The following is a 55,485-nucleotide window of genomic DNA, read 5'->3' as shown; positions in this document are numbered from 1 at the left end:
AACAGACTGGATGAAGTGGCATGTTCGGCAAACGCGGCAATGAAGGTTTCGGCAAGGGCGGCACGGCGGGCCAGGCGTTCCAGGCCACGCCGGCTCCCGTCACGACCGTGACGGCGGAGCGCCCGGTCGTGGCCGCGCCGCCGCCGCCCGCCCTCGAACCGGCCCCCGCCCCGGTGCCTGCGCCGGCTGCCGCCGTGCGCCGCCGTGCGCCGCGCACCGAAGACTATTACGACACGAAGAGCCAGGTCTTCTCCGCGCTCATCGACACGATCGACCTGTCGCAGCTCGCCAAGCTCGATACCGAGAGCGCGCGCGAGGAAATCCGCGACATCGTCAACGACATCATCACGATCAAGAATTTCGCGATGTCGATCTCCGAGCAGGAGGAACTGCTCGACGACATCTGCAACGACGTTCTCGGCTACGGCCCGCTGGAGCCGCTGCTGGCACGCGACGACATCGCCGACATCATGGTGAACGGCGCGGGCAAGACCTATATCGAAGTGGGCGGCAAGGTGCAGGAATCGGAGATCCGCTTCCGCGACAATGCCCAGCTCCTGTCGATCTGCCAGCGCATCGTCAGCCAGGTCGGCCGCCGCGTCGACGAATCGAGCCCGATCTGCGACGCCCGCCTGCCGGACGGCTCGCGCGTCAACGTCATCGCCCCGCCGCTCGCCATCGACGGCACGGCGCTCACCATCCGCAAGTTCAAGAAGGACAAGCTGACGCTCGACCAGCTCGTCCGCTTCGGCTCGATCACGCCGGAGGGCGCGACGCTGCTCCAGATCATCGGCCGCGTGCGCTGCAACCTCGTCATCTCGGGCGGCACCGGCTCGGGCAAGACGACGCTGCTCAACTGCCTGACGAACTATATCGACCGCGACGAGCGCGTCATCACCTGCGAGGATTCGGCCGAACTCCAGCTCCAGCAGCCCCATGTGGTGCGCCTCGAAACCCGCCCGCCGAACATCGAGGGCGAGGGCGAGATCACCATGCGCGACCTCATCAAGAACTGCCTGCGCATGCGGCCCGAACGCATCATCGTCGGCGAAGTGCGCGGACCGGAGGTGTTCGACCTCCTCCAGGCGATGAACACCGGCCACGACGGCTCGATGGGCACGATCCACGCCAACACGCCGCGCGAATGCCTTTCCCGCATGGAATCGATGATCGCCATGGGCGGCTACACGCTGCCGGCCAAGACGGTGCGCGAGATCATCGCCGGCTCCATCGACATCATCATCCAGGCCTCGCGCCTGCGCGACGGTTCGCGCCGCATCACCCACATCACCGAGGTGGTCGGCATGGAAGGCGACGTCATCGTCACGCAGGACCTGATGCGCTTCGACATCCAGGGCGAGGACGCCAACGGGCGCCTCATCGGCAAGCACACGGGCACCGGCATCGGCAAGCCGCATTTCTGGGAGCGCGCCCGCTATTTCAACGAGGACAAGCGCCTGGCGGCAACGCTCGACGCGATGGAAAAGCCGTAAGGGGCCGGGATGTTCGGACTGGATATCACCATCGTCGCGATCTTCGCTTTGGCGGCCTTTTCCACCGCGGGCCTTGCCTATGGCCTGCTCTTCTCGCGCATCGAGGCGGCGAAGAAGACGGAAAGCCGCATGCGCCGCGTCCAGGCCGCCGAGACCGACCAGGGCAAGGCCAAGGCGGCGCGCGACCGCATGCAGGAACTGTCCAAGCGCCGCAAGTCCGTGCAGGATTCGCTGAAGGACTTGGAAAAGAAGCAGCAGGAACAGACCAAGCGCGTCGCCACCACGCTCAAGGCGAAGCTGGTCCAGGCCGGGCTTTCGATCAGCATCACGCAGTTCTACCTTCTCAGCGCCGCCGCCGGCATCTTCGTCTTCCTGCTGGCCCTTCTTGCCGGCTCCGGTCTTCTCGTCAGCGTCGGTGCCGCCTTCATCGCCGGCGTAGGCCTGCCGCGCTGGGTCGTCGGTTATCTCGTCAAGCGGCGGCTGAACAAGTTCCTCGAAGAGTTCCCCAACTCGCTCGACGTGATGACGCGCTCGATCAAGTCCGGCCTGCCGCTGACCGACGCGCTGCGCCTGATCGCCGCCGAAGGCCAGGAGCCGGTGCGCACCGAATTCCGCCGCCTGGTCGAGGCGCAGCAGGTCGGCCTCAGCGTGCCGGAAGCCTGCGCGCGCATGTTCACCAATATTCCCCTGCAGGAAGTCAACTTCTTCGCCATCGTCATCGCGATCCAGAGCCAGGCCGGCGGCAACCTGTCCGAAGCGCTCGGCAATCTCTCCCGCGTGCTGCGCGAACGGCGCAAGATGAGGGCCAAGGTGAATGCGCTGTCGATGGAGGCAAAGGCCTCGGCCGCCATCATCGGCGCCCTGCCGTTCATCGTCGCCTTCCTCGTCTACCTGACCTCGCCCAATTACATCATGATCCTGTTCCAGGATCCGCGCGGTCATCTCATTCTCGGCATTTCCGCCGTCTGGATGACCATCGGCATCGTCGTGATGCGCAACATGATCAACTTCGACATCTGAGGGGCAGGGCATGTCGGGACTCGTCACCACCCTTACCGATCCGGCGGTGTTGCTGCCGGCCTTCGTGATGATCGCGGTGCTCGCGACGGTCTACACGCTTGCCATTCCCTATCTCGACCGCGGCGACCTCGACAAGCGCATGAAGTCCGTGGCGCTGGAGCGCGAGCAGATGCGGGCACGCGAACGCGCCCGCATGAGCGCCGAGGCCTCCCAGAGCAAGGCCTCGCTGCGCGCCCAGCACAATACGTCCGTGCGCCAGGTCGTCGAACGGCTCAACCTGCGCGAGGCGCTGGTCGACGCCAACACGATGAACCGCCTGCGCCAGGCCGGCTACCGTTCGCAGAACGCGCTCAACATCTTCCTCTTCGCGCGCTTCGTCCTGCCCTTCGTCGTCGCCGCCGCCGCCGCCTTCTACATCTTCTTCCTCGGCTTCCTCGGCGACAAGCCGCTGCCGATGCGCGTCCTGGCGACGGTCGTCGCCGCCTATATCGGCTTCTACCTGCCGAACCTCTACATCTCCAACCGGGTGTCGAAGCGCCAGCTTTCGATCAAGCGCGCCTGGCCGGATGCGCTCGACCTCATGCTGATCTGCGTCGAATCCGGTATTTCCATCGAGGTCGCCTTCAAGCGCGTGGCCGACGAGATCGCCATGGCCTCGCCGGAACTGGCCGAGGAGCTGGTGCTGACCAATGCGGAGCTCTCCTTCCTGCAGGAGCGCCGTGCGGCCTATGAAAACCTCGGCACGCGCGTCGGCCTCGATACGGTGAAATCCGTGACGCAGGCCCTCATCCAGGCCGAGCGCTACGGCACGCCGCTCGCCCAGGCGCTGCGCGTGCTCGCCCAGGAATGCCGCGACCAGCGCATGAACGAGGCGGAGAAGAAGGCCGCCGCCCTGCCGCCGAAGCTGACCGTGCCGATGATCCTGTTCTTCCTGCCCGTGCTCGTCGCCGTCATCCTCGGCCCCGCCGGCATCCAGGTCGCCGACCGTTTCTGAAGAGACCCGCAGACCGATCAAAAAGCGCCCCGGTCGAGATATCGGCCGGGGCGAGGTCGTGCTTGGGAGCCAAGTGTCGATAGTTTCAGCAAAACTGTGCGGCGGTTTTGCGTCCGCGCGCATCAGGCAGAAAAGATCAGTTGGTGTTGCCGCTATCGTCCGCGGCGAGCTTCTTCCAGGCGTTCTGCTGGGTCAGCATCGAGCGCAGATAGGCGACGTTCGCTTCGGCCTGCTCGGAGGTCAGCTCGCGGCGGGCGATGGTCTCTGCCTCCTGGAAGCGGCCCTGGAGGCCGACGGCGAGCGCCAGGTTCTGCCGTACGCCGCTGTCGGCGCCGGGCTGCGCGGCGGCGGAGCGCAGGTAGGTCTCGGCGGTCTTCAGGTCCTTCGCCAGGAGATAGGACATGCCGAGATTGGACAGGACCGAAGGCTCGTTCGGATTGATGTCGAGCGCCTCGCGGTAGCGCCCGCGCGCCTCGCCGGCGCGGCCGAGCTGGTCGAGGATGGCGCCTTCGGCCGATTTCAGCCGCCAGTCCGGCCGGTCCGGCGTCTGCGCGCGCAGGATCGTGCTCAGCGCCTGTTCGAGCTGGCCGGCAGCGGCCTGCGCCTTGCCATAGGCGGCGAGCACCTCGCGGTCGCTCGGATTGCTGATGGCGACCTGCTGCATGACGGCAAGCGCCTGATCGTTGCGTCCGGTCATGCGCAGCACATTGGCATAGTTCATGCCGATGGTGCGGTCCTTCGGGTTCTTCTCGTAGGCCCGGCCGATCGTTTCGGCGGCCCCCCGCAGTTCCGTCGCATTCATCTCGGACACCGGCTTGGTCATTTTCGGAATGGAGCCGGTCGTGATGTTGCTCTTGCCCGCACAGCCCGCCACCGCCACCGCGATGGCAAGACATGCTGCGCCTTTCAAAAACCCAGCGCGAAGTGACGTACGCGTGACGGAAGCGGCCATGATCTGTCCCCGAAGCGATTCCCGCATGTCGCGGCGGTCAAGGAATCACGCCGCAATCTCCGCTCCAGCAATAATCTGTTAACCCTAACAGAGTGTTAATCGCCTGATTCTCAAGCCCTGCCCAAAGGTTCCGCAATGGCCCCCTTCCAGTTCATCGACCGGCCCTCTCCCTTCAACACGAAGAACGGCAAGACGCTGCCGATCTTCGCGATCACGCCGGCCCATATCGAGACCGGCACGATCGACCCGATCGCGCTCGACTGGGCGAGGAAGGCTGGCTTCAAGGCGGAATCCGGGGCGCTGCTGATGGTGCCGACGGCGGACGGCCATCTGGGCGGCGCGCTCTTCGGCCTCGGCAGGAACCCGTCCGATGCGCCCTTCCTGACGGGCAAGCTCGCCCGCACGCTGCCGGCCGGCGACTGGCATATCGAGACCGCCCCGCTGACGGCCAACCGCCTGGCGCTCGGCTACGGCCTCGGTAGCTACCGCTTCGAGCGCTACAAGGCCTCCGCCTCGGAAGCCCCGACCCTGCTCATCCCTGGTGATGCCGACGCGACAGACATCAAGCGCCAGCTTGCCGGCGTCTTCCTCGCCCGCGACCTCATCAACACGCCGACCAACGACATGGGCCCCGAAGCGCTGGAGGACGTTTTCCGCGCGCTCGGCGAACACTACAAGGCGAAGGTCTCCGTCATCACCGGCGATGATCTGCTGAAGGAGAACTTCCCGCTCATCCACACGGTCGGCCGCGCCGCCGCGCAGGCGCCGCGCCTGCTCGAACTCACCTGGGGCAAGAAGGGCCACAAGCGCGTGACGCTCGTCGGCAAGGGCGTGTGCTTCGATACCGGCGGCCTCGACATCAAGCCGGCCTCGTCCATGCTTTTGATGAAGAAGGACATGGGCGGCGCGGCGAACGTCATGGGCCTCGCGCTGATGATCATGGACGCCAAGCTGAAGGTGGAGCTGCGCGTGCTCCTGCCGGTCGTCGAAAACGCGATCTCGGCGAACGCCTTCCGCCCCGGCGATATCTACAGGAGCCGCAAGGGCCTCACCGTCCAGATCGACAACACCGACGCCGAGGGTCGCCTGATCCTTGCCGATGCGCTCGCCTATGCGGACGAGGACGAGGCCGACCTCATCATCGACATGGCGACGCTGACGGGCGCCGCCCGCGTTGCGCTCGGCCCGGACCTGCCGCCCTTCTTCACCGACGACGAAGACCTCGCGCACGACCTTGCCGAGGCAAGCCTGACGGTGGACGACCCGATGTGGCGCATGCCGCTCTACATGGGCTACGACAAGGACGTTTCCGCCCGTATCGCCGACCTCACCAACGCCCCCTCGGGCGGCATGGCCGGCTCGATCACCGCGGCGCTGTTCCTCAAGCGCTTCGTCACCCGCAACAAGCGCTGGGCGCATTTCGACATCTACGGCTGGGCGCAGGCCGAGCGGCCGCATTCGCCCGTCGGCGGCGAGGCGCAGGCCATCCGCGCGCTCTACCATCACCTGCGCAAGGCGACGGCCTGAGCGGCGGCTTTTCTTCCGGGAAACGATACGGTATCGTAACGAAAATGCCGTCCTGCCCGGAGACGCCGTGCCGCTAGATCTGACCCCATCGCAGGCGCTCGGCCTCTGGCACGCGGTGACGCTGCAGCAGGTCCACGAGGATGGGCGCGACCTGACCTTGCGCCAACTGGCGATCCTGCTGGAGATCTACCTCGTGCCCCCGCCGCATACGGTGCGGGGGCTGGCGGCCAAGCTGGGCGTGACCAAGCCGGTGATCACCCGGGCGCTCGACACGATGGGCGAGCAGGGCCTCGTCACCCGCATGCGCGACGACCGCGATCGCCGCAACGTCATCATCAAGCGCACCGTGGACGGCGCGCTCTATCTCGAACGTCTCGGCGATCTCATCATCGCCCGGGGCCGCGCGCAAAACCCCTGAACCGGCCCCCCTGAACCGGCCCCGTGAGACCAGATCCATGAACGCCCTTCCCGACCGCCGCCTCAACGCCTTCCGACCGGACCTCGCCGAGGAGGCCCTGCGCGGCACCGTTGCGGCCGCGCACTATGTCACGGGCACGCCGGCCGTCGTGGCGCCGCCCGTCGCCGCGCTGCGCCCTCGGCCGGATGCCGCCGCCGGCATCGATACCGAGCTCCTGTTCGGCGAGGGCGTGCGCGTGCTCGACCGGGCGGAGGGCTGGGCCTGGGTGAAATCCGATTTCGACGGGTATGTTGGCTACCTGCCGGAGGCGGCGCTCGATGCGGACGGCCCTGCGGCGACCCCTGCAGCGACCCATGTCGTCGCCGTGCCGCGCACCTTCGCCTATTCCGGCCCGGACCTGCGCACGCCCGCCGCCTTCGCCCTGTCGATCGGTAGCCGGGTAACGGTTGTCGGCGAGAGCGAGACGCGCGGCACCCGCTACCTGACGCTCGCCGGCGGCCAGTCGGTCGTTGCCGGTCATTGCCTTGCGATCGGGGAGCGGGCAGGGGACGACTATGTCGCCATCGCCGCCCGGTTCCTGGAGACGCCCTATCTGTGGGGCGGCCGCTCGGGCTTCGGCCTCGACTGCTCGGCCCTGGTGCAGCTTTCGATGATGATGACGGGCCGCGCCGTGCCGCGCGACAGCGACATGCAGGCCGCCGGCCTCGGCACGCCGATCGAGCGCGCCGCGCTTCGCCGCGGCGACCTCGTCTTCTGGAAGGGCCATGTGGCGATCATGGAAGACGAGGCGACCATCCTCCACGCCAACGGCCATACGATGAGCGTGGCGCGCGAGGGGCTGGATGCGGCCATCGAGCGCATCGGCTGGCTCTACGCGCAGCCGACCGGCTATCGCCGGCCCTGACGCGCGCCGGGCCGTGCCGGCCGGCGCAAGCGGGCTCTCAATATCCTGCGCTGCGGTCGACCAGATGCTCCAGCGGCCTGCCGCTTTCGAGCCGCTCGATCTGCGCCGCGACGTGGCGGAAGAGCGCGGCGACATCCGATGCCGCCGAGGCATGCGGCGTCATGAACACCTTGTCCATTCCCCAGAACGGGCTTTCGAGCGGCAGCGGCTCCTGCTCGAAGACGTCGAGCGAGGCGCCGTGCAGCGTGCCGTCGTTGAGGGAGGCGACGATATCGGCTTCCACCTGGCTGCCGCCGCGACCGGCATTGATGAAGACCGGGGCGCCGAACGGGCCCCTGCGGCTGAGGCGGGTGAAGAGGCCCGTATTGTAGATGCCCTTCGTCTCCGGCGTCAGCGGCAGGAGGCCGACGAGGATGTCGGTCCTGCCGAGGAAGGCGTCGAGGCCTGCCTCGTCGAACGTCTCGAAGCCCTCCACCTTGCGGCCGCTCTTCGACCAGCCGATGACGTTGAAGCCGAGCGTCTTCAGCTTCCTGGCGGAATCCTGCCCGAGCACGCCGAACCCCATGATGCCGACGGTCAGGTCCTTCGCTTCCGGCTGGGCGAGCTCGCGCCAGATGCGCTTTTCCCGCTGCGCCTCATAGGCCTGGTGCTGGCGCAGGTGCAGGAGGCACTGCATCACCACCCACTCGCTCATGCGCGTCGTCAGTGTCTCGTCGACGAAGCGCACGAGCGGCACGTCGGGCAGGCCCGGTAGCGTCAGCACATGGTCGACGCCCGCGCCGCCGGAAAACACCACCTTCAGGTCCTTCGCCCGCGAGAAGAGATCGGCGCCCGGCTTCCAGACCACGGCATAGTCGATGCCGGAGAGGTCGCGGTTGCGGTTTGCCGGATGCACGAGATTGATCACCTCGCGGTCCGCAAAGGCGCCCTTCAGCGCGGCGGCGACCTGTTCCTGGTCGAATTTCAGGTCGATGATGACGGGGCTTTTCGTCTGCATGCTGGTTCCTGCTACTGACGGATGCTCTCGCTGCGGACCGCTTCGAGATTGAAGGCAGCGGCCATCAGCGCCTTGGTATAGGCTTCGTGCGGCCGTTCGATGATGTCCCTGGCCGGCCCCTTCTCCACCACCTGCCCGCCGCGCATGACGATGATGTCGTTGGCGAGCGCGCGCACGACCTTGAGGTCATGGCTGATGAAGAGATAGGCGAGGTTGTGCTTGACCTGCAGGTCGCGCAGAAGCTCCACCACCTGCGCCTGCACGCTCATGTCGAGCGCCGAGGTCGGTTCGTCGAGCATGACGAATTCCGGCTTCAGCACCATGGCGCGGGCGATCGCGATGCGCTGGCGCTGGCCGCCGGAGAATTCGTGCGGGTAGCGCCAGCGGGTCGTGGGATCGAGGCCGGTCTCCTCCAGCGCGGCGGCGACGCGGCGGTCGCGCTCCGCCTCGGAGAGCGACGGCTCATGGACCTTCAGGCCCTCCGCGACGATATCAGCGACCGACATGCGCGGCGAGAGCGAACCGAAGGGATCCTGGAAGACGATCTGCATGCGCCGGCGCAAGGGCCGCATCTCGCTGAAGGAATGGCCGGCAATATCCTGCCCGACGAAGGCGATGCGGCCCTTCGAGGCGATGAGCCGCGTCAGCGCGAGGCCGAGCGTCGTCTTGCCGGAGCCGGATTCGCCCACCACGCCGAGCGTGTGGCCGGCGCGCAGCGTGACGTCGATGCCGTCGACCGCCTTCACATGATCGACGACGCGGCGCAGGAAGCCCGCCTTGATCGGGAACCAGACCTTGACGTCCTGCGCCTCGATGACGATGGGCTGGCTGTCGTCGCCCGGGCGCGGCTCGCCCTTGGGCTCGGCGGCGAGCAGGTGGCGGGTATAGGCGTGCTGCGGGTTGGAGAAGATCTCCTCCACCGGACCGGTCTCGACGATCTTGCCCTTGGTCATCACGCAGACCCGGTCGGCGAACTTGCGGACGATGCCGAGGTCGTGGGTGATGAAGAGCATGGACATGCCGTGCTCCTCCTTCAGCGACTTCAGGAGCTCCAGGATCTGCGCCTGCACGGTGACGTCGAGCGCGGTGGTCGGCTCATCGGCGATCAGCAGCTCCGGGCGGTTGGCGAGCGCCATGGCGATCATCACGCGCTGGCGCTGGCCGCCGGAAAGCTCGTGCGGATAGGCGGCGAGGCGCTTTTCCGGCTCGCGGATGCCGACCTGGTTGAGCAGTTCGAGGATTTTGGCGCGCGCGGCCGGGCCCTCGATGTCCTGGTGCAGCTTCAGGATCTCGCCGATCTGCCGCTCGATGGAGTGCAGCGGATTGAGCGAGGTCATCGGCTCCTGGAAGATCATCGTGATGTCGTTGCCGCGCACGTTCCGCAGCGTCGTATCGGAGGCCTTCAAGAGGTCCTTGCCGTTGAAATGGACCTCGCCGGAGGGGTGGCTGGCGGCCGGGTAGGGCAGCAGCTTCAGGATCGAGTTCGCCGTCACGGACTTGCCCGAGCCGGATTCGCCGACAAGCGCCACGACCTCGCCGCGGCGGATGTCGAAGGAGACGCGGTCGACGGCGAGCGTGGTGTTGCCGCCCTGGTGGAAGGCGACGGAGAGGTCACGGACGGACAGGATGGTTTCGGGAGCGCTCACCGGAAGGTCTTCCTCGGATCGAAGGCGTCGCGCGTCGCTTCGCCGACGAAGATCAGCAGCGACAGCATGACGGACATGACGACGAAGGCGGTGAGGCCGAGCCACGGCGCCTGGAGATTGTTCTTGCCCTGCGCGACCAGCTCCCCGAGCGAGGGCGAGCCCGGCGGCATGCCGAAGCCGAGGAAATCGAGCGAGGTGAGCGTGGTGATCGAGCCCGACAGGATGAAGGGCAGGAAGGTCAGCGTCGCCACCATGGCGTTCGGCAGGAGGTGCCGGTACATGATCGTCGCATTGCCGACGCCGAGCGCACGGGCCGCCCGCACATACTCGAAATTCCGCGCGCGCAAGAATTCGGCGCGCACCACGCCGACGAAGCCGACCCAGGAGAAGAGCAGCATGATGCCGAGCAGGATCCAGAAGCCGGGCGGCAGGATGGCGGCGATGATCAGCAGGATGTAGAGCACCGGCATCGAGGACCAGATCTCGATGAAGCGCTGCATCAGGAGGTCGGTCCAGCCGCCGAAATAGCCCTGCACGGCGCCGGCCGTCACGCCGACGATCGCCGAGGCGATGGTGAGCACGAGGCCGAACAGCACGGAGATGCGGAAGCCGTAGATGACGCGGGCGAGCACGTCGCGCGCCTGGTCGTCGGTGCCGAGCCAGTTGAGGTTGGCGAGCATGCAGTTCGGGTCATCGGCGCCGCCCGGATAGCCGGCGCACCGCTCTTCCCCGGCCATCAGCCAGAAGGGTTTCGTCGGCGCGGAATGCGGGATGTTGGAATTCGTCGTGTTGTAGGAATAGCGGATCGGCGGCCAGATCATCCAGCCATTGGCCTCGATCTCTTCCGTGATGAAGTCCGAGCGATAGTCCGTCTCGGCAAGGAAGCCGCCGAACTTCTCCTCCGGATAGTCGACAAGGACGGGAACGAGGATCTCGCCCTTGTAGGAGGCAAGGACCGGCCGGTCGTTGGCGATGAACTCGGCGAACAGGCTGAGGATAAAGATGACGAGGAAGATCCACAGCGACCAGTAGCCGCGGCGGTTCGCCTTGAAGTTCTCCCAGCGGCGCAGGTTCGTCGGGTTGAGCAGGCCTTTCCTCGGCGGGGCGATCGGCGTTGTCTCCGTGACGGCGCTCATCACACGTCCCTCCGCTCGAAATCGATGCGCGGGTCGACCCAGGTGTAGATGAGGTCGGAGATGAGGCTGACGACGAGGCCCATCAGCGAGAAGATGAACAGCGTCGCGAAGACGATCGGATAGTCGCGCCGCACGATGGAATCATAGCCGAGGCGGCCGAGGCCATCGAGCGAGAAGATATATTCGATGAGCAGCGAGCCGGTGAAGAAGGCCGAGATGAAGGCGCCGGGGAAGCCGGCGATGATGATCAGCATGGCATTGCGGAAGACGTGGCCGTAGAGCACCTGCCGCTCGGTCAGGCCCTTGGCGCGGGCGGTGGTGACATACTGCTTCTTGATCTCGTCGATGAACGAGTTCTTCGTCAGGAGCGTCGTCGTGGCGAAGGCGGACAGCAGCAGCGTGATCAGCGGCAGCGTCATGTGCCACATGTAGTCGAGCGGTTTCTGCCACCAGGCGAGGCTGTCGAAATTGTCCGAGACGATGCCGCGCAGCGGGAACCAGTCGAGGAAGGAGCCGCCGGCGAAGAGCACGATCAGGAGGATGCCGAAGAGGAAGCTCGGCACGGCGTAGCCGATGATGATGATGCCCGAGGTCCACACGTCGAAGGCCGAGCCGTCCTTCACCGCCTTGCGGATGCCGAGCGGGATGGAGATGGCGTAGGAGAAGACGAGGATCCACACGCCGAGCGAGATGGAGACCGGCATCTTCTGGGCGATCAGGTCGACCACGGAGGTGTTGCGGAAGAAGCTCTCGCCGAAATCGAAGCGCAGATAGTCCCACATCATGGTGAAGAAGCGTTCGAGCGGTGGCTTGTCGAAGCCGAACTGCTTTTCCAGCTTGGCGATGAATTCCGGATCGAGGCCGCGCGCGCCGCGATAGGCGCTGTCCTGCCCGACATCCTGCAGAACGTCGCCGCCACCGCCGGAGAGGCGGTCGCCGGAACTCTGGCTGGTGAGGTCGGAAATCACCTGCTCGACCGGGCCGCCCGGGGCGAACTGCACGATCGCGAAGGAAATCGCCATGATGCCGAAGATCGTCGGGATCATCAGCAGGATGCGTCGCAGGATATAGGCGCCCATCAGCGATTACCCGCTGCAGCCGGTTGCCGGTCTTCTCGTCTTGGCGCAGTCCCGTCGGTCAAGCCCAAACCTTCCTTCTGCCGCCGCTTCGCGCGGCGGTGATTCGTCATCGCTATATGGAGCCGAGGACGCCGCACGGCGCAAGCCCCGGCTCATTTCGCGGCATTCTTCGACCACCAGACATCGGGAAAACCGAGGCTGTAATAGGGCAGCTCCGCCGGGCGGGCGAGGTGGTTCCAATAGGCGACCTGCTGGGATTTGGAATAGAACATCGGCACCAGAAAGTGATGGGCGAGCAGGACGCGGTCGAGCGCATGGGTCGTCGCCACGAGTTCGGCGCGGTTCGGCGCGAAGACGATGCGGCGGATCAGTTCGTCGATCGCGGGATCGGCGATGCCGGCATAGTTTTTCGAGCCCTGCTGGTCGACGGAGGCCGAGCCCCAGTAATCGCTCTGCTCGTTGCCCGGCACCAGCGTCTGCGCCCAGATGCCGTAGATCATGTCATAATCGAAGGCGCGCACGCGGTTGGTGTATTGCGAGGCGTCCACCGTGCGGATGCGGGCGTCGATGCCGATGTCGGTGAGGCTCTTGACGTAGGGCAGGACGGTGCGCTCCTGCGAAGGATTGGAGAGCAGGATCTCGATGCCGAAGGGCTCGCCCGTCTTGACGTTCGTCATCTTCCGGTTCTTGAGCTCGTAGCCCGCCTCCTTGAAGAGCATCATGGCCTTGCGCAGGTTCTCGCGCGTCTTCTGCGGGTCGCCGGCGACGGGATTGGTGTAGGGCGTGGTGAAGACGGCGGGCGGGACCTTGTCCTTCAGCTCTTCGAGGATTTCCTTTTCGCGCCCTTCCGGCAGGCCGGAGGAGGCCAGCTCGGTGCCCCAGAAATAGCTGTCGATGCGGTTGAGCCTGCCATAGGCGAGGTTCTTGTTGAGGCTTTCGAAGTCGTAGGCGTAGTTCAATGCCTCGCGCACCCGCTGGTCCTTGAACCGCTCGCGGCGCAGGTTCGGCACGAAGGCCTGCATGATGCCGACGGCGCGCAGCGGGTTTTCGATCTCCTCGCGCACGATGCGGCCGTCCTTCACCGCCGGAAAATCATAGGCCGTCATCCAGTGGCTGGAGCTGTTGTCGCGGTAGAAGTCGACATTGCCGGCGCGGAAGGCCTCGAACTCCACGTTCCGGTCGCCGAAGAACGTATAGCTGATCACGCCGAAATTGTTCTGGCCGACATTCACGTTGAGGTCCTTGGCCCAATAGTCGTCGCGCCGCTCGAAGCGGATCGAGCCGCCCGCCTGGAAGGAGGCGATCCTGTAAGGCCCGGAGCCCATGACGGGCTCCAGCGTCGTGCGGCCGATGTCGCGCTTGTTGCCCTTGGCGTCCGTTCCTTCCCACCAGTGCTTCGGCACGATCGGGAACTGGCCGAGAATGTTGGGGAGCTCCTGGTTGTTCTTCTCGTCGAAGCGGAAGGTGACGTCGCGTTCGCCAGTCTTCTCCGCGGAAATCACATGGCGGTAGTAGTTGGCAAGAAGCGGATTGTGCTCCTTCGACTTGTCGAAGGAGAAGATCACGTCCTCGGGCGTCACCGGCTGGCCGTCGGCCCACGTCGCTTCCGGGCGCAGGCGGAAGGTGGCGTAGGCGATGTCGTCGGGATAGGAGACGGCCTCGGCGAGCAGGCCGTAGGAGGCGGTGATCTCGTCGTCGGCGGATTTCAGCAGCGTGTCGAAGACAAGGGACGTGACGCCGGTCGCGGCCTCGCCCTTCGAGAGAATGGGATTGAAGGTGTCGAATGTGCCGGTCTCGGACAGTTTCAGTTCGCCGCCCTTCGGCGCGTCCGGATTGACATAGTCGAAGCGATCGAAGTCGCCCGGGCGCTTCAATTCGCCGATGGTCGAGATGCCGGTGCGCCAGACGGGCTCCTTCGCCTCCTGGGCCCTTGCACCGCTCGCGGCCGCCAGCGACAGGGCGATGGTGAACACGATTTTCCCGGAGGCTGCCTGCATGCCGAAATCCCTTTCGTTTCGTTTGCCGAAGCGTGAACCAGAGAATAGGCAAAATCCGGGCAAATGACAGGCCTGCCATGAAAGGGGCGGTTTTTGGCGTGCCTATTCCGGGCGACGATTCACTTCCGCGAAAGGATGATCCCTTAACCTTTCGTCAGCGATTGCGATTTTCAGACCGGACGACGCCCGTGCATTCCATGCTTTCCCGATTGACCACCTGCCTTCTTGCCGCCGGACTTGCGCTGACCGCGCTTGCCGGGCCGCTTGCCGCCGAGGAGCGGCCGGCCAAGGAACTGTTCGGCGCCAAGCGCCTGCCGGCCAAGATGGCGGCGAGCCCCTATGGCTCCTATGCCAAGGGCTGCATTGCCGGCGCGGTGGCGATCCCGACGGACGGCCCGGCCTGGCAGGCCATGCGCCTGTCGCGCAACCGGCGCTGGGGGCATCCCGACATGATCGCGCTCATCGAACAGTTTTCGCAGGATGCGCAGAAGCTCGGCTGGCCGGGGCTGCTGCTCGGCGATATTTCCCAGCCGCGCGGCGGGCCGATGCTGTCGGGCCATGCCTCGCACCAGGTCGGGCTCGATGCCGACATCTGGTTCACGCCCATGCCCGACCGCCGGCTTTCGGCCGAGGAGCGCGAAAAGCTGCCCTTCACCTCCATGCTCGACAAGAGCAAGTTTCTGACCGTCGATTCGCGCCGCTGGACGTCTACACACGCCCGGCTGGTCATGAAGGCGGCGAGCTACCCGCAGGTCGAGCGCGTCTTCGTCAACCCGGCCATCAAGAAGAAGCTGTGCGAGACCTGGCAGGGCGACCGCGCGTTGCTCGGCAAGGTGCGGCCGATCTACGGCCATGACGAGCACTTCCATATCCGCATCAAGTGCCCGGAAGGCGCGGTCGGCTGCAAGCCGCAGGCCCGCGTGCCGGCCGGCGACGGCTGCGATCAGTCGCTCGCCTGGTGGTTCACCAAGGAGCCGTGGGCAAAGCCCACGCCGAAGAAGGACGCCAAGCCGGTCAAGCCCTGGTACGTCAAGATGTCGGACCTGCCCAAGGCCTGCGGCACGGTGCTCGCCAGCGCCTCGCCCGCCTCCGAGCAGGAGGTGACCTACCGGGGCAATGGCGGTGTTTCCTCCACCGCGCTCGCCTTCTCCGGCGGCGGGGAGAGCCCGGCAGCCTCCATCGAATCGGTGATCGCCGCCGACACGACGCTGCCGGCCATCGTGCCGATCCCGATCCCGCGGCCGTTCCAGTAGCGCTGCATAGCCCGTGCCTGCCAAGCCGGGGCTTTTCAAGCCCCCACCGCTTTTGTATAAGGCGTTCAAATCGATTTAAAATCGCAGGGAACGCCCATGTCGCGCCAGAAATGCATCGCGCTCATCGCGCATGACGAGAAGAAGGACGACATGGCCGCCTTCGCGCGGCAGAACGAGAAGGTGCTGGCGCAGGCGAAGATCGTCGCGACCGGCACGACGGGCGGCCGGGTGCTGGAGGCCTGCCCGGGCCTCGACGTCACCCGCCTCAAGAGCGGCCCGCTCGGCGGCGACCAGCAGATCGGCGCGCTGATCGCGACGGGCGAGGTCGATCTCCTCATCTTCTTCGTCGACCCGCTGACCCCCATGCCGCACGATGTCGACGTCAAGGCGCTGATGCGGCTCGCCATCGTCTACGACATTCCGATGGCGCTGAACCGCGCGACGGCCGAACATCTGCTCGACTTTGCCGCCGTTTGACGGCACGTTCACCGGAAACCACCTCCACGCGAAATGAACGGGACAGCCTGATGGTACGGCCGAACGACAGCGAAACGAACTTCCCCTTTCCCATCCTGATCGGCGATATCGGCGGCACCAATGCGCGCTTTGCGCTGCTGGTCGATGCCTTCGCCGAGCCGAAGCAGTTCCCGATCGTCCAGACGGCCGATTTCAAGAATATCGATGACGCGCTCCAGCAATGCATCCTCGACACGACCTCGGTGCAGCCGCGTTCGGCCATCCTCGCGCTCGCCGGCCCCATCGAGGGCGACGAGGTGCCGCTGACCAATTGCCCCTGGGTGGTGCGCCCGCGCGACATGATCGCCAATCTCGGCTTCGACGAGGTGCTGCTCGTCAACGATTTCGAGGCGCAGGCGCTCGCAGTCGCCTCGCTCGGTGAGGGCGACCGCGAGAAGATCGGCCCCGGCACAGAGCGGCAGGCCGCCTCGCGCACCGTGCTCGGCCCCGGCACGGGGCTCGGCGTCGCAGGTCTCGTCTATGCACGGCATAGCTGGATCCCGGTCCCGGGGGAGGGCGGCCATGTGGATGTCGGCCCGCGCAGCGAGCGCGACCACCAGATCTGGCCCTTCCTGGAGCCGATCGAGGGCCGCATTTCCGCCGAGCAACTGCTGTGCGGCCGCGGCATCATGAACATCTACCATGCCGTTTCGGCCGCCGACGGCGTCGATGCCCCGCTCGAAACCCCGGCGGACGTCACCTCCAAGGCCTTGGCCCAGGAGGACCGCGCGGCGATCGAGACCGTCTCGCTGTTCTCCACCTATCTCGGCCGCGTCGCCGGCGACATGGCGATGATCTTCATGGCCAAGGGCGGCGTGTTCCTGGCCGGCGGCATCTCGCAGAAGATCCTCCCCGCCCTGCGCGGGCCGGAATTCCGTGCCGCCTTCGAGGACAAGGCGCCGCACAGCGCGCTTTTGAAGACGATCCCGACCTATGTGGTCACCCATCCGGTCGCAGCCCTTGCCGGTCTTGCCGCCTTCGCCCGCATGCCGGACCGCTTTGGTGTTGCAACCGAGGGACGCCACTGGAAAAGGTGAAGCTTCCGCCGGCGCTTCGCCGCGCCCCGGACTCGCCAAAGAGGGGCCGAGCCCCTATAGAGCGGGTCCAGCGCGGCACATCCTCCCGGTGCCGCAGGACCGTGCAGGAAAGTCAGTTTATTGGCCGATAAGAGTCGAACCGAGCGCCCACACGTCAGCTCCGACACCGTCGCCACCGTGCTCAAGCGCATCATCGCCGAAAACGGCCGCGAGCACGTCCGTGGCTATATTCTGGCCATCCTCTGCCTCGCCGTCGTCGCCGGCACGACGGGTTTTACCGCCTGGATCATGGAATCGGTGGTCAACGAGGCCTTCGCCAACAAGCGCGCCGACCTCGTCGCCCTCATCTGCGGCTCGATCTTCATCGCCTTCGTGCTGCGCGGCTTCGCCACCTATTACCAGGCCGTCATCCTGTCGAAGATCGGCAACAACATCGTCGCGCGCTATCAGCGCCGGCTCTATTCGCACCTGATGGCGCTCAGCGTCGGCTATTTCAACGAATCGCGCTCGGCCTATCTCGCCGCCCAGATCAGCCAGAACGTCACCGGCATCCGCGATGTCCTGAACATGACGGTGACGTCGGTCGCGCGCGATTTCCTGACTCTCGTCGCCCTCATCGGCGTGATGATCTCCAAGGACTGGCTGCTGACGCTGATCGTCTTCGTCGTCGCCCCGCCGCTCCTGATCGGCCTGCGCTACGTCTCCAGGCGCCTGCGCAGCGCCACGCGCGAATCCGTCGAGCTCAACAGCCATGTGCTCGGCGCCATGCAGGAGACGATCCAGGGCATCGCCATCGTCAAGGCCTTCACCATGGAGGCGCAGCTTAAGACCAAGGTCGAGGGCATCATCGACCGGGCCGAAAGCCGCTCCAACCGCATCGCGCGGCTGACCGAACGCACCGCGCCGATGACCGAGACCTTCGCCGGTGCGGCGATTGCCGGCGTGCTCGCCTATGCCGCCTATCGCTCGATCTATGGCGGCGTGCTGCCGGGCGCCTTCTTCTCCTTCGTCACGGCGCTGCTGATGGCCTACGACCCGGCAAAGCGCCTCGCCCGCCTGCAGGTCTCGCTGGAGCGCGCGGTCGTCAATGCCCGCATGATCTACGAGGTCCTCGACCTGAAGCCGCGCCAGGCCGACCGGCCGGATGCAAAGCCGCTCGTCGTTTCCGACGCCACGATCACCTTCCGGGGCGTGCGCTTCGGCTATTCGGAAAACGAGGCGATCCTCAAGGGCGTGAGCTTCACCGCCGAGGGCGGACGCACGACGGCGCTCGTCGGGCCGTCCGGCGCCGGCAAGTCGACGGTCATCAACCTCATCCCGCGCTTCTACGATCCGGAAGAGGGCGAGATCCTCATCGACGGGCAGGACATCGCCCATGTGACGAAACAGTCGCTGCGCAACGCCATCGCCTATGTCTCCCAGCAGCCCTATCTCTTCGAGGGCACGATCCGCGACAATATCCGCTACGGCCGCCCCGATGCGACGGATGCGGAGATCGAGGAGGCGGCGCGCCATGCCTATGCGCATGATTTCATCCTCGCCCAGCCGCTCGGCTACGACACGCCCGTCGGCGAGAACGGCGTGACGCTTTCCGGCGGCCAGCGCCAGCGGCTGTCGATCGCCCGTGCGCTGGTGCGGGGTGCGCCGATCCTCCTGCTCGACGAGGCGACCTCGGCGCTCGACACGGAATCCGAGCAGGCGGTGCAGAAGGCGCTCGACGAGGCGATGAGCGGGCGCACCGTGGTCGTCATCGCGCACCGGCTCTCCACCATCGTGCGGGCCGACAAGATCATCGTCATGCAGGGCGGAACGGTCGCCGAAGAGGGCACGCACGAGGCGCTTGCGAGCCGGGAGAACGGTCTCTACGCTCGCCTCAACAGCCTCCAGGCACCCGCCGCCGGCAGCACGGGCAAATAGGTCGCTCCAAAAGGGTGACCTTGCGGAAAGACAGGAACGGGAGCGCGCCGGCGCTCCGCAGAAGGGATGGAACGGGACATGAGCGGCAACGCAATGAAGCTGGTCGTCGTGGGGGCGGCGGGCCGCATGGGCCAGACGCTGATCCGCACGATCCACGCGATCGAGGGCGCGGCGGTCTTCGCGGCGGTCGAGCGCGAAGGCTCGCCCTTCATCGGCCGCGATGCGGGGGAGCTTGCCGGCCTGGGGCCGATCGGCGTTCCCGTCACCGACAAGCCGCTCGAAGCCTTTGTCGCGGCGGAGGGCGTCCTGGATTTCACGGCGCCCGCCGCAACGATCGAATGTGCTGGCCTCGCCGCGCAGGCGCGCATCGTGCATGTCATCGGCACCACCGGCTGCTCGCCGGCCGATGACGAGAAGATCAAGGCCGCCGCCCGCCACGCCCGCATCGTCAAGTCCGGGAATATGAGCCTCGGCGTCAACCTGCTCGGCGTCCTCACCGAGACCGCCGCCCGCGCGCTCGGCCCCGGCGATTGGGATATCGAGGTGCTGGAAATGCACCACAAGCACAAGGTCGATGCGCCCTCGGGCACCGCGCTGCTGCTCGGCAATGCGGCCGCGAAGGGTCGCGGCATTTCGCTTGCCGACCATTCGGTGCGCGTGCGCGACGGCCATACCGGGCCGCGCCCCGCGGGCTCGATCGGCTTTGCCACGCTGCGCGGCGGCTCGGTCATCGGCGAGCATTCGGTGATGCTGGCCGGCGAGGGCGAGATCGTGACCCTGTCGCACAGCGCGACGGACCGCTCGATCTTCGCCCGCGGTGCCGTGCAGGCGGCGCTCTGGGCGCGCGACAGGAAGCCCGGCCTCTATTCCATGCTCGACGTGCTCGGGCTCAACTGATCTTTTCTTTCTTTTTCGCATCGTTTTGTCCGAAAACCGGTATCCACGTTTCGGAACGATGCTAACCCTCAGGAGACAGACCATATGAGCGGAACTCTCGTCCTCGTTCGCCACGGCCAGAGCGAATGGAACCTGAAAAACCTCTTCACCGGCTGGCGCGATCCGGACCTGACGGCGCTCGGCGTCGAGGAGGCCAAGACCGGCGGCAAGGCGATCGCCGAGACCGGCATCAAGTTCGATGTCGCGTTTACCTCCGATCTTTCCCGCGCGCAGAAGACGCTGTCGCTCATCCTCGACGAGATCGGCCAGCCCGGCCTGGAGACGATCCGCGACCAGGCGCTGAACGAGCGCGATTACGGCGACCTCTCGGGCCTCAACAAGGACGATGCCCGTGCCAAGTGGGGCGAGGAGCAGGTGCATATCTGGCGCCGCTCCTACGACGTGCCGCCGCCGGGCGGCGAGAGCCTGCGCGACACCGGCGCCCGCGTCTGGCCCTACTATCTCACGGAAATCCTGCCCCGCGTGCTGCGCGGCGAGAAGGTGCTCGTCGCCGCCCACGGCAATTCGCTGCGTTCGCTGGTGATGGTGCTCGACAAGCTTTCCAAGGAAGAGATCCTGAAGCTCAACCTCGCCACCGGCGTGCCGATGGTCTACGTGCTGAACGCGGACTCGACGGTGAAGTCGAAGGACGTGCTCGGGGACATGTCGGGCGCGCACTGAGCGCTGTCCTTTGACGCCTTCCGGCCGGCAGGGCCCCTCATCCGCCTGCCGGCACCTTCTCCCCGCAAGCGGAGAGAAGGGGATATGCCGCACCGGCTTGCTAAAACAACAGCGTGGCGTGGGGCACGTCCCCTCTCCCCGCTTGCGGGGAGAGGGTTAGGGTGAGGGGCAGCCCGCTCATCAGGCCTTGCCCGATTCCCATCCGAGCATCGCGCGCTTGCGCGTCAGGCCCCAGTGGTAGCCCGTCAGCGCCCCGCTCTTGCCGAGCGCCCGGTGGCAGGGCACGACGAAGGAGATGGGGTTGCGGCCGACGGCGGCGCCGACGGCGCGCGAGGCGGTCGGCTGGCCGAGCTTTTCGGCGATCGACGAATAGGTGACCGCGCAGCCCATCGGAATGCGCAAGAGCGCTTCCCAGACGCGGACCTGGAAATCCGAGCCGATCAGCACGACGCGCAGCGGCGCCTTGGGATCCCAGCGCTTCGGATCGAAGATGCGTTCCGCATAGGCGGCGGTCGCCTCGCGGTCTTCCACATAATGCGCGTTCGGCCAGCGCGAGGACATGTCCTCGAAAGCGTCCATGCCGTCGGCCTCGTCGGTGAAGGCAAGGCCGGCAAGGCCGCGGTCGGTGATCATGACGAGCGCCCCGCCGAAGGGCGAGGGGTGCAGGCCGTAGCGGATCGTCAGGCCCGCGCCGCGCGCCTTCCATTCGCCGGGCGACATCGCCTCGTGCGTGACGAAGAGGTCGTGCAGGCGGCCGGGGCCGGAAAGGCCGACCTCGAAGCTCGTCTCGAGCAGCGGCAGTTCCTCCTGGCGCAGCAGCCGCTTGGCATGGTCGAGCGGCACCGCCTGCAGGAAGGCCTTCGGCGAGAGGCCGGCCCAGCGGGTGAAGGTCTTCTGCAACTGCGTCGGCGACTGGTCGAGCCGGCCGGCGATTTCATCGAGGCCCGGCTGGTCGCGATAATCCTCGGTGATGAGCTCGATGACCCGGCGGACGGTCGTGTAGTCGTCGCCCTCGGGCGTGATGTCGGTCTTCAGGGTTGCGGCAATGTTCATCGTTCTTCTCCTGTGCCGCCAGAAAAGCACGCCCCCGCCGCGCCCGCCACCCGATTCCTGCGAGAACCGCCCTAGTAACCGCGCTTCACGCGGGCGAGCGCGCCGGAAAAGGCCGAGGCGAAACGCTCGCGGTCGTCGAGCGGCAGGAAGGTGCCGACATCCGTCTCACGGCCGTTGCCGCGCACATGCATGGCGGTGATGCCGATCTTCGCCTTGCGCGAGACGAGGAAGCGCGCCCAGAACGGGTTGAAGACGTGCTCGGTCTCGCGGCCCGACGGGCTGATCTTGCGGATCGAGATGTTGGTGCGCGAGAGAAAGACCACCTCGCGGGCCTTCGCCGCCCGGTTGTTCAGCCAGAAGGCGCCGAAGAGCACGAGGAAATCGAGACCGAAGAACAGGACGACCGGCCAGGCGCCGGAGATCATGAAAACGGCCATGTGGGCAAAGCTGAGCGCGCCCGTAATGAGGAAGAAGATGCGGTGGCCGCTCCGCCCGAGCGACCGGTAGGGGTGCAGTTCGGCGGAAAAGACCGGCAGGTCGTTCATCGCGATGTCGGCGTTGCCTTGCGTCATGGGGCATGACTATAAGCAAGTCGCGCAAAACTGTGTAGCGGTTTTGCGGCGATGACATGCGTCCTGCGGAAGCACCATGGAAAACGGAACGATCAAGAAGAAAGCGGCGCCCCGGCGCAAGGCGCCGGCGCGGCCGAAGAGCCTCTATTCGCAGGACGAGCTGAAGGAGATCTTCCGGCGCTTCTCCATCCAGCGGCCGGAGCCGAAGGGCGAACTGGAGCATGTCAATCCGTTCACGCTCGTCGTCGCCGTGGCGCTGTCCGCCCAGGCGACGGATGCCGGCGTCAACAAGGCGACCCGCGCGCTCTTCAAGGTCGCCGACACGCCGGAAAAGATGCTGGCGCTCGGCGAGGAAAAGGTCCGCGACTACATCAAGACGATCGGCCTTTACCGCAACAAGGCGAAGAACGTCATCGCGCTCGGCCAGATGCTCGTCGACCGCTTCGGCGGCGAGGTGCCGCGCACCCGCGAGGAGCTGGTCATGCTGCCCGGCGTCGGGCGCAAGACGGCGAATGTGGTGCTGTCCATGGCCTTCGGCGAGGCGACGCTGGCGGTCGACACGCATATCTTCCGCATCGCCAATCGCCTCCGCCTCGCGCCCGGCAAGACGCCGGACGAGGTGGAGGACCGGCTGATCCGCATCATCCCGGACGAATATCTCTATCACGCGCACCACTGGCTGATCCTGCACGGGCGGTACTGTTGCAAGGCGCGCAGGCCGGAATGCGAGCACTGTATCATCGCCGATCTGTGCAAGTCGCCGGAGAAGACCTGCGACGTGCCGGCGCCGCTCGTGGAGCTGCCGCCGCAGCTTTTCGGCCCTACGCCCTGACGAGCCCGTCCAGCAGGCTGGCGACCGCGTCCTCATAGGCCTTGCGGTCCGCGCCCGTCTCGATGGCGATCGCCGCGCGGTCGAAGGCGGCGGAGATGAGGTCCGTCAGGGCCTGCAGCCTTGCTGCGTCCACGCCCTTGCCGATGAGGTCGGAAAGCCCTGCCTTCAGCGTGCCCTCGGCATTGTCCCGGTCGATCGCGCCGGCGCCCTCGAAACCGAGCACGGCGGGGGCCTCGAGCAGCAGCAGGCGCGTGCGGCCGGGCACAGCCATGGCATCGAAATAGGCGGCGGCGCCTGATAGCAGCGCCTCGCGCGGCGAGCCGGCGGGCAGCGAGACCGTGTCGATATGGGCGGCGACGGCCGCCGCTTCGCGCTCCAGCGTGGCGCGGAACAGCGCCTTCTTGTCCTCGAAATGGTGATAGAGCGCGCCGCGCGTCACCCCGGCCTCTGCCACGATGTCGGGCGTCGCCGTGTCCGCATATCCCCTGTCCACGAAAAGCCGCCGGGCCGCCTCGATCAGCGCGAGGCGGGTCGCTTCCGTGCGCTCCTTGTTGCTGCGTGCCATTTTTCCCCTTTGCATACAATCAGAATGTATGTTAATTGATAGAAACATGCAGATTGTATGTTTATTGCGCCGGCAAATCCAGCAAAACCCTGCATGGTTTGCCGTCCGACATGTGGAAAACGCAAAAAGGAGCAACCCGATGAAGACGACCAGCTATTATCCGGTGATCATGACCGACGACGTGGCGGGCACCGCTGCCTTCTACGAAAAGCACTTCCGCTTCGAGGCCCTCTTCACCAGCGACTGGTACATCCATCTCCAGTCCAGCGAGGACGAGAAGGTGACGCTCGCCGTGCTCGACGGCAGCCACGAGACGATCCCGGCCGTCGGCCGCGGCAAGGTTTCCGGCCTGCTGCTGAACTTCGAGGTGGAGGACGTCGATGCGGTCTATGAGGCGGTGCGCGCCGCCGGCCTGCCGATCCTGCGCGACATCCGCGACGAGGACTTCGGCCAGCGCCACTTCATCACCGCCGATCCGAACGGCGTGATGATCGACGTGATCACGCCGATCCCGCCGAATGCCGACTATGCGGCCCTGTACGATGCGTCAGTTCTGCCGCAGTGAAAAGCCGGGGTCCTTGCCGCTCAGCGCCTTGTGGAGATGCACCATGAGGCCGGCGGCAAAGAGCGGCGTCAGCAGGTTGACGATCGGGATCGCCAGGAAGGCGGCAATGAGCAGGCCGGCGATCAGCACCGTCGCGGCGTGCTTGGCCCGGAACAGGCGCGCCTCCGCCGGCGGGCGGTGGCGCATCGCCGCGAATTCGAAGAATTCCCGGCCGAGCAGGTAGCCGTTGACCAGGAAGAAGGCGACGAGGTTGACGCCGGGAATGAACAGCAGGAAGAGGGCGAGAAGGTTGCCGAGGATGACGATGCCGAGGAACTTGACCGAGCCGGCGATCGCCTGGCCGAGCGGCAGCGCCTGCCCGGCAGCCTGTCCGGGATAGTCGCGCTTCTCGATGACCTCGGCGACGTCGTCGAGGAAGAAGCCGGCGATGATCGCCGTCACCGGCGCGAGCAGGAGGGCGAGCCCGAGCGCGAGGCCGATGCTGGCGAGGATGCCGAAGACGAAGGTGAGCCAGCCCGCCCATTCCGGCAGGTCGGGCATCACCATGCCCTGCAGGAAGGGCCAGGCGAAGGCGGTGAAGGTTTCCCGAAGGCCGAACCACAGGACGATGAGCGCGAGAAGGGTAAGCCCGATGACCTTCCAGAACACGCCCCGCGTCTCGGGGGCGAAGAGATTGGCGAGCGAAAGGCGGGCGGCGTTGAGGATCATCGAAAACTCCTGTTCGTTCCCGCATGTAGGATGTGGAAAAGCGGCCGGCAAGGCAGGAGGTCGGAGCCGCGCATTAAGCCTGCGTTAAACGACCGCTCCTACACTTCTGCGCACCCGCACGAAGCCGGGTCGTCGAAGACTATCAGGGAACTGTCATGCGTAATGTCCGGATCAGCAGGCTCCTGCCCGCGCTCTTCGTCCTCATGGTCGTGCTGGGCGCCCTGCAAGGCGCCGTCGCCTTCCGCTCCCTCTCGGCGATGACCGGCCATATCGAGCGCATCGGCGCCGAGCGCATGCCCGAGATGAGCCGCATCCTGCAGCTCAGCCACGCCTTCGCCGAGCTCAACGCGACCTATTCGGAGCACCTGCTCTCGATGGATCCCGACGAGATCGGCCGCATCGAGGCGCGCATCAAGGAGCGCGCCGACGCCTTTGCCGGCATGGTCGACAGCTATGGCGCGGCCAACAGCGGCAATGCGGCAGCCGCTGCGGAAATCGACGGCATCAAGGCGACACTGAAGACCTATCTCGACGATTCCGCAAAACTCATCCAGTTCTCCGCCATCGCCGCCAAGGGGCCGGCGCTGGAAGTCTACAAGGGGCCGATGCAGGCGAGCGCCGATGCGATCAGCGCTTCGCTGAACGACCTCGTGGCCAGCACCCGGAAGGTGACGGACGAGACGATCCTCTCGGCCCGCGGCGAGGAAGGCTCTGCCTTCGCGCTCACCTGGGCATCGCTTGCCATCTCCATGGGCCTGGCGATCGCCGCGATCTTCCTCGTCAACCGCCGCGTCGTCAGGCCGCTCACCGGCCTTGCCGGCGCGATGAAGAAGCTGGCCGACGGCGATGCCGCCGTCACCATCCCGCATGCCGATCGCAAGGACGAGATCGGCGAGATGGCCGGCACCGTCGCCGTCTTCCGCGACAATGCCGCCGAGCGCCAGCGCCTGGAGCGCCAGGGCGACGACGACCGCCGCCGGGCCGAGGGCGAGCGCCAGGCGCGCGAGGCCGAGCGCACCCGCGACAGCGGCCGCGTGCAGGAGGCCGTCGCCAGCCTTGCCGATGCGCTCGGCAGGCTTGCCAGCGGCGACATGACCTGCCGCATCGAAAAACCCTTCGACGGCGACCTCGACCGGCTGCGCGAGGATTTCAACGCCTCCGTCTCGCGCCTCAGCGATGCGCTGCGCGAGGTCGGTGAGAATGCCCGTGCGATCGACGCCGGCGCCAGCCAGATCCGCGCCGCGGCCGACGATCTCTCGCGCCGCACCGAGCAGCAGGCGGCTTCCGTCGAGGAGACCGCCGCCGCGCTCGAAGAGATCACCACCACCGTGAAGGATTCCACCCGGCGGGCGGAGGAGGCGGGCCAGCTCGTCGCGCGCACCCGCTCGGGCGCGGAAAAATCCGGCGAGATCGTGCGCCGCGCCGTCTCGGCCATGCAGGAGATCGAGAAGTCCTCCAGCGAGATCACCAGCATCATCGGCGTCATCGACGAGATCGCCTTCCAGACCAACCTCCTTGCCCTTAATGCGGGTGTGGAAGCGGCCCGGGCGGGCGAGGCGGGCAAGGGCTTTGCGGTCGTGGCGCAGGAGGTGCGCGAGCTCGCCCAGCGCTCGGCCAAGGCCGCCAAGGAGATCAAGGCGCTGATCACCACCTCGGGCGAGCAGGTGCGCTCCGGCGTCTCCCTCGTCGACGATACGGGCCGCGCACTGCAGGCGATCGTCACCGAGGTGCAGGAGATCAACGGCCACGTCCAGGCGATCGTCGAGGCGGCGCGCGAACAGTCGACCGGTCTCCAGGAGATCAACACCGCCGTCAATGCGATGGACCAGGGCACGCAGAAGAACGCCGCCATGGTGGAGGAGACGACCGCCGCGAGCCACGGCCTTGCTTCCGAGGTGCAGGCGCTCAACGCGCTGATCGGCCGCTTCAATGTCGGCGGCAGCGCGGCCGCCGGCCGCACGGTGCACGCGCCGCACCTGCATGTCGTGTCGTCCGCCACGCCCCCGGCTCCCTCGCCCGCAGCGCCCGCCCCGGCGCCGGCACTGGCCCGCAAGTCGCCCGGCCAGTGGAACGTCAAGCCCGCCACCGGCGGTTCGCGCCCCGTCGCCTCGCCGGCCCTGGCGCTCAGCGAAAAGCTGGCCGGCGCCCTCGGCGTGCGGCAGGACAAGGGGAACGACGGGGACTGGGAAGAGTTTTGACGAGAGGCGGTGCCGGCGGTTCCCGCTCGCGCCGCGCCGGTTTTCCAGCCGATGGGATAGTCAAGGGCAGGCGCCGCGCACGGACGAATGGCCGGCCGGGGAGCCTTCCGCTCAGCCCCGCTGCTCCCGCAGGAACGTCATCAGCGATCGGCCGGCATCAAGGATGTGGTCGCGCGTCAGCCGCGAGGCGAGGTCCGCGTCGCCCTGTTCGCAGGCGGCAAGGATCGCCTCGTGCTCTCGTCCGGCGCGCGGCACGCCGTTGGTGAAGGATAGCTGGGCGCGCAGGTAGCGGTCGATGCGGTCGAGCGAGGAGCGCACGTTCTGCAGGTAATACGGCCGGCGCGAGGCCTCGTAGAGGCTGTAATGGAAGTTGCGGTTGATCTCGCCCCAGCGGTGCGGGTCGGTCTCCCGGTCGAAGGCGTCGCAATGGCGCCGCGCCTTTTCCAGCGCCTCCCGGTCGAGATTGGGCACGGCGAGGCGGATGACCTCCGCCTCGATCAGCGCGCGGAACTCGAAGATCTCCTCGATCTCTTCGATCGACAGGCCGGCCACCACGGCGCCCTTGTAGCGCTGGGTGGTGATGAGGCCGTGCTGCTCCAGCCGTGACAGGGCCTCGCGCACGGGGATGCGGCTGATGTTGAACATCTGCGCGATCTGGTCCTGCCGAAGGTTCTCGCCTTCGGCAAGGTCGCCTTCGATGATCGCCTTGCGCAGGGCCTCATAGACGATGTCCGCCGCCGAAGCGGCCTGCCTGACATCGACGGCAGCAAATTTCATCACGTCGCACCCCGGTGGAATGAAGCGATCGGTCATAGGTCGAAACCGGGAGCGGGGCAACAGAGCCCCGCCGCGGCGATGTCATGCAAAACACGATTGTATATTGGATCCAATTTTTCTATGAAACGATATCGCGGTCGGCAAGGCAAGCCCGCTCGCGCCGAAACAGCCTGAAATCGGAGCAAGAACCATGCGCAGCAGCAAGGTCATCCACATCGTTTCCTGCCACGCCGAGGGCGAGGTGGGCGACGTCATCGTCGGGGGCGTGGCCCCGCCGCCCGGCAAGACGCTGTGGGAGCAGCGCAAATTCATCGCCGAGGACAAGACCCTGCGCAATTTCGTGCTGAACGAGCCGCGCGGCGGCGTGTTCCGCCACATCAACCTGCTCGTGCCGCCGAAGGATCCGCGCGCCACCATGGGCTTCATCATCATGGAGCCGGAGGACACGCCGCCGATGTCCGGCTCCAACTCGATCTGCGTCTCCACCGTGCTGCTCGACAGCGGCATCGTGCCCATGGTCGAGCCGGAGACCCGCATGGTGCTGGAGGCGCCGGGCGGGCTGGTTAATGTCGTCGCCACCTGCCGCAACGGCAAGGCCGAGCGCATCACCGTCACCAACGTGCCCTCCTTTGCCGATAAGCTGGATGCGAAGCTGGAGGTGGAGGGCCTCGGCACGCTCACCGTCGACACCGCCTATGGCGGCGACAGCTTCGTCTTCGCCGATGCCCGCGCGCTCGGCTTTGCCGTGACGCCGGACGAGGCGCGGGAACTGGCCGAGACCGGCATCCGCATCACCAAGGCGGCCAACGAGCAGCTTGGCTTCACCCATCCGGAAAACCCGGAATGGAACCACATCTCCTTCTGCCAGTTGACGCTGCCGGTGGAGGAGCGCGACGGCGCGCTTCACGGCCGCAACACGGTCGTCATCCAGCCGGCCAAGCTCGACCGTTCTCCGACCGGCACCGGCTGCTCGGCCCGCATGGCCCTGCTGCATGCGCGCGGCCAGATCAGGCTCGGCCAGAGCTTCTCCGGCTATTCGATCCTCGATTCGCGCTTCGATTGCCGCATCGTCGGCGAAACCACGGTCGGCGGCCGCCCGGCCATCGTGCCGGAAATCTCCGGCCGCGCCTGGATCACCGGCACCAGCCAGGTCATGCTCGATCCCGATGATCCGTGGCCGGCGGGGTACCGCCTCGCCGACACCTGGCCGCGCAAGCAGTAAGGCGGTCAGTCCTCCTTGATGATCCGGGTCGTGCCGACCCAGAGTTCACGCGCCGGGCCCTTGCCGATGTTGCGGGCCCGGTGCGGCAGTTTCGAGGGGAAGTGCAGCGTGTCGCCGGCCTTCAGGTGATAGTCCTTGCCGTCGACCTCGTAGAGGATCTCGCCCTCGATCAGGTAGATGAAGTCCTCGCCCTCATGGCTCGTCAGCTCGGAGACGTAGCCTTCCGGGATCTGGGTGATGCAGCCGTTCAGCATGGCGCCGGGAAAGCCGCGTTCGAGCAGTTCATAGACCCGGTCCTTCGTCGCCACGTTGTAGCCGGGCCGCTCGCCGGCATGGGAGACCATGGAATGCTCGTGCCGCGGCGGCTGCGACAGGAAGGTGTCGACGCTGGTGCCGAGCGCGTTGGCGACGTTGTAGAGCGAGATCAGCGAGGGCGTCGAAATCCCGCGTTCGATCTGGCTGATGAAGCCCTCGGTCAGGCCCGCCTCCAGCGCCACCTGCTTCATCGTCTTGCCGATCGCCTTGCGGCGCTGGCGCAGCATCTGGCCGAGCGCGGCGGGCGCGGGCATGTCGCTGCCGCTTCCTTCGGCATCGCTGGCGGGCATCTTGTCGTCGTCGAGGGTCATCGTGGCTTTCCGCTTGACTTGCATCGCATGATGGACTTTAGTTTGGCTAAAGTCGGTTGCGCAAGCCCGTGAGCCTATCGCGCCTGCGGCCGGTTTTTAAGGGGGATCAACACGAACGTCTGCGTTTTCATGCCGGAGAGGGGCGCACTCTGTCCGAAAGAATTGGATCCAATATCCAAAAATGCAGGCACCCGGCCTCGCCGGGACTATCGAGGAGGAATGACATGACGCCTTTGCTGCCACTTTTCCTGGGCGCGGCCCTCGGCCTTGCCGCCGCAACCTCGGCGCTCGCCATCGAGCGCGGCGGCTCGATGAGCTTTGCCCGCTATGACGATTCGGCGATCATCGACCCTGTTTATGCCGACCGGAATCCCGACCTGTGGATGATCAACGCCTTCTACGAAACGCTGCTGCGCAACGGCCCGGATGGTTCCATCGTGCCCGGCCTTGCCGAAAGCCACGCGGTTTCCGCCGACGGCAAGACGATCACGCTGACCTTGCGGGACGGCCTCAGGTTCTCCGATGGCTCGCCGATCACCGGGGAGGATGTCGTCTTCTCGCTCGACCGGGCGCGCAATCCCGATCTCGGCCCCTGGGCCGGCCTGCTCGGCTCGGTCGAAAGCGTGGCGGCCGAGGGCGATACAGTCACCCTCGCGCTGAAGCAGCCCGATCCGACCATCCTCTCCATCCTTGCGACCTTCAACACCGGCATCATGCCGAAGGCGGCCTTCGAGAAGGCGGCGGGCGCGACGGACCAGGAGAAGGCGCAGGCCTTCTTCGCGGGCGGCCCGGTCACCTCGGGCCCCTTCATGCTGAAGAGCCGCGTGCAGGGCGCCAGCATGAGCTTTGCCCGCAACCCGAACTACTGGCGCCCCGGCGAGGACGGCAAGCCGCTGCCCTATCTCGACGCGGTCGACTTCACCGTCATCCCCGATGATGCGACGCGCATCCTGAAGCTGCAGGCCGGAGAGGTCGACGCGGCCGAATTCATCCCCTTCGCCCGCGTCGGGGAGCTCGGGGCCGATCCGGATCTCAAGATGGAGCTCTTTCCCTCGACGCGCATCGTCTATGCGCCGATCAACACGCGCGAGGCGCGCGCCGACGGGGCAAAGAACCCGCTGGCCGACGTGAAGGTGCGCCAGGCGCTGAACTATGCGACGAACAAGGACGTGCTGATCAAGCTGGTCACCTTCGGCACCGGCAAGCCGATGACCTCGCTGATGTCGGCCGCGACGCAGCTTCATTACGGCCCCGAGCCGCTCTATCCCTACGATCCGGAAAAGGCCAGGGCCCTGCTCGGCGAGGCCGGTCTTTCCGGCGGCTTCGAGGTGAAGCTGACGACGCTTGCCGGCAGCGCCGACGACGCCACGCTCTTCACCGCGCTCCAGCAGATGTGGGCGCCGCTCGGCATCGATCTCACGGTCGAGCAGGTCGACAACCCGACGCGTGGCGAGAAGAACCGCTCCGGCGCCTTCGACATCCACACCTACGGCTGGGCGAATGACGTGAACGACCCGGCGCAGGTCACCGGCTGGCTCGGTTACTACAAGCAGCGGCAGGCCGTCGGCACCGGCTGGAACAATGCGGAGTTCAACGACCTCTTCGAAAAGTCGAATTCCGAGGTCGATCCGGAAAAGCGCAGGGGCGAGTACAAGCGCATGCAGGAGATCTATGCGCAGGAGGCGCCGCTGCTCTTCCTCTTCGAGACGCCCTTTGCCGTCGCCGTCTCGCGCTCCATCGAGGGCTACGTGCAGACCCCGCTCGGCGCGAACGATTTTTCGGAAGCCTGGCGCGCCAGAAAGTGACAACCGCTTGAACGTCGCCTGCCCCATGCCCTCGGGCGTTCGGCAGGCGGCCTGAGGTTCCTCCCATGCCTTCGCTTTCCTATCTTCTGGCGCGGCTGGTGCAGATCATCCCCACCTTCCTCCTGGTGATGGTCTTCATCTTCCTCATCGTGCGCCTCCTGCCGGGCGATCCGGCCATCGCCATGGCCGAGGCCAAGGCGACCGATGCGCAGATCGAGCAGATCCGCCGCAATCTCGGCCTCGACCAGCCGCTGCCGGTGCAGTTCGTCGTCTTCGTCAAGAACACGCTGACGGGCGATCTCGGCCGCTCGATCATGCTGAAGGCGCCGGTCACCGAGGTCATCCTCGCCCGCCTGCCGACGACGATCTTCCTGGCGCTCTATTCCGTCGTGCTCGCGATCTGTCTTGCCGGGCCGCTCGCCTTCCTCGCTGCGGCCCGGGCCAATGGCGCGGCCGACATCGCGATCCGCAGCGTCTTCCAGGTGGGCCTGTCGATGCCGGTCTTCTATATCGGCCTTCTGCTCCTGACGGTGCTCGCCGCAAAGCTCCGTCTCTTTCCCGTCGGCGGCTACGGCACGAGTTTCCTCGACAATCTCTACCACCTCATCCTGCCGGCGCTTTCCGTCGCGCTCTACACGTCGGCGATCATCCTTCGAAACCTGCGCGCCTCGCTGATCGAGGTGCTGGATGCCGACTATGTCCAGTTCGCGAGAGCCAAGGGTCTTTCCCCGCGCATCGTCATGACGCGCCATGTGCTGCGCAACGCCATGGTCTCCACCGTCACCCTCTTGGGCCTGTCCATCGGCAATCTGATGAGCGGCACGCTGGTGACCGAGACGGTCTTTGCCGTGCCGGGCGTCGGCCGGCTGATGCTGGAGGCGATCTTTGCGCGCGACTATCCGCTGATCCAGGGCCTGACGCTCACCTTCGCCGTGCTCGTTTCCGTCGTCTTCCTCCTGACGGATGTCGTGCAGTCCTGGCTCGATCCGAGGCTTCGCCAGTCATGAGCGCCGTCACCCTTCCCGCCGCAAGGCCGTCCCGGCTCAAGGCCTTCCTCGCCCGCGCCTTCGCCAAGCCCGCCTTCGTCACCGGCTTTGCCATCCTCGTCCTGTCGCTGGCGCTCGCCCTCTTCCCCGGGGTCCTCGCGCCCTACGACCCGCTGGCCTTCGATCTCGACGCGATCCAGCAGGGCCCGAGCCTCGCCCATCTCTTCGGCACCGACAATTTCGGCCGCGACATGCTCTCGCGCGTCATCTGGGCCTATTCGGTCGACATGCAGATGGCCTTCTTCGCCACCGTCTTCGCGCTCCTCATCGGCGTCACCACCGGCGCCATCGTCGGCTATTACGGCGGCATCGCGGACATGATCTTCGGCCGCTGCGTCGATGCCATCATCACCTTTCCCTTCCTGGTTCTGGTCATCGCCATCGTCGCCGTGCTCGGGCCCGGCCTCGTCAACATGTATGTGGCGATCACCGCCGTGAACTGGGTCTATTATGCCCGGCTGACGCGGGCGGAGATCATGGCGCAGAAGGCGAACGACTATGCCGCCGCCGGCCGCGTGCTCGGCTATTCCGACACCCGCATCATCTTCCGCCACCTGCTGCCCAACGCCATTTCCCCCGTCATCGTCTACTGGATGACCGACATGGCGCTCGCCATCCTGCTCGGCTCCTCGCTCGGCTATCTCGGCCTCGGCGCCCAGCCGCCGGCCGCCGAATGGGGCGTGCTGATCGCCGAAGGCCGCAACTTCCTGATGACCGCCTGGTGGATGAGCCTTACGCCCGGCATCGCCATCGTCGTCACCGGCCTCGGCTTCAGCCTGCTCGGCGATGCGCTGGCGGACCTGCTTCGCCCGAAAGGACGCTGACATGGAAAAACCGGTCGTTCTTGCGGTGCGCGACCTGCGCACCGAATTCGGTCCTGCCGCGCACCCGCTCGTCGCCGTCGATGGCGTCTCCTTCGAGGTCCGCGAAGGCGAGATCCTCGGCCTCGTCGGGGAATCCGGCTCGGGCAAGAGCATCACGCTGCGCTCGATCCTCGGCATCGTGCAGCCGCGCGGCCGGGTCTTCGGGCAAATCCTCTGGAAGGGCCGCGACCTTGCCGCGCTCGACGAGACGCGCCTGCGGGCCGTGCGCGGGCGGGAGATCGCCATGATCTTCCAGGAGCCGATGTCCTCGCTCAACCCGCTGCTGACGGTCGGCCTGCAGATCGAGGAAAACCTCCTCGCCCATACGGATCTCGATGCCCGCGCCCGCAAGGCGCGCGCCGTCGAGCTGCTCGACATGGTCGGCATTCCCGCCGCGCGCAGCCGGCTCGGCGATTATCCGCACGAATTTTCCGGCGGCATGCGCCAGCGGGTGATGATCGCCATCGCGCTCGCCTCCAATCCGCGCCTGCTTCTCGCCGACGAGCCGACGACGGCGCTCGACGTGACGATCCAGGACCAGATCCTGCGCCTCATCCAGTCGCTCGCCGAAGAGCTCGGCATGGCGATGATCCTCGTCACCCATGACATGGCCGTCGTGGCGGAGACCTGCGACCGCGTCGCGGTCATGTATGGCGGGCGGCTCTGCGAGACCGGGGAGACGGCGGCGGTGATCGGGGATGCCCGCCACCCCTATACGCTCGGCCTCCTGCGTTCCATTCCGCGCGACGTGCCGCCGCGCACGCCGCTCTATTCCATTCCCGGCGCGCCGCCTGCGCTCTCCGCCATGCCGGCGGGATGCGCCTTCACGGCGCGCTGCCCGGTCGCCGGATCCGATTGCCGGGATGCCCGGCCCCCTCTTGCCGCGCTTTCGGGTGGCAGGCATGTCGCCTGCCACCGGCTCCCCGAGGCCGCGGCCTTTTTCTCCGCACGGGAGGCGGCCCGATGAGCCTTGCCCCACTTCTCTCCATCCGCGATCTCTCGATGAGGTTCACCAAACCCCGCTCGCTCGCCGATGCCGTCGCACGACGGCCGCGGAAGGTCGTCTCGGCGCTGAACGGCGTCGAGCTCGACGTCATGCCCGGCGAGACGCTCGGCATCGTCGGGGAATCGGGCTGCGGCAAGTCCACGCTCGCCCGCTGCATCGCCGGCCTCAACCGGCCGACGGCGGGGGATATCCTCTTCGAGGGCGAAAGCGTCGTCGGCCTTAAGGGCGCAAGGCGGCGGGCCTACAATCGCCGCGTCCAGATGATGTTCCAGGACCCCTATACCTCGCTCAATCCGCGCATGACGGTGCGTGATGCGCTGGAGGAGGCGATCACCGTGCACGGCATGCGCAGCGGCGCGGCGGTCGGCCGGCGCGTCGAGGAACTGCTCGATCTCGTGCGCCTGCCCGAGGGGGCGGCGGACAAGTATCCGCACGAATTTTCCGGCGGCCAGCGCCAGCGCATCGGCATTGCCCGTGCGCTGGCGCTGGAACCCACCTGCCTCGTCGCCGACGAGCTGGTCTCCGCGCTCGATGTCTCCGTACAGGCGCAGGTCGTCAACCTCCTGATGGAGCTGCAGGACACGCTCGGCCTGACGGTGCTCTTCGTCGCGCACGACCTCCGGCTCGTCCGCCACGTCTCGCACCGCGTCGCCGTCATCTATCTCGGCGCCATCGTCGAGATCGGTCCGTCCGGTCCGCTTTTCGCCAATCCCGTGCATCCCTATTCCCGCGCGTTGCTCGCCGCCGCGCCTTCGCTCGATCCCGCAAAGCGACGGCGCAAGCCTGCCATCGCCGGCGAATTGCCCTCGCCGCTCGACGTGCCGCCGGGCTGTCCCTTCCACCTGCGCTGCCCGCATGCCGGCGAGATCTGCCGTCGCGAGAAGCCGGCGCTCCGGCCGGCCGGCGCCGGCCTGGCGGCCTGTCATTTCGCCGAAGCGCTGCCGGGCGCCTGAAATCCCTTCCCATCGCAATCCAAGGACAATGCCATGATCCCGAAATCCCGGCCGCCGGCCGTAGGCCCCGTCGCCGCCCTTCGCGCAAGACTCTCCGAAGAGGGGCTCGACGGTTATGTCGTGCCGCGTTTCGACGAGCACCAGGGCGAATATTGCGCCGCCCATGACAACCGTCTTGCCCATGTCACCGGCTTCACCGGCTCGGCGGGCGTCGCCATCGTCATGCGCGACCGCGCGGCGATCTTCGTCGACGGCCGCTACCAGGTGCAGGTGCGCGAGGAGATCGACCCGGACCTGTTCTCCATCGAGCATTTCTACGATGCGCCGCTGAAGGACTGGCTGGCGAGGAACCTGCGCCCCGGCGAGCGCGTCGGCTTCAACGCCATGCTGCTGCCTTCTACCTGGGATGCCGAGTGCCAGGCCTCCGCCGAGGCCGCGGGCGCCCACTGGGTGCCGGTCGCGGGCGATCTCGTCGATGCGGTCTGGGCCGACCAGCCGGAACGCTCGCTCGGCAAGATCACGGCCTTTCCGCTTTCCCACGCGGGCGAGACGGTGGCCGGGAAAAAAGGGCGAATCGCTGCCATGCTGGCGAAGGAGGGCGCGGATTTCCTCGTCGAGACCCAGCCGGACAACATCGCCTGGTTCCTCAACGTGCGCGGCAGCGATGTCGCCTTCAATCCCATGCCGCAGTCCTTCCTGATCTTCGACCGCGCCGGCACCGTCGAATGGCTGGTCGACCACCGCAAGCTGCCGAACGACCTTGCCGATTTCGAGCTCGATGGCGTGACCATGGCCGCGCCGGAAATGCTGCTGGAGCGTGCCCGCGCCGCCGCCTCCGGCCGCACCCTGCTGCTCGATCCGGCCTTCGCGCCGTCGGCCGTCGCCCATGCGGTGCGGGCGGCGGGCGGCACGGTGCGGCTCGCCCGCAGCCCCGTCACGCTCGCCAAGATGATCAAGAACCCGGTCGAGCTCGCCGGCTTTCGCGATTGCCACCGGCTCGACGGCGCGGCCTGGATCCGCTTCCTCGCCTGGCTGGAACGGCATGCCGCCCCGCGCGCGGCCGGCGGCCGGCCGATAACGGAACTGGAGGCGGAGGAACGCATCCTCGCCTTCCGGCAGATGTCCGGGACCTTCGTCGAGCCGAGCTTCCGCTCCATCTCGGCTGCCGCCGGCCACGCCGCCATGTGCCACTATGCGGCAAGCGCCGCGAGCAATGCGCCGATCACCGCCAAGAGTGTCTATCTCCTCGATTCCGGCGGCCAGTATCTTTCGGGCACGACGGACGCCACGCGCACCACCGCGATCGCGCCTGTGAGCGACGAGGTGCGGCGTAGCTACACCGCCGTGCTGAAGGGCTTCATCTCGATGATGTCGCTGAAATTTCCCGCCGGCACCTGCGGCCACCATGTCGATGCCTTCGCCCGCCGCCCGCTCTGGGACCTCGGCCTCGACTACGATCACGGCACCGGCCACGGCGTCGGTCATTTCCTCTCGGTGCACGAGCAGCCGCAGCGCTTCGACCGCCGCATCAACGAGATCGTGCTCGTCCCCGGCATGGTGACGACCATCGAGCCTGGCTACTACAAGGCCGGCGAATACGGCATCCGCATCGAGAACCAGGTGGAAGTGGTGGCCGATACGGACGGCTTCCTGCGCTTCCGCACGCTGACGCTGGTGCCGATCGACCTGCGCCTTGCCGATCGCGCTTGCCTGACGGAGGCTGAGCGCCGCTGGCTGGACGCCTACCACGCCGAGGTCGCCGCGGCGATGGACGGCCTGCTGGAGCCCGAGGCCGCCGAATGGCTTGCGGCCCGCACGGCACCCATCGTAGCCGGCTAAGGTTTCCGTCTTTCGTATTCCGTCAGCCGGTTTATGAAAGGCGTAGGGGCAGAAGAGGACCCTTTCTGCCTGCCGGCATCTCCCCACGAGGGGCGGGAGGCTGGCAGCCTGCTTTTCTCGACAAGAGTGCCGCAGGTTAAGCCCCTCCTCCTATGGGGAGGGGTTTCAGGCAGACGCGTTTGCCGATTTCCTTTGACTACCACATGGAAGAGAGCTAGTCATAAAGTCATCCGATGACTTTATGACTGATATCATGCACCCCCTCAACAAGACCAATCTCGCCGATACCGCCGTCGAGGCGATCCGCACCGAAATCCTGGAGCGCCGCTGGGCGGTGGGCCAGAAGCTGCCGAACGAGGCGACGCTCTCGGCCATGCTCTCCGTCAGCCGCGGCACGGTGCGCGAGGCGGTGCGCGTCCTCGCTGCGCAGGGCTATCTCGAGACGCGGCAGGGCTCCGGCACCTATGTGCTCTCGACGGCCGATACGGCGCGTCCGCTCGGCATGGCCCGGCGCGCCGGCCTGCGCGACCAGTTCGAGGCGCGCCTGGCGCTGGATGCGGAGGCCGCGCGGCTTGCGGCGCTGCGCCACACGCCGACCGTCATCGCCGGTCTTCGGGCCTTGCTTGCCGCCCGCGGCCCATACGCGGAAAACGACAGGGCTGATTTCATCGCCCGCGATTTCGCCTTCCACCAGGCCGTGATCGCCGCCTCGCAGAATGCGGTGCTGATCGGCATGTACGATTTCTTCTCCACGCTCATTGCCGAAACCATCGAGGCGACCCTCGGCCAGGACCTGCCGGAACCCGACATGGCCGCCCATGTCGCCATCGTCGATGCCATCGAGAGCGGTGATCCGGATGCCGCCGATGCCGCCGTCCGCCGCTTCATGGCGCCGGTCCTGTCCGCCCTCGACCGGTTGCTGATGTCATGACCCATCTTGCCGAGAACGATCCCGGCGCGATCGACCTGATCGACGCCGAAGCCGACAGCGTGCCGGCGCCCGCGCCGTACCGGCCGAAGGCCGCCGCCGCGCGCTTCCTGCTCGGCGTCAGCCTCGTGCTCATCGCCTTCAACCTGCGGCCGGTCTTTTCCAGTGCCTCGGCGCTGCTGCCGGAAATCCGCGACACGCTCGGCCTTTCGGCCACCGGCGCCAGCCTCCTGACGACGCTGCCCGTCGTCTGCCTTGGCCTGTTCTCGCCGCTGGCGCCGCGCCTTGCCCAGCGCATCGGCACGGAGCGCACGCTGCTCCTCGTCGTCTTCCTCCTGGCGCTCGGCACGGCGCTGCGCGGCCTTTCCTCCGTTCCGCTGCTCTTCCTCGGCACGGCGCTTGCCGGCGCCTGCATCGCGGTCGGCAACGTGCTGCTGCCCGGCCTCGTCAAGCGCGATTTCCCCGACAAGGCGGCGCTGATGACCGGCTGGTACACGATGGCGCTCTGCGCGGGCGCGGCGAGTGCCGCCGGCCTGACGCTGCCGATCGAGCACATGCTCGGCGGCTCGCTTGACGGGGCGCTTGCGGTCTGGGCGCTGCCGGCGCTCGTCGTCGGCTTTCTGTGGCTGCCGCAGGTGCTGGCGACGCGCAAGCAGGCCGCGCGCACCGGCTTCCGGGTCGAGGGGCTGTGGCGCGACAGGCTGGCCTGGCAGGTCACGCTCTTCATGGGCCTGCAATCGGCGCTCGCCTATTGCGTCTTCGGCTGGCTGGTGCCGATCCTGCGCGAACGCGGTCTCGATGGCGTCACCGCCGGGGCCATCGTGTCGGTCTCCGTCATGGTGCAGGCCGCGTCCTGCCTCGTCGCGCCGCATATCGCCGTGCGCGGCAGGGACCAGCGGCTGATCAATGTCGTGCTCTGCGGCCTGGCCGTCGTCGCCCTTCTCGGCCTGCTCTTCGCGCCGCTTTCCACGGTCTGGATCTGGGCGGTGCTGCAGGGCATCGGGCAGGGCGGGCTGATCGCGGTGGCGCTCACCGTCATCGTGCTGCGCACGCGCGATCCGCATGTGGCGGCGCATCTCTCGGGCATGGCGCAATGCGTCGGCTATCTGCTCGCCGCCATCGGCCCGCTGATCGTCGGGCTCATCCGCGGCTGGACCGGCAGTTTCGCCTGGAGCGCCGTGCTCTTCGTGCTGCTTGGCCTCGGCGCGGCGGTCAACGGCTGGTTCGCCGGCCGGGCGCTCTATGTCAAGGCGCGCACGGTGGAAACCTCCGCCTGAGGCGCGGGGCGCACGGTGCCGGTTTCCGTCACGATCAGGTCCATCGGAATGTCGTGCAGTTGCGGATAGATCGTCTGAAGACGCGCGGCGCTGTAGCCGAGGCCGATGACGCGCGGCCGGGCCGGCATGGCCGCCAGCGTCCGGTCGAAGAAACCGCCGCCATAGCCGAGCCGGTAGCAGGCGGCATCGTAGCCGACGACCGGCGAAAGCACGATATCCGGCAGGACGCGGTTGCGCTCGGCCGGTATCGGGATGTTCCAGACACCGCGGGAAAGCGGATCGCCCGCCTGCCAGAGATGGAATTCCAGCGGCCGACCCTTCTCGACGACGACCGGCAGCGCCGTGCGCCCGCCCCGCTTGGCGATTTCGGCAAGCAGCGGCCGCAGGTCAGGCTCGCCGCGGAAGGGCCAGTAGGCGCTGACGATGCGTCCCCTAACGTCGCCGATCTCGGCCACGATGCCGGCGGCGATCGCCTCGCTTTGGCGTGCCCGCATCTCGGCCGGCACGGCGAGGCGCGCGGCGATCAGGCGTTCGCGTTCGCTTCTGCGCCAGCGGTCGACATCCGTCCAGGCCTGCCGGTCGAGCGGGCCGGGCAGGCCCGTGTAGCGGGGGTCGACCTCGTGCATGAAGCAGGCCGGCGAGGCGAAGGTGGCGGGAATGTTGTCATCGGCCTCCATCATGTCCTCCCTTTCGACAGTGCAGGGCGATTGCGAATGAAAACACTTCAACAGCCCGAAAGGCCGGCTTCGAGCCCGGCGAGCAGGTCGTCGGCATGTTCGAGCCCGACGGAAAGCCGCAGCAGTCCGTCGCCGATGCCGGCCTTGCCGCGCGCTTCCGCCCCCATGTCGGCATGGGTCATGGTGGCGGGATGGGCGACGAGGCTTTCGACGCCGCCGAGCGATTCGGCGAAGGTGAAGCAGCGCACCCCCTTCACGAAGGCCCGCACCGCCGGAACGCCGCCGGCAAGCTCGAAGCTCATCATCGCGCCGAATCCCTGCTGCTGGCGCGCGGCGAGCGCGTGGTCCGGATGGTCGGCAAGGCCCGGATAGTGCACGCGGGAAACGGCGGGATGCGCGCAAAGCCGCTCGGCGATCGCCATGGCATTGCGCTCCTGCCCCGCCATGCGGGCAAAGAGGGTCCTCAGCCCGCGCAGCGTCAGCCAGGAATCGAAGGGCGCGGCCGTCGCGCCGGTCACGTTGGCCCAGTGCTTCAGGCCGCGCGCCTCCTCCGCATCGGCGGCGATCACCGCGCCGGCAATCACGTCCGAATGGCCGTTGAGGAACTTCGTCGTCGAATGCAGCACATAGTCGGCGCCGAGCGACAGCGGTTTCTGCAAGGCGGGCGATAGGAAGGTGTTGTCGACGGCGACGCGCGCGCCCGCGGCCTTCGCCAGCGCGGCAAGGGTGGCTATGTCCACCACGCGCATCAGCGGGTTGCTCGGGGTCTCGATCAGCACCAGCGCCGGGTGATCCCAGAGTGTCGCCTTGAAGGCATTGAGGTCCGACTGGTCCACCAGCCGCAGCGAGAGCTGGCCGAGCGCGGCGCGCGCCTTGAGCAGGCGCATCGTGCCGCCGTAGCAGTCGTGCGGCGCCAGCACCAGGCTGCCGGCCGCAAGCCGCCCGACAAGAAGATCGACGGCCGCCATGCCGCTCGGCGTCATTACCGCGCCGGCCCCGCCCTCCAGCCTGCTGATGGCATCCGCCAGGAGATCGCGCGTCGGATTGCCGACGCGGCCATAGTCATAGGCGCGCGGCGTGTCGAAATCCGCAAATTCGTAGGTGGTGGAAAGGTAGAGGGGCGGGGCCACCGCGCCGAAGGCGGCGTCGCTCGCAACGCCATGCGCCGCGGCAACGGTTTCCGGTTGAACCTCGATCGCCGTTCGCTCGGACATCGATGCCTGCTCCTCATGTTACGAGGAGAAAATGGCCGGCTTGCCGGTCCGTGACAAATGAATTCTCTTGCAGCCTGCCAGCAAGAATCTTGCAGTCATCGCCGGAAGGGGCGGAGGCCCTAGATCCCGTTCCTCAGCACATCGGCCAGCACGGCCGCATGGTTGAAATCCCGGTTGCGCGAGCCATAGAGCAGCGTGACCGTACCGGCGGCGATGCGTTCTCTGAGGTCCTCCAGCGCCGGATTGCCCAGCAGCTCCTCCCGGTAGCGCGCCTGGAATTCCGGCCAGCGCTCCGGCTTGTGGTCGAACCATTTGCGCAGGGCGGAAGAGGGCGCCACATCCTTCATCCAGAGGTCGAAGCCGGCCTTCTCCTTGGAAAGGCCGCGCGGCCAGAGCCGGTCGACGAGGATGCGTGTCCCGTCCGCCGGATCGGGTTCGTCATAGATGCGCTTGATCTCCACCGGCATGGGCTTGCCCTCCCTGGCCACCTTTCACCGTACATTTGAGATCAGAAAGCAGCCCGTCCTTCAAGCCGTAGACCCAGCCGTGGATGGAAATGTCGCGGCCGGCCTGCCAGGCTGCCTGGAGGGTGGGCGTGCGGGCAAGCCGCTCCACCTGCGCGGCGATCGAGGCCTCGCAGAGCCGGTCGAAGTCGGCATCGCTCCAGGGCGTGCATTCCCGGCATGCGAAGCGCCGGTCCGCCACGTCGCGGACCGGCTGCAGCCAATGGTCGATGAGGCCGAAGCGCTCGCCGCTGACGGCGGCGCGGATGCCGCCGCAGCCATAGTGCCCGCAGATGATGATGTGCCTCACCCCGAGCTGGTGCACGGCATATTCGACCACGGACAGCATGTTGAGGTCCGCTGGATGGATGAGGTTGGCGACGTTGCGGTGCACGAAGACCTCGCCCGGCTCCAGCCCGGCGATCACATTGGCCGGCACGCGGCTGTCGGAACAGCCGATCCACAGATAGTCCGGCTGCTGCAGATTGGCGAGGCGGTCGAAATAGTCGGCCTTCTCGGCCTTGCGCTCGGCGGACCAGGTTTTGTTCCGGGCGAAAAGGTCCTCGATCATGATATGGCTCCTGCGTGTGGGGATGAGGCGTTCTCCGCCCCAACCTGGCGTCTGTCAAATCGCCAGACCGTCGCAGGGGCGACGTTCGGCCGCGCCGCAGCGGTCCGGCTTGACTTTGCCCGCGCCCTCAAGCCATCATGGCAGCATGACCACGACGCAATCCATCGCCCGGTTCTTGAAACGGTTGTTTCCTCTCGCAGGACACTAGCCCCTCGGCTTGGTCGCGTCGCGCCCCGGCCGTGGGGCAATAGCGGTTTCGTTTCTGCACGAAAACCGCGCCGGAAAAGCGCGACATTCCCCCTGAACTTCGATTTTCCGCGTGCCCGCCGGGCCGCGAAGACCCTGCGCCGTGAGGTTTCCATGACCAAGACCAAGGCCATCCGTCCGCCTGCCATCACCATTGCCCGCTCCGAACACGCGCGCCTGTCGAACCTTGCCGACATGCTGGCCGAGCGCGACCCGCACGCCGCCGAACAGCTCGCCGTCGAGCTCGACCGAGCCAAGGTCGTCGACGACGCCCGCATGGCGCCCGGCATCATGCGCATGGGCTCGGTCGCCGAGTTCCGCATCGACGACGAGCCGCCGCAGACCGCCGAGCTCGTCTTCCCGAAGGATGCCGACATTTCCCGCCAGCGCATCTCCGTGCTGACGCCGGTCGGCGCGGCCCTGCTCGGCCTTTCGGCCGGCCAGTCGATCGAATGGGCCGCGCGCGACGGCAAGGTGCGGCGCCTCAGCGTCATCGCCGTGCATGCGGCGGTACCGGACGCGGCCGAGGCCTCCTGAGGGTATCTGCCGTGAAGTTCCTGTCCTTCTTCCAGTCCGGGCGCATCGGAGGCTGCCTCGTCGCAGGATCGTGACCCCCTGTGCCGCAGGTGCGGCCAGGGGGCGTCTCCACCATGGGTTTTCAGGCCGCGCTTGCGCGCGGGCAGGATGGAGAATGGCTATGGGACGGGATCCCGCTATGCTCACGGCAAGAGATGGATATGTTCTGGAAAAGATGCTGCGCGACTGGCCGCCGCTGACGCAGGAATGGCTGGCGCTGCTGAAGCGCAAGCTGTCGGGTGGCCGCCTGCCGGCCGGGGCGCGCATCCCCGCCGATCTCGCGATGATCGATGCGCGCGTGACGTTCCGCTGCGAAAGCGGGCTCAGCGATACCCGCACGCTGTGCCTGCCAGGCACCTATGCGCCGGGCAGCGCCTTCCTGCCGGTCACGACCTTCTACGGCCTTGCCTTGCTCGGCCTGCGCGAAGGCCAGGCGATGACCTTCGACCGGCCGGAAGGCCGGCGCGACTGGATCGTCCTGGAAAAGGTGCTGTTCCAGCCGGCAGCCGGCGGCCCCGTGCCGGAAGCGCCGGCAGAAGCGGCCCGCGCACCCTTCCGGGTCATCGCCGGCGGCCTCACCGAGCGCGCCTTCACGGCGGCCAATGAAAACGGCCCCGGACAGGGTCCGGGGCCGTCGGCTGCCTGAGGCGCGGCGAGGGCGATCAGATGACGCCCTGCGCGCGCATGGCTTCGGCGACGCGCGTGAAGCCGGCAATGTTGGCGCCGAGCACGTAGTTGCCCTTGGCGCCATATTCCTCCGCCGTCTCGGCGCAGCGGTCGTGGATGCCCTGCATGATCTGGCCGAGCCGTTCGCGCGCCGTCTCGAAGCTCCAGCTGTCGCGGCTGGCATTCTGCTGCATTTCCAGCGCCGAGGTGGCGACGCCCCCGGCATTCGCCGCCTTGCCGGGGCCGAAGAGCACGCCCGATTCCTGGAAGGTCCGCACGGCTTCCGGCGTCGAGGGCATGTTGGCGCCCTCGGCGACGGCGATGACGCCGTTCTTGACCAGCGTCTTGGCGTCCTTGCCGGACAGCTCGTTCTGCGTGGCGCAGGGCAGCGCCACGTCGCAGGGCACGTCCCAGATCGAGCCCTTGCCGGCCGGGATGAAATGCACGCCGGCCGTCTTGGCGCGGGCATATTCCGACAGGCGCTCGCGGCGCACTTCCTTGATCTCCTTGACGAGCGAAAGGTCGATGCCCTCTTCATCATGGATGTAGCCGCTGCTGTCCGAGCAGGCGACGACCCTCGCGCCATACTTGATGGCCTGCTCCATGGCGTAGATCGCCACATTGCCCGAGCCCGAGACGGTGACCCGCTTGCCCTCGAAATCGGTGCCCCTGGTGGAGAGCATGGCCCGGGTGAAATAGACCGCGCCGTAGCCGGTCGCTTCCTTGCGCACCAGCGAGCCGCCGTAGCTCAGCCCCTTGCCGGTGAAGACGCCGGCCTCGAAGCGGTTGGTCAGGCGCTTGTACTGGCCGAACATCCAGCCGATCTCGCGGCCGCTGACGCCGATGTCGCCGGCCGGCACGTCGGTGTGCTCGCCGAGATGGCGGTGGAGCTCCGTCATGAAGGACTGGCAGAAGCGCATGATCTCGCCGTCCGAGCGGCCCTTCGGGTCGAAATCCGAGCCGCCCTTGCCGCCGCCGATCGGCAGGCCCGTCAGCGCGTTCTTGAAGATCTGCTCGAAGCCGAGGAACTTGATGATGCCGAGATTGACGGACGGGTGGAAGCGCAGGCCTCCCTTGTAGGGTCCCAGCGCCGAGTTGAACTGCACGCGGAAGCCGCGGTTGATCTGCACCTGGCCCCTGTCGTCGACCCACGGCACGCGGAAGATGATCTGGCGCTCCGGCTCGCAGATGCGCTCGATCAGCGCATCCGTCAGGTAGTCGGGATGTTTGGAGACGACGAGTCCGAGGCTTTCCAGGACCTCGCGCACGGCCTGGTGGAATTCCGGTTCGGCAGGATTGCGCTGCAGCACCTGGGCAAGGATCGGTTCAAGCTTCTCGTCGACGGTCGCCATGGCGACACTCCTTTCGTCTCGGTCTCACATCTCTTGGAAAGGCCGCCGGTCTGGCGCCGGCAGGCTCGGGTGACATCGTCCGGGCATGGTCAGATGCCCTGCCCGTGGCCGCCCATCAGGCCCGTCGGGCCGGTCTGGGAGAGGCTTTTCGCGAGCGTGGCCAGAAGATCGGTCTGGGAAATGATGCCCACCACACGGCGCTCCTCGTCCACGACGACGACGGCATGGATGGAACCGTCCGTCAGCCGCGGCAGGAGGCCGATAGCCGGGTCCGAGGGGCGGGCGGTCGCCGCCTCGGAGACGGGCAGATGGGCGTTCGGCGCCATGGCGGCCAGTTCCCGCAGCCCCACGGTGCCGAGAAGGCGCCGGTCGGCGTCGAGCACGGGCAGCGTGCGGATGTCGTGATCGAGCAGGAGGCTGCGGGCCTCGTCGGCCGTCGCATCGCGCGCCACCGTCACCACGTCGCGCGACATGATGTCGGCCGAGGTCAGGTCGCCGCGCTGGCGCAGCAGGGCCTGCTGTTCGACCTGGCGCAGCAGCGTGTCGAGGTCGGCGCGGCTGATGTCCAGCGTCTCGTTGAGGCTGGCGATGGCGGCGTCGATGTCCTCGGTGTTGAAACCGACGCGGAAGGCGGCCGGCGGATCGGCGGTCTTGTGCGTGTTGACGGGCGTAATCGTCTGGCGGTGCGGATATTGCCGCCCGGCCAGCCGGTGGAAGATCATGCCGAGCGCCACGAGGATCAGCGAGTTGATCGCGATCGGCACGAGCGGAAACCAGAAACCCGCCCGGCTGACCGCCGCCCCGCCGATGACGGCGGTGAGCGCGGCCGCCCCGCCGGGGGGATGCAGCGACCGGGTCAGCGACATGACGAGGATCGCCAGCGCCACGGCAAGGCCGATGGCGATGGCCGGATCCCTCACCAGCGTGGTGACGGTGACGCCGACAAAGGCGGAGATCGTGTTGCCGCCGACGATCGACCAGGGCTGGGCGAGGGGGCTGGCGGGCACGGCGAAGAGCAGGACCGCGGAGGCGCCGATGGGCGCGACGATCAGCGGCAGATGCGGATCCTGCCCCATGACGAAGCCGCAGACGAGGCCGGTGAGGCAGATGCCGATCAAGGCCCCGAGGCAGCCGATCAGCCGCTCCTTGAGCGTGGCGCCGGCAAGAATCGGTGCGAACAGTCGAAATTTGGACAGTTTGCCCGTTCTGTGGGCATCGTGTTGAGGCGGGGCCACGATGATCCTGACCGTAAAAAGGCAGATGATTATTTTGCAGGCTTATGTGCCTATCGCGCGCATGACGCAAGGGCGCAACCGGAAGATTCTGTTTTGCCGGAAGGGAAGCGAAACGGCCCCGGTCGCGCGCCGATGGCAAACTTGTTCCGACGTCATGTCGGACTCCCCCTGCTTCGTTCGTCTTAACTGCATCGGGCGGCGATTGGCTGCCCGCGAATCGAACAAACCGATGAAACCGAACCACAGGAGAACACCATGCCCAGCACGATCCGCCTGCACCGCGTCATCGCCGTCAAGCCCGACAAGCTCTATCGCGCGTTCCTCGAACCGGACGCGGTGGCAAGCTGGCTTCCGCCCTACGGGTTCCTCTGCTCCGTCCATGAGCTCGATGCGCAGGTCGGCGGCCGTCACCGGATGTCGTTCCGGAACTTCACGACAGGCGAGAGCCACTTTTTCGGCGGCACCTATCTGGAACTCGTCCCGGGCGAGCGCCTCGTCTACACCGACAGCTTCGACGACCCCAACCTGCCGGGCGAGATGAAGGTCACGCTGGAGCTGAAGGCCGTCTCGGTCGGCACGGAAGTGAACATCGAGCAGCAGGGCGTGCCGGACATCATCCCCGCCGAGGCCTGCTATCTCGGCTGGCAGGACTCGCTGGACAAGCTCACGAAGCTCGTCGTGCCCGAGATCAACCAGTAGCCACGGCGCTTGGACCGGAAGGAAAAGGAAAGGAAAAGCAGATGACGATCGCCAAGAACACCATATGCCTCTGGTACGAGAAGGATGCCGAGGCCGCGGCCAACTTCTACGCCGAGACGTTTCCCGACAGCTTCGTGGGCGCGGTCCACCGCGCGCCCAGCGACTTCCCGTCCGGCAAGGCCGGCGACGTGCTGACGGTCGATTTCACCGTCGCCGGCATTCCCTGCATCGGCCTCAATGGCGGACCTGTTTTCAAGCACAGCGAAGCCTTCTCGTTCCAGATCGCCACGGACGATCAGGAGGAGACGGACCGCTACTGGAACGCCATCGTCGGCAATGGCGGCGAGGAGAGCGTGTGCGGCTGGTGCAAGGACAAATGGGGCATCTCCTGGCAGATCACCCCACGCACGCTGACCGAGGCGATGACCGCCGGCGGCGATGAAGCCAAACGCGCCTTCGAGGCGATGATGGAGATGAAGAAGATCGACGTCGCCGTGATCGAGGCGGCCCGGCGCGGCTGACGCGCCGGATCAGGACACCTTTCCATGGTCCGTGAGGAAGTCGAGCAGCGCCCGGACGCGTGAGGGGAGCGGGCCGCCCTGGCCGACATGGACGGCATGGAAAGCCTCCTTCCCGCCGGCATCGAGATGGCGGAGGACCGCCACCAGCCGCCCGGCGGCGATGTCTTCCCGCACGGTGAAGGTGGCAAGGCGGGCGAGGCCGGCGCCGGCCAGCGCCAGATGGCGCAGGCCCTCACCGTCGCTCGCCTGCACGCGGCCCGTCGCCGGCACGACGATGGTCTCGCCGTCTTCCCGAAGCGGCCAGCCATCGACCGCGCGGGCATAACCGAAGCCGAGGCGATTGTGCCGTTCGAGATCGGCGATGGAGCGCGGCTCGCCGCAGCGTTCCAGATAGGACGGCGCGGCAACGATGATCAGCGCCGTCTCGCCGAGCTTGCGCGCGACGAGGCTGGAACTTTTCAGCGGCCCGGCCCGGATCGCGACATCGGTGCGCTCCGCCAGGAGGTCGACCACCGCGTCCGTTTGAACGATATCGAGCGTGACATCCGGATGGAGCCCCAGAAACGCCGGCAGCGCGGGCGCGAGGATGTGGTTGAAATAGGAGGCGCTGGTATTGACGCGGACGCGCCCCACCGCCTGTTCGCCGGCGCCGGCCACCCGTTCCGCATCCTCCAGATCGGCAAGAATGCGCGTCGCCCGCTCATAGAAGGCGCAGCCTTCCGGCGTGAGCTGGAGCTGGCGTGTCGAACGGTTGAGCAGCCGCGCGCCAAGCCGGGATTCCAGCCGCGCGATCAGCTTGCTGACCGCCGAAGGCGTCATGCGTTCGGCACGCGCAGCAGGCGAGAAGCCGCCGAGCTCGACCACGCGCACGAACACTTCCATCTCCCCGGACCGGTTGTGATGCGGGCTTCCCATGTCCGACCAGATCCTTTCCAGCACTTCGCCCGGCGGGTCGCCGAATTTTTCGAGTACGAGGTCCATGGGCATTCATTGAATTCAATTCATGAATGCTGTTCCCAAGCGCAGGCTACTTCATCCAATAAGCAGCGTCTATCTTCCAGGCAAGGAAACATCATCGAGGCGGGCAAGCACGCCGCTGACGCCCGCCTGCAATCCCCTTCCCTAAGGAGCTTCTTCATGGACTATCGCCCCCTCGGCAAATCCGGCCTCAAGGTGCCGGTCCTCAGTTTCGGCGCGGGCACCTTCGGTGGCGCCGGCCCGCTGTTCGGCAATTGGGGCAATTCGGATGCCGCCGAAGCCCGGCGCCTCGTGGACATCTGCCTGGAAGCCGGCGTCAACCTGTTCGACACGGCCGACGTCTATTCCAACGGCGCTTCGGAAGCCGTGCTTGGCGAAGCGATCAAGGGCCGGCGCGATGCGGTGCTGATCTCGACCAAGACCGGCCTGCCGATGGGCGACGGCCCGAACGACGCGGGCTCCTCCCGCTTCCGGCTGATCCGGACCGTCGAGGATGCGCTGCGCCGCCTCCAGACCGACTATATCGACCTTTTGCAACTGCACGCCTTCGACGCCGGCACGCCGGTCGAGGAAGTGCTTTCGACGCTCGATACGCTGGTGCGCGCCGGCAAGGTCCGCTATGTCGGCGTCTCCAATTTCTCCGGCTGGCAGATCATGAAATCGCTGGCCGTCGCCGACCGCCATGGCTGGCCGCGTTATGTCGCCAATCAGGTCTACTACTCGCTGGTCGGGCGCGACTATGAATGGGATCTGATGCCGCTGGGCGCGGATCAGGGCCTTGGCGCGATGGTCTGGAGTCCACTCGGCTGGGGACGCCTGACCGGGAAGATCCGGCGCGGAACGCCGTTGCCCGAGGGCAGCCGCCTGCACGAGACCGCCGGTTTCGGCCCGCCGGTGGAGGACGAGCATCTCTATCGCGTTATCGATGCGCTCGACGCCATAGCCGAGGAAACCGGCAGGACAGTGCCGCAAGTCGCGCTCAACTGGCTGCTGCAGCGCCCGACCGTCTCCTCGGTCATCGTCGGCGCGCGCAACGAGGAACAGCTTCGCCAGAACCTCGGCGCGGTCGGCTGGAGCCTGACGCCAGACCAGATGGCAAGGCTGGACGAAGCCAGCGCCGTCACCGCGCCCTATCCCCATTTCCCCTATCGCCGGCAGGAGGGCTTTGCGCGGCTCGATCCGCCGATAGCCGGCTAACGGTTATCCACGGCTCCTGGCGACCATCGCCACGATGACCTCATACAGTTCGGCCTGTGCCTGCTCGACCGTGATCTCGCCCGTTGCGGCGGCATGGGACAAGGCATCGGCCGCACCGAGCATCGCCCAGAAGCCGGATTGCAGGATGCCCTTTTGCCCCGTGAACGGGGCCAGGGCCTTCCGGCATTTTTCGATGAACACCAGTTGATAATCGCGTTTCACCGCCTCCAGCTCGGGGGAGCCGGCAAGCCCGGCCAGCACGCCGGGAATCTCGCGGCCCTGGACAAGCACACATTCGACATAGGACGAGGCGATGACCCGCGCCGTTCCTTCCAGGGTCGGTTCGCGGGCCTCGAGCGCGGCGTCGATCACCGCCGTCTGCTGCGCGTCGAAATCCTGATAGAGCGCGGTCAGCAAGCCGTTGCGCGTGCCGAAATGGTCGTAGATCACCGGCTTGGTGACACCGGCCTCCTCCGCCATGCGCGGCAGCGTCAGCGCGTCGGTGCCTTCCTCGCGCGCGAGCCGCCACGCCACATCGAGGAGCTGGCGCTGCCGCTGCTCGCGGCTGAGGCGAACGCGCTTCGCGGCGATCTGACCGTCATCGGGCATGCTTGACATTTCTATATACCAAAAGTACCTTACCAAAAGTATATAGAAGAGACCCTTCCAACGCAACCACTCGCCGGCCTTGCCCGGCGAACGAAGCGGCATGCCTGCGCGCCGCTCGCAGAGGATCCGTGCCCGATGACCGATATGACACTTCCCCGCTCCGTGGATCGAAACGCATGGCTCGGCCTCATGGCCGTGCTGCCGCTCGTCCTGCTCGTCGCCATGGACGGCTCTATTCTCTACCTCGCCATGCCGCACGTCACCTCCGCGCTGCGGCCGTCCGCCGACCAGGCGCTCTGGATTCTCGACATCTACGGCTTCGTGGTCGGTTCGCTGCTGATCGCCTTCGGCAATATCGGCGATCGCTACGGGCGGCTCAAGCTCATCATGGCCGGCGCGGTGATCTTCGGCGTAGGATCGCTCGGCGCAGCCTGGTCGCAATCGCCGTCGATGCTGATCGCCGCGCGGGCCCTGATGGGGTTGGGCGGCGCGACCTTGCTGCCGTCCGGCCTTGCCATCGTCAGCGCCCTGTTTCCCGATCCGCGTCTGCGCGCGCGGGCCATCGGCATCTTCGCGGCGACGTTCGCGGCCGGCTTTGCCGTCGGTCCCCTTATCGGCGGCATGCTGCTCCGCCAGTTCGCGTGGGGCGTCGTCTTCCTCATCAACGTCCCGGTCGTGCTCGCCTTCCTGATCGTCGCGCCGATCCTGCTGCGCGAGGTGCGCTCGACAACATACGGCCGGATCGACCTGCCGAGCCTCCTGCTGTCGTTCATCGGCATCCTGCTGTTCACATGGTCGCTCAAGACCGCCGCGGCCGAAGGCCTTACGGCGATGCAGTCGGCAGGCGGGATCATCGGTATCCTCGCCCTCGCGCTGTTCCTGCGCCGGCAGACCCGCATCGACTACCCGCTGCTCGATCTTAGCCTGTTCCGGGATCGCATCTTCTCCATAGCGATCCTGACCGGCCTTCTGTCCCTCGTGGTCTGGTCCGCAGCCAGCTACCTGTCCGGCATCTACCTGCAAACGGTGCTCGGCTTCGACGTGTTCACGACCGCGCTGCTCACGCTGCCGGGAGCCATCGTGCTGACCGTGACCTGCGTGGGCACCGCGCGTATCGTGGAGTGGATCGGCCGCAAGGCGGCGCTCGTGGCGACGCATCTGCTCATCAGCGCCGGCGTCTTCATGCTGCTGCTCACCAGCGCCGAGGCCGGCGTCGCGGCCTTCATCGCCTCGACGGTCATCGCCGGCATCGGCTACGGGCTGTCGTTCAGCCTCGTCGCCGAGGTCGCGGTGTCGGCGGTTCCGGCCGAGCGGGCCGGCGCGGCCGGATCGATCGCGGAAACCAGCAACGAGTTGGGCAATGCACTCGGCATCACCCTGCTCGGATCGCTGGCGGCCCTCAGCTTCCGCTTATTCGGTCCCGGCGTGGCGGGCACGCTCAATGAAACGCTCGATCATGCGGGCATCGCCCCGGAAGCCGCCGCGCAAGCTAGGGAAGCCTTCCTCGCCGGCCTGCATATCGCGGTCGGCGCCGGCGGTCTGCTGACGCTGATCGCCGGTATCGTCGCGTGGCTCTGGCTGCCGAGAAAGCTGCCGGAATGAAGCCCGGCATCTTCCAAACTCGCGCGATAATGACCATGTGGCAGTCCACATCATGGCTTCGTCAGCAACGATCTCGTCGAGGCATTCGCCGAGTGCGAAGCGATTGCACAGGGTATCGGTCGGTGGGATCCGAAGACCCAGAAGCACATGAGCGCGCTTCCTGCAAAACAAGCATCCCCGCTGCCAAGGAGCGTCACTGGCATTTACCGCCTATGCTCGCTCCAGATAAATCTGGCAGTTCTGACGGCTTGCTTTGCCGGTGATTGTGTTCCCGTCGATTTGGACGATGTAGTCGTAGGTATCGGCCCGCGCGGTGACTATGGCGTAGGAGTTTAGCGTGTCCTGGGTGGGCAGCGGGCTTATTTGTGCCTCGTCCGTCCCGCGTGCCGCGCCGCTATAGCTCCATTTCCCTTTCCCGATACGGCCGTATTGCTCCTCGACGGAAAAGGTGATGGTAAACTGGCGTCGTCCGCATGCGACGGTGCCCATCCACGTGCCGATCAGATCGGTATTTCGGTCTGAAACCTCTTCCTTGGCCCTGGCGCCGCGCAGCCTTGCAAGCTCAGCCTCCAGTTCCCGTATGATAGCGCGCAGCCGGTTGATTTCCTGTTGTGGGTCATCCTGGCTTGTCCTGGGGCCGCCCGGACCGCTTGCATCGAAATCCTGCGTGAAACCTTGTGCCGTTCCGACTGCGGCGACAAGGCCGATGATTTGGCAGATGGCGCAAGAGCGTTTGAATATCAATGGGAGACGGGAGTTAATCGTCCTGGAACCGTTCATGCAATGATGAACCAATCCGAACTGACGTCGGCCATGTCGATGCCCTTTAGGGTGACCGAGCCACCTTCGGAGAGATCGAGCACTGCGGAGCCAGCCTTGTTCTCGCTGACCGTATATGTTTGCCCGCGAAGGTCGATGAGGTCTGTACCGGCCTTGAAGTCGCGGATTGTATCGTTACCCTCCCTCTTGCCAAATATGAAGGTATCCGCGCCTGCGCCACCTGAAAGTGTGTCGTCATTACCCCCACCCCTCAGAGAGTCATTTCCGGTCCCGCCGGACAGGATGTCCCGTCCCTTGTCGCCGAAGAGTTTGTCATCCCCGGCATCCCCCTTGATGACGTCGTTGCCAGCCCCACCTTCCAGCTTGTCGTTCTCTGCTCCGCCGGAAAGCGTGTCGTTGCCGGCATCTCCCTTGATTACGTCGCGGCCGCTCCCGCCTTTGATGTTGTCGTTGCCGGCATTACCGTGAAGCTTATCGTCACCGCTGCCCCCGTCGATGTTGTCGTTGCCCTTTCCGCCTTTAACAACGTCGTCGCCGCCTCGGGCTCGGATGATGTCGTTGCCACCGCCGCCCTCGAGCCGATCGTCATCTTCCGTGCCTTGAATATTTTTGCCTTTTGCTCTGACAAGCTCCAGGACTTCATTCCACAACGTTGACATTACCGCCTCCCCGCGATCGAAAAATCGACCTGGGAAGGTAGAGCAGACGTTATGAAACAGTCAGTTGGGCAAGGGACGTATCCCGGCATCCATTCGACGTAGCAGCCGATGGTATCGAGGTGAACCGCAAGACAACGAGCAAATTCTTCGCTGAAGTATCGAGCCCGCGCTTCCCACCTAACCAATTTTCTTCTTCAGCCCATTCGGTCGAGCGCGCCAGAGGCGCCTCGCATCGTGGAACAATGCCGGCAGCGGGCGGTTGGTGTGGCAGAAAGGAGACTGCCATGGCCAGTGACCCGAAGGACCCGAAGAAGCCCCTGGAAGTTCCCCCAGAAGAGACACCAGACTCTTTGCCCGATATTCCGGAGCGCCCGATTGAAGAGCCCGTGCCGGATGTCGTGCCCGAAGAGGCCCCGGACATTACGCCCGTGCCGGGTGAGGAAGTGCCATCGAAAATGTGATGCCGCCTGGATCTCCGGCATGCTCGGCGTTCTAAGTTCCCCACCCGGAGGGTACCTCTCTCCGGCCGCCCATGGGGGGCGCTCGCGCATGCCGGCGGAAATCCTCTCATTTCTCAACCGTGCGGTATTGCCGTCGTGTGGTTTGAGACCGGCTTCTATAGGCGTCCGCCGCACTCTTGCCTTTGGCGATGGCCTGCGGCAAATCTCTCGTGCCGGCATTTTCAGGACTGGCATTGGATACCCATGAGCGACAAAATCTTCGATACACTGACCGGCATGTACTTCACGGTCGATGACCTCGATGGAAGCTATGGCACCGGGCAGGTTATCCGCCTTGCTGCCGAGAGCATCTATTTCGTGCGCTTCGACGGCAATGAAGTGGCGCTTCCTTTGGAACTCGTGTCCCTTGGCGAGATGCTGGAGACCACGGAGGAAGGCTACAAACTCTGGCGGTTCTTCGACACGATCGAGGAAAGGGACAAGTGGATCGAATGGCTTGATGCCCCATCGAAGCCGCGCGTCATCTCGCTCGTGAAGCCGACCAAGGAATAATCTCGACTCCCGCGGTCACACGTTCCATTCTTCCCTGGTCGAACAGGGGGAGGTGTTGCGTCATGGCTCGGCAGATTGCGCTTTGCTTCGTCATCGGCGTCGTTGCCTACGCCTGCTTCTGGATGGCGTGGCATTGGTTTTAAGGGAAGCCGCCATCTCGCCCTACGGCAAAGGGCGGATGCCTCGCCTCCTTCTTCAGGCGCTCCGCTGGGTGTATGCTCGGTCGATGGAAAGCCTCTCTCGATTTCACCTGGGTCAGGACGAGAATGGCGCTTGGCACGTTGTAGACGCCAAGCGCGGTGGGCCTGCTGAAATCCAGGTCGACGGGAAGTTCTATCTTCTCTGGGGCATATCCAAGGTTGAAGCTGAGAATTGGTCCCTACTGCTCAACCAGATCATCCAGCTTCATGGCGAGAGGCAGGACGGGCAAACTCGTTGACTAGCCAGCAGGAGCGCACCGGTAAGCCGGACCCGTGTGCTCGACTTTGAAGAGCATCTTCTCGACCTCTGCGGCGTGGAGCCTGGGTTGCAGCCTTCGTTTCGCTTCGTCTACGAAAACCTGATCCGGCACGTCGGATACGGTCGTATAGATCGGGACAAGAGCCAACAGCTCACGCCCCGGATGATCTCGATAAGCCCTTACGACTGATAGGTTCGTCATTTCGTTCCCCTACGTCTAGAACGGCAGTGCACCACCTGTCTGCATCGTAAACGCGTGGCGGTAAGAGCTTATTCGAGCGCAGGGGAGCTTCGCCTTTCCAGTGTTGCCCTATAGTCACATAATGGAGTCTTGCGACCAGTGCGCGTGCGCGAGGGGGAAGCCCTCGGTGCGAAGGCAAGAATTTTCGGAGGCCGTAAAAGGGCGGGAACCGGTTCGTCCGGTATCAATATGCGAGGGCGGGCGGCATATGCCGCATCAATGGGCGAAACAAATTACGGGTTGCGCAAGGACGATTGTCAACGGCGGAGTAAAAACCGGCCACGGGGCGGAGCAAAAGTCGGCCACTGCGGCGCCGGCCTGAGACCGCCGGGAGGGCTTAAGCCCGAGC

General features: G+C 66.4%; 55 protein-coding genes. 33 read left to right on the top strand and 22 right to left on the bottom strand.

Annotated features, from left to right (window positions below; genetic code table 11):
• The first annotated feature begins 20 nt into the window (after positions 1-20).
• From EV665_RS20315 to EV665_RS20305, 3 genes are read left to right on the top strand one after another with little or no spacing between them, the layout of a single operon-like run.
• On the top strand, positions 21-1,493 hold the full coding sequence (locus EV665_RS20315; RefSeq protein ID WP_133035472.1) for a TadA family conjugal transfer-associated ATPase: 1,473 nt from the start codon (positions 21-23) through the stop codon (positions 1,491-1,493).
• A gap of 9 nt (positions 1,494-1,502) precedes the next feature.
• The gene (locus tag EV665_RS20310) at positions 1,503-2,513 is read left to right on the top strand and encodes a type II secretion system F family protein (RefSeq protein WP_064332152.1); all 1,011 of its coding nucleotides are present in this window, start codon (positions 1,503-1,505) and stop codon (positions 2,511-2,513) included.
• 10 nt (positions 2,514-2,523) lie between these two features.
• The gene (locus EV665_RS20305) at positions 2,524-3,507 is read left to right on the top strand and encodes a type II secretion system F family protein (RefSeq protein WP_064332153.1); all 984 of its coding nucleotides are present in this window, start codon (positions 2,524-2,526) and stop codon (positions 3,505-3,507) included.
• A 136-nt stretch (positions 3,508-3,643) separates the two neighbouring features.
• Here the strand turns inward: EV665_RS20305 and EV665_RS20300 are convergent, their stop codons facing one another.
• On the bottom strand, positions 3,644-4,459 hold the full coding sequence (locus tag EV665_RS20300; RefSeq protein ID WP_084438353.1) for a tetratricopeptide repeat protein: 816 nt from the start codon (positions 4,457-4,459) through the stop codon (positions 3,644-3,646).
• 135 nt (positions 4,460-4,594) lie between these two features.
• On the opposite strand from EV665_RS20300, the gene EV665_RS20295 reads away from it, so the two are divergent.
• The 3 genes from EV665_RS20295 (at position 4,595) to EV665_RS20285 (ending at position 7,308) form a co-directional block, all read left to right on the top strand.
• A complete protein-coding gene (locus EV665_RS20295) occupies positions 4,595-5,986 on the top strand; it encodes a leucyl aminopeptidase family protein (RefSeq protein ID WP_133035471.1) in 1,392 nt (463 codons plus the stop codon).
• A gap of 67 nt (positions 5,987-6,053) precedes the next feature.
• Positions 6,054-6,404: a MarR family transcriptional regulator gene (locus EV665_RS20290; RefSeq protein WP_064332155.1), complete on the top strand. Its 351-nt coding sequence runs from the start codon at positions 6,054-6,056 to the stop codon at positions 6,402-6,404.
• 37 nt (positions 6,405-6,441) lie between these two features.
• Entirely contained in the window at positions 6,442-7,308 is an 867-nt protein-coding gene (locus EV665_RS20285; protein ID WP_133035470.1) for a C40 family peptidase, read from the top strand.
• A 37-nt stretch (positions 7,309-7,345) separates the two neighbouring features.
• On the opposite strand, the gene EV665_RS20280 is transcribed toward EV665_RS20285, so the two are convergent.
• The 5 genes from EV665_RS20280 to EV665_RS20260 form a co-directional block, all read right to left on the bottom strand.
• Positions 7,346-8,305 carry a 2-hydroxyacid dehydrogenase gene (locus EV665_RS20280; RefSeq protein ID WP_133035469.1) on the bottom strand — a complete coding sequence of 320 codons (960 nt, stop codon included), beginning with the start codon at positions 8,303-8,305 and terminating at the stop codon, positions 7,346-7,348.
• 11 nt (positions 8,306-8,316) lie between these two features.
• Positions 8,317-9,951 carry an ABC transporter ATP-binding protein gene (locus EV665_RS20275; RefSeq protein WP_133035468.1) on the bottom strand — a complete coding sequence of 545 codons (1,635 nt, stop codon included), beginning with the start codon at positions 9,949-9,951 and terminating at the stop codon, positions 8,317-8,319.
• The gene (locus tag EV665_RS20270) at positions 9,948-11,087 is read right to left on the bottom strand and encodes an ABC transporter permease (protein ID WP_133035467.1); all 1,140 of its coding nucleotides are present in this window, start codon (positions 11,085-11,087) and stop codon (positions 9,948-9,950) included. The genes EV665_RS20275 and EV665_RS20270 overlap by 4 nt, the downstream gene beginning before the upstream one ends.
• The gene (locus tag EV665_RS20265) at positions 11,087-12,166 is read right to left on the bottom strand and encodes a microcin C ABC transporter permease YejB (RefSeq protein ID WP_133035466.1); all 1,080 of its coding nucleotides are present in this window, start codon (positions 12,164-12,166) and stop codon (positions 11,087-11,089) included. Before EV665_RS20265 ends, EV665_RS20270 begins: the two co-directional genes overlap by 1 nt.
• Before the next feature lie 152 nt (positions 12,167-12,318).
• Positions 12,319-14,163, bottom strand: coding sequence for an extracellular solute-binding protein (locus tag EV665_RS20260; protein ID WP_133035465.1), 1,845 nt, complete (start codon positions 14,161-14,163; stop codon positions 12,319-12,321).
• Between the two features lie 197 nt (positions 14,164-14,360).
• Between EV665_RS20260 and mepA the strand changes: the two genes are divergently transcribed.
• The 6 genes from mepA (at position 14,361) to EV665_RS20230 (ending at position 20,503) form a co-directional block, all read left to right on the top strand.
• Positions 14,361-15,416, top strand: coding sequence for a penicillin-insensitive murein endopeptidase (mepA, locus tag EV665_RS20255; RefSeq protein ID WP_133035530.1), 1,056 nt, complete (start codon positions 14,361-14,363; stop codon positions 15,414-15,416).
• Positions 15,417-15,512: 96 nt separating this feature from the next.
• Positions 15,513-15,893, top strand: a complete 381-nt coding sequence (locus tag EV665_RS20250; protein WP_064332162.1) for a methylglyoxal synthase — start codon at positions 15,513-15,515, stop codon at positions 15,891-15,893.
• 50 nt (positions 15,894-15,943) lie between these two features.
• On the top strand, positions 15,944-16,969 hold the full coding sequence (locus EV665_RS20245) for a glucokinase (protein ID WP_133035464.1): 1,026 nt from the start codon (positions 15,944-15,946) through the stop codon (positions 16,967-16,969).
• 120 nt (positions 16,970-17,089) lie between these two features.
• On the top strand, positions 17,090-18,886 hold the full coding sequence (locus EV665_RS20240) for an ABC transporter ATP-binding protein (RefSeq protein WP_133035463.1): 1,797 nt from the start codon (positions 17,090-17,092) through the stop codon (positions 18,884-18,886).
• Positions 18,887-18,964: 78 nt separating this feature from the next.
• A complete protein-coding gene (gene dapB / locus EV665_RS20235; RefSeq protein WP_133035462.1) occupies positions 18,965-19,783 on the top strand; it encodes a 4-hydroxy-tetrahydrodipicolinate reductase in 819 nt (272 codons plus the stop codon).
• Positions 19,784-19,867: 84 nt separating this feature from the next.
• The gene (locus EV665_RS20230; protein ID WP_133035461.1) at positions 19,868-20,503 is read left to right on the top strand and encodes a 2,3-bisphosphoglycerate-dependent phosphoglycerate mutase; all 636 of its coding nucleotides are present in this window, start codon (positions 19,868-19,870) and stop codon (positions 20,501-20,503) included.
• A gap of 180 nt (positions 20,504-20,683) precedes the next feature.
• Here EV665_RS20230 and EV665_RS20225 read toward each other — a convergent pair whose 3' ends face one another.
• Positions 20,684-21,556: a methylated-DNA--[protein]-cysteine S-methyltransferase gene (locus tag EV665_RS20225; RefSeq protein WP_133035460.1), complete on the bottom strand. Its 873-nt coding sequence runs from the start codon at positions 21,554-21,556 to the stop codon at positions 20,684-20,686.
• Between the two features lie 71 nt (positions 21,557-21,627).
• A complete protein-coding gene (locus tag EV665_RS20220; protein ID WP_133035459.1) occupies positions 21,628-22,128 on the bottom strand; it encodes a DUF2244 domain-containing protein in 501 nt (166 codons plus the stop codon).
• Positions 22,129-22,204: 76 nt separating this feature from the next.
• Between EV665_RS20220 and nth the strand changes: the two genes are divergently transcribed.
• On the top strand, positions 22,205-22,960 hold the full coding sequence (gene nth, locus EV665_RS20215; RefSeq protein WP_133035458.1) for an endonuclease III: 756 nt from the start codon (positions 22,205-22,207) through the stop codon (positions 22,958-22,960).
• Here the strand turns inward: nth and EV665_RS20210 are convergent.
• Positions 22,950-23,525: a TetR/AcrR family transcriptional regulator gene (locus EV665_RS20210; RefSeq protein WP_064332169.1), complete on the bottom strand. Its 576-nt coding sequence runs from the start codon at positions 23,523-23,525 to the stop codon at positions 22,950-22,952. The two genes, nth and EV665_RS20210, sit on opposite strands and share 11 nt — an antisense overlap.
• A 139-nt stretch (positions 23,526-23,664) precedes the next feature.
• On the opposite strand from EV665_RS20210, the gene EV665_RS20205 reads away from it, so the two are divergent.
• A complete protein-coding gene (locus EV665_RS20205; RefSeq protein WP_133035457.1) occupies positions 23,665-24,090 on the top strand; it encodes a VOC family protein in 426 nt (141 codons plus the stop codon).
• Here EV665_RS20205 and EV665_RS20200 read toward each other — a convergent pair.
• Complete coding sequence (locus EV665_RS20200) at positions 24,073-24,798, bottom strand: sulfate transporter family protein (RefSeq protein ID WP_064332171.1); 726 nt, start codon at positions 24,796-24,798, stop codon at positions 24,073-24,075. The two genes, EV665_RS20205 and EV665_RS20200, sit on opposite strands and share 18 nt — an antisense overlap.
• A 155-nt stretch (positions 24,799-24,953) precedes the next feature.
• On the opposite strand from EV665_RS20200, the gene EV665_RS20195 reads away from it, so the two are divergent.
• Positions 24,954-26,996 carry a HAMP domain-containing methyl-accepting chemotaxis protein gene (locus EV665_RS20195; protein WP_133035456.1) on the top strand — a complete coding sequence of 681 codons (2,043 nt, stop codon included), beginning with the start codon at positions 24,954-24,956 and terminating at the stop codon, positions 26,994-26,996.
• Between the two features lie 111 nt (positions 26,997-27,107).
• On the opposite strand, the gene EV665_RS20190 is transcribed toward EV665_RS20195, so the two are convergent.
• Entirely contained in the window at positions 27,108-27,773 is a 666-nt protein-coding gene (locus EV665_RS20190; protein ID WP_133035455.1) for a GntR family transcriptional regulator, read from the bottom strand.
• A 190-nt stretch (positions 27,774-27,963) separates the two neighbouring features.
• Here EV665_RS20190 and EV665_RS20185 point away from each other — a divergent pair, with 190 nt between their 5' ends.
• Positions 27,964-28,995, top strand: a complete 1,032-nt coding sequence (locus EV665_RS20185) for a trans-3-hydroxy-L-proline dehydratase (RefSeq protein WP_133035454.1) — start codon at positions 27,964-27,966, stop codon at positions 28,993-28,995.
• 5 nt (positions 28,996-29,000) lie between these two features.
• Here the strand turns inward: EV665_RS20185 and EV665_RS20180 are convergent, their stop codons facing one another.
• The gene (locus EV665_RS20180; protein WP_162853113.1) at positions 29,001-29,621 is read right to left on the bottom strand and encodes a cupin domain-containing protein; all 621 of its coding nucleotides are present in this window, start codon (positions 29,619-29,621) and stop codon (positions 29,001-29,003) included.
• A 224-nt stretch (positions 29,622-29,845) separates the two neighbouring features.
• Here EV665_RS20180 and EV665_RS20175 point away from each other — a divergent pair, with 224 nt between their 5' ends.
• The 8 genes from EV665_RS20175 to EV665_RS20140 all read left to right on the top strand — a co-directional run bounded on the left by EV665_RS20175 (position 29,846) and on the right by EV665_RS20140 (position 39,338).
• Positions 29,846-31,426: an ABC transporter substrate-binding protein gene (locus EV665_RS20175; RefSeq protein WP_133035452.1), complete on the top strand. Its 1,581-nt coding sequence runs from the start codon at positions 29,846-29,848 to the stop codon at positions 31,424-31,426.
• Positions 31,427-31,491: 65 nt separating this feature from the next.
• Positions 31,492-32,433, top strand: coding sequence for an ABC transporter permease (locus EV665_RS20170; RefSeq protein ID WP_133035451.1), 942 nt, complete (start codon positions 31,492-31,494; stop codon positions 32,431-32,433).
• The gene (locus EV665_RS20165; protein WP_133035450.1) at positions 32,430-33,296 is read left to right on the top strand and encodes an ABC transporter permease; all 867 of its coding nucleotides are present in this window, start codon (positions 32,430-32,432) and stop codon (positions 33,294-33,296) included. The genes EV665_RS20170 and EV665_RS20165 overlap by 4 nt, the downstream gene beginning before the upstream one ends.
• 1 nt (position 33,297) lies before the next feature.
• On the top strand, positions 33,298-34,302 hold the full coding sequence (locus EV665_RS20160; protein ID WP_245507775.1) for an ABC transporter ATP-binding protein: 1,005 nt from the start codon (positions 33,298-33,300) through the stop codon (positions 34,300-34,302).
• Positions 34,299-35,294, top strand: a complete 996-nt coding sequence (locus tag EV665_RS20155; protein WP_133035448.1) for an ABC transporter ATP-binding protein — start codon at positions 34,299-34,301, stop codon at positions 35,292-35,294. The genes EV665_RS20160 and EV665_RS20155 overlap by 4 nt, the downstream gene beginning before the upstream one ends.
• 33 nt (positions 35,295-35,327) lie before the next feature.
• The gene (locus EV665_RS20150; protein WP_133035447.1) at positions 35,328-37,133 is read left to right on the top strand and encodes an aminopeptidase P family protein; all 1,806 of its coding nucleotides are present in this window, start codon (positions 35,328-35,330) and stop codon (positions 37,131-37,133) included.
• Positions 37,134-37,386: 253 nt separating this feature from the next.
• Positions 37,387-38,064 carry a FadR/GntR family transcriptional regulator gene (locus EV665_RS20145; RefSeq protein WP_133035529.1) on the top strand — a complete coding sequence of 226 codons (678 nt, stop codon included), beginning with the start codon at positions 37,387-37,389 and terminating at the stop codon, positions 38,062-38,064.
• Positions 38,061-39,338 (top strand): CynX/NimT family MFS transporter, encoded by a 1,278-nt coding sequence (locus EV665_RS20140; protein WP_133035446.1) that lies wholly within the window; start codon positions 38,061-38,063, stop codon positions 39,336-39,338. The genes EV665_RS20145 and EV665_RS20140 overlap by 4 nt, the downstream gene beginning before the upstream one ends.
• On the opposite strand, the gene EV665_RS20135 is transcribed toward EV665_RS20140, so the two are convergent.
• From EV665_RS20135 to EV665_RS20120, 4 genes are all read right to left on the bottom strand, one after another.
• Positions 39,302-40,015 carry a 5-formyltetrahydrofolate cyclo-ligase gene (locus tag EV665_RS20135; RefSeq protein WP_133035528.1) on the bottom strand — a complete coding sequence of 238 codons (714 nt, stop codon included), beginning with the start codon at positions 40,013-40,015 and terminating at the stop codon, positions 39,302-39,304. The two genes, EV665_RS20140 and EV665_RS20135, sit on opposite strands and share 37 nt — an antisense overlap.
• 47 nt (positions 40,016-40,062) lie before the next feature.
• Positions 40,063-41,229, bottom strand: a complete 1,167-nt coding sequence (gene metB, locus EV665_RS20130) for a cystathionine gamma-synthase (RefSeq protein WP_133035445.1) — start codon at positions 41,227-41,229, stop codon at positions 40,063-40,065.
• A gap of 119 nt (positions 41,230-41,348) precedes the next feature.
• Positions 41,349-41,696, bottom strand: a complete 348-nt coding sequence (locus tag EV665_RS20125) for a DUF488 domain-containing protein (RefSeq protein ID WP_133035444.1) — start codon at positions 41,694-41,696, stop codon at positions 41,349-41,351.
• Complete coding sequence (locus EV665_RS20120) at positions 41,668-42,303, bottom strand: carbonic anhydrase (RefSeq protein WP_133035443.1); 636 nt, start codon at positions 42,301-42,303, stop codon at positions 41,668-41,670. The genes EV665_RS20125 and EV665_RS20120 overlap by 29 nt, the downstream gene beginning before the upstream one ends.
• 360 nt (positions 42,304-42,663) lie before the next feature.
• On the opposite strand from EV665_RS20120, the gene rnk reads away from it, so the two are divergent.
• Both rnk and EV665_RS20110 read left to right on the top strand, forming a co-directional pair.
• Positions 42,664-43,086, top strand: a complete 423-nt coding sequence (gene rnk, locus EV665_RS20115) for a nucleoside diphosphate kinase regulator (protein ID WP_064332186.1) — start codon at positions 42,664-42,666, stop codon at positions 43,084-43,086.
• Between the two features lie 178 nt (positions 43,087-43,264).
• Positions 43,265-43,771 carry a GreA/GreB family elongation factor gene (locus EV665_RS20110; protein ID WP_133035442.1) on the top strand — a complete coding sequence of 169 codons (507 nt, stop codon included), beginning with the start codon at positions 43,265-43,267 and terminating at the stop codon, positions 43,769-43,771.
• 16 nt (positions 43,772-43,787) lie between these two features.
• Here the strand turns inward: EV665_RS20110 and gdhA are convergent, their stop codons facing one another.
• Both gdhA and EV665_RS20100 read right to left on the bottom strand, forming a co-directional pair.
• Complete coding sequence (gdhA, locus tag EV665_RS20105) at positions 43,788-45,143, bottom strand: NADP-specific glutamate dehydrogenase (protein ID WP_064332188.1); 1,356 nt, start codon at positions 45,141-45,143, stop codon at positions 43,788-43,790.
• An 89-nt stretch (positions 45,144-45,232) separates the two neighbouring features.
• Entirely contained in the window at positions 45,233-46,384 is a 1,152-nt protein-coding gene (locus tag EV665_RS20100) for an HPP family protein (RefSeq protein ID WP_133035441.1), read from the bottom strand.
• 249 nt (positions 46,385-46,633) lie between these two features.
• Between EV665_RS20100 and EV665_RS20095 the strand changes: the two genes are divergently transcribed.
• Positions 46,634-47,077: an SRPBCC family protein gene (locus EV665_RS20095; RefSeq protein WP_133035440.1), complete on the top strand. Its 444-nt coding sequence runs from the start codon at positions 46,634-46,636 to the stop codon at positions 47,075-47,077.
• 47 nt (positions 47,078-47,124) lie between these two features.
• Complete coding sequence (locus EV665_RS20090) at positions 47,125-47,598, top strand: VOC family protein (RefSeq protein ID WP_210234658.1); 474 nt, start codon at positions 47,125-47,127, stop codon at positions 47,596-47,598.
• Positions 47,599-47,607: 9 nt separating this feature from the next.
• On the opposite strand, the gene EV665_RS20085 is transcribed toward EV665_RS20090, so the two are convergent.
• The gene (locus tag EV665_RS20085) at positions 47,608-48,513 is read right to left on the bottom strand and encodes a LysR family transcriptional regulator (RefSeq protein ID WP_210234657.1); all 906 of its coding nucleotides are present in this window, start codon (positions 48,511-48,513) and stop codon (positions 47,608-47,610) included.
• Positions 48,514-48,735: 222 nt separating this feature from the next.
• On the opposite strand from EV665_RS20085, the gene EV665_RS20080 reads away from it, so the two are divergent.
• Entirely contained in the window at positions 48,736-49,773 is a 1,038-nt protein-coding gene (locus EV665_RS20080; RefSeq protein ID WP_133035438.1) for an aldo/keto reductase, read from the top strand.
• Positions 49,774-49,776: 3 nt separating this feature from the next.
• Here EV665_RS20080 and EV665_RS20075 read toward each other — a convergent pair whose 3' ends face one another.
• Positions 49,777-50,391, bottom strand: coding sequence for a TetR/AcrR family transcriptional regulator (locus tag EV665_RS20075; RefSeq protein ID WP_133035526.1), 615 nt, complete (start codon positions 50,389-50,391; stop codon positions 49,777-49,779).
• 126 nt (positions 50,392-50,517) lie between these two features.
• On the opposite strand from EV665_RS20075, the gene EV665_RS20070 reads away from it, so the two are divergent.
• Positions 50,518-51,984: an MFS transporter gene (locus tag EV665_RS20070; RefSeq protein ID WP_133035437.1), complete on the top strand. Its 1,467-nt coding sequence runs from the start codon at positions 50,518-50,520 to the stop codon at positions 51,982-51,984.
• Between the two features lie 210 nt (positions 51,985-52,194).
• Here the strand turns inward: EV665_RS20070 and EV665_RS20065 are convergent, their stop codons facing one another.
• Positions 52,195-52,764, bottom strand: a complete 570-nt coding sequence (locus EV665_RS20065; RefSeq protein WP_133035436.1) for a hypothetical protein — start codon at positions 52,762-52,764, stop codon at positions 52,195-52,197.
• Positions 52,761-53,423 (bottom strand): calcium-binding protein, encoded by a 663-nt coding sequence (locus EV665_RS20060; protein ID WP_133035435.1) that lies wholly within the window; start codon positions 53,421-53,423, stop codon positions 52,761-52,763. Before EV665_RS20060 ends, EV665_RS20065 begins: the two co-directional genes overlap by 4 nt.
• A 284-nt stretch (positions 53,424-53,707) precedes the next feature.
• Between EV665_RS20060 and EV665_RS32375 the strand changes: the two genes are divergently transcribed.
• The 3 genes from EV665_RS32375 to EV665_RS20050 all read left to right on the top strand — a co-directional run bounded on the left by EV665_RS32375 (position 53,708) and on the right by EV665_RS20050 (position 54,875).
• Positions 53,708-53,884: a hypothetical protein gene (locus EV665_RS32375; protein WP_162853112.1), complete on the top strand. Its 177-nt coding sequence runs from the start codon at positions 53,708-53,710 to the stop codon at positions 53,882-53,884.
• Positions 53,885-54,127: 243 nt separating this feature from the next.
• The gene (locus tag EV665_RS20055) at positions 54,128-54,436 is read left to right on the top strand and encodes a hypothetical protein (RefSeq protein WP_064332196.1); all 309 of its coding nucleotides are present in this window, start codon (positions 54,128-54,130) and stop codon (positions 54,434-54,436) included.
• Positions 54,437-54,491: 55 nt separating this feature from the next.
• Entirely contained in the window at positions 54,492-54,875 is a 384-nt protein-coding gene (locus tag EV665_RS20050) for a hypothetical protein (RefSeq protein WP_133035434.1), read from the top strand.
• The last annotated feature ends 610 nt before the right edge of the window (positions 54,876-55,485 follow it).

This window comes from Shinella granuli, assembly GCF_004341885.1.
In the GTDB taxonomy this organism is placed as follows: Bacteria; Pseudomonadota; Alphaproteobacteria; order Rhizobiales; family Rhizobiaceae; genus Shinella; species Shinella granuli.
Note: the sequence above shows the minus strand (reverse complement) of the source record. Positions and strands in the feature narration are given on the sequence as shown.

Bases quoted from the DNA above. Each gene is read 5' to 3' on its own strand.
- EV665_RS20315 (WP_133035472.1), top strand. From the start codon at position 21: ATGTTCGGCAAACGCGGCAATGAAGGTTTCGGCAAGGGCGGCACGGCG.
- EV665_RS20310 (WP_064332152.1), top strand. From the start codon at position 1,503: ATGTTCGGACTGGATATCACCATCGTCGCGATCTTCGCTTTGGCGGCC.
- EV665_RS20305 (WP_064332153.1), top strand. From the start codon at position 2,524: ATGTCGGGACTCGTCACCACCCTTACCGATCCGGCGGTGTTGCTGCCG.
- EV665_RS20300 (WP_084438353.1), bottom strand. From the start codon at position 4,459: ATGGCCGCTTCCGTCACGCGTACGTCACTTCGCGCTGGGTTTTTGAAA.
- EV665_RS20295 (WP_133035471.1), top strand. From the start codon at position 4,595: ATGGCCCCCTTCCAGTTCATCGACCGGCCCTCTCCCTTCAACACGAAG.
- EV665_RS20285 (WP_133035470.1), top strand. From the start codon at position 6,442: ATGAACGCCCTTCCCGACCGCCGCCTCAACGCCTTCCGACCGGACCTC.
- EV665_RS20280 (WP_133035469.1), bottom strand. From the start codon at position 8,305: ATGCAGACGAAAAGCCCCGTCATCATCGACCTGAAATTCGACCAGGAA.
- EV665_RS20270 (WP_133035467.1), bottom strand. From the start codon at position 11,087: ATGAGCGCCGTCACGGAGACAACGCCGATCGCCCCGCCGAGGAAAGGC.
- EV665_RS20265 (WP_133035466.1), bottom strand. From the start codon at position 12,166: ATGGGCGCCTATATCCTGCGACGCATCCTGCTGATGATCCCGACGATC.
- EV665_RS20260 (WP_133035465.1), bottom strand. From the start codon at position 14,163: ATGCAGGCAGCCTCCGGGAAAATCGTGTTCACCATCGCCCTGTCGCTG.
- mepA (WP_133035530.1), top strand. From the start codon at position 14,361: ATGCTTTCCCGATTGACCACCTGCCTTCTTGCCGCCGGACTTGCGCTG.
- EV665_RS20250 (WP_064332162.1), top strand. From the start codon at position 15,513: ATGTCGCGCCAGAAATGCATCGCGCTCATCGCGCATGACGAGAAGAAG.
- EV665_RS20245 (WP_133035464.1), top strand. From the start codon at position 15,944: ATGGTACGGCCGAACGACAGCGAAACGAACTTCCCCTTTCCCATCCTG.
- dapB (WP_133035462.1), top strand. From the start codon at position 18,965: ATGAGCGGCAACGCAATGAAGCTGGTCGTCGTGGGGGCGGCGGGCCGC.
- EV665_RS20230 (WP_133035461.1), top strand. From the start codon at position 19,868: ATGAGCGGAACTCTCGTCCTCGTTCGCCACGGCCAGAGCGAATGGAAC.
- EV665_RS20225 (WP_133035460.1), bottom strand. From the start codon at position 21,556: ATGAACATTGCCGCAACCCTGAAGACCGACATCACGCCCGAGGGCGAC.
- EV665_RS20220 (WP_133035459.1), bottom strand. From the start codon at position 22,128: ATGACGCAAGGCAACGCCGACATCGCGATGAACGACCTGCCGGTCTTT.
- nth (WP_133035458.1), top strand. From the start codon at position 22,205: ATGGAAAACGGAACGATCAAGAAGAAAGCGGCGCCCCGGCGCAAGGCG.
- EV665_RS20210 (WP_064332169.1), bottom strand. From the start codon at position 23,525: ATGGCACGCAGCAACAAGGAGCGCACGGAAGCGACCCGCCTCGCGCTG.
- EV665_RS20205 (WP_133035457.1), top strand. From the start codon at position 23,665: ATGAAGACGACCAGCTATTATCCGGTGATCATGACCGACGACGTGGCG.
- EV665_RS20200 (WP_064332171.1), bottom strand. From the start codon at position 24,798: ATGATCCTCAACGCCGCCCGCCTTTCGCTCGCCAATCTCTTCGCCCCC.
- EV665_RS20195 (WP_133035456.1), top strand. From the start codon at position 24,954: ATGCGTAATGTCCGGATCAGCAGGCTCCTGCCCGCGCTCTTCGTCCTC.
- EV665_RS20190 (WP_133035455.1), bottom strand. From the start codon at position 27,773: ATGAAATTTGCTGCCGTCGATGTCAGGCAGGCCGCTTCGGCGGCGGAC.
- EV665_RS20185 (WP_133035454.1), top strand. From the start codon at position 27,964: ATGCGCAGCAGCAAGGTCATCCACATCGTTTCCTGCCACGCCGAGGGC.
- EV665_RS20180 (WP_162853113.1), bottom strand. From the start codon at position 29,621: ATGACCCTCGACGACGACAAGATGCCCGCCAGCGATGCCGAAGGAAGC.
- EV665_RS20175 (WP_133035452.1), top strand. From the start codon at position 29,846: ATGACGCCTTTGCTGCCACTTTTCCTGGGCGCGGCCCTCGGCCTTGCC.
- EV665_RS20170 (WP_133035451.1), top strand. From the start codon at position 31,492: ATGCCTTCGCTTTCCTATCTTCTGGCGCGGCTGGTGCAGATCATCCCC.
- EV665_RS20165 (WP_133035450.1), top strand. From the start codon at position 32,430: ATGAGCGCCGTCACCCTTCCCGCCGCAAGGCCGTCCCGGCTCAAGGCC.
- EV665_RS20160 (WP_245507775.1), top strand. From the start codon at position 33,298: ATGGAAAAACCGGTCGTTCTTGCGGTGCGCGACCTGCGCACCGAATTC.
- EV665_RS20155 (WP_133035448.1), top strand. From the start codon at position 34,299: ATGAGCCTTGCCCCACTTCTCTCCATCCGCGATCTCTCGATGAGGTTC.
- EV665_RS20150 (WP_133035447.1), top strand. From the start codon at position 35,328: ATGATCCCGAAATCCCGGCCGCCGGCCGTAGGCCCCGTCGCCGCCCTT.
- EV665_RS20145 (WP_133035529.1), top strand. From the start codon at position 37,387: ATGCACCCCCTCAACAAGACCAATCTCGCCGATACCGCCGTCGAGGCG.
- EV665_RS20140 (WP_133035446.1), top strand. From the start codon at position 38,061: ATGACCCATCTTGCCGAGAACGATCCCGGCGCGATCGACCTGATCGAC.
- EV665_RS20135 (WP_133035528.1), bottom strand. From the start codon at position 40,015: ATGGAGGCCGATGACAACATTCCCGCCACCTTCGCCTCGCCGGCCTGC.
- metB (WP_133035445.1), bottom strand. From the start codon at position 41,229: ATGTCCGAGCGAACGGCGATCGAGGTTCAACCGGAAACCGTTGCCGCG.
- EV665_RS20125 (WP_133035444.1), bottom strand. From the start codon at position 41,696: ATGCCGGTGGAGATCAAGCGCATCTATGACGAACCCGATCCGGCGGAC.
- EV665_RS20120 (WP_133035443.1), bottom strand. From the start codon at position 42,303: ATGATCGAGGACCTTTTCGCCCGGAACAAAACCTGGTCCGCCGAGCGC.
- rnk (WP_064332186.1), top strand. From the start codon at position 42,664: ATGACCAAGACCAAGGCCATCCGTCCGCCTGCCATCACCATTGCCCGC.
- EV665_RS20110 (WP_133035442.1), top strand. From the start codon at position 43,265: ATGCTCACGGCAAGAGATGGATATGTTCTGGAAAAGATGCTGCGCGAC.
- gdhA (WP_064332188.1), bottom strand. From the start codon at position 45,143: ATGGCGACCGTCGACGAGAAGCTTGAACCGATCCTTGCCCAGGTGCTG.
- EV665_RS20095 (WP_133035440.1), top strand. From the start codon at position 46,634: ATGCCCAGCACGATCCGCCTGCACCGCGTCATCGCCGTCAAGCCCGAC.
- EV665_RS20085 (WP_210234657.1), bottom strand. From the start codon at position 48,513: ATGGGAAGCCCGCATCACAACCGGTCCGGGGAGATGGAAGTGTTCGTG.
- EV665_RS20080 (WP_133035438.1), top strand. From the start codon at position 48,736: ATGGACTATCGCCCCCTCGGCAAATCCGGCCTCAAGGTGCCGGTCCTC.
- EV665_RS20075 (WP_133035526.1), bottom strand. From the start codon at position 50,391: ATGTCAAGCATGCCCGATGACGGTCAGATCGCCGCGAAGCGCGTTCGC.
- EV665_RS20070 (WP_133035437.1), top strand. From the start codon at position 50,518: ATGACCGATATGACACTTCCCCGCTCCGTGGATCGAAACGCATGGCTC.
- EV665_RS20065 (WP_133035436.1), bottom strand. From the start codon at position 52,764: ATGAACGGTTCCAGGACGATTAACTCCCGTCTCCCATTGATATTCAAA.
- EV665_RS20060 (WP_133035435.1), bottom strand. From the start codon at position 53,423: ATGTCAACGTTGTGGAATGAAGTCCTGGAGCTTGTCAGAGCAAAAGGC.
- EV665_RS32375 (WP_162853112.1), top strand. From the start codon at position 53,708: ATGGCCAGTGACCCGAAGGACCCGAAGAAGCCCCTGGAAGTTCCCCCA.
- EV665_RS20055 (WP_064332196.1), top strand. From the start codon at position 54,128: ATGAGCGACAAAATCTTCGATACACTGACCGGCATGTACTTCACGGTC.